The 57,671-nt window shown below is 48.7% G+C and carries 45 protein-coding genes (2 of these 45 only partly in view); 27 read left to right on the top strand and 18 right to left on the bottom strand.

From position 1 onward, the window contains the following. From ACYVUT_RS09690 to ACYVUT_RS09650, 9 genes are all read left to right on the top strand, one after another. On the top strand, window positions 1-1,118 hold the 3' portion of the coding sequence (locus tag ACYVUT_RS09690; protein ID WP_484501952.1) for a glycosyltransferase. The gene continues 13 nt to the left of window position 1, outside the view; the window shows 1,118 of its 1,131 coding nt (coding positions 14-1,131); its start codon lies off the left edge, out of view; it ends in the stop codon at window positions 1,116-1,118. A gap of 2 nt (window positions 1,119-1,120) precedes the next feature. Beyond that, complete coding sequence (locus tag ACYVUT_RS09685; RefSeq protein WP_484501951.1) at window positions 1,121-2,125, top strand: glycosyltransferase family 2 protein; 1,005 nt, start codon at window positions 1,121-1,123, stop codon at window positions 2,123-2,125. A 12-nt stretch (window positions 2,126-2,137) separates the two neighbouring features. After that, window positions 2,138-2,854 (top strand): IspD/TarI family cytidylyltransferase, encoded by a 717-nt coding sequence (locus ACYVUT_RS09680; protein ID WP_484501950.1) that lies wholly within the window; start codon window positions 2,138-2,140, stop codon window positions 2,852-2,854. 3 nt (window positions 2,855-2,857) lie between these two features. Continuing rightward, window positions 2,858-3,910 carry an NAD-dependent epimerase/dehydratase family protein gene (locus ACYVUT_RS09675; RefSeq protein WP_484501949.1) on the top strand — a complete coding sequence of 351 codons (1,053 nt, stop codon included), beginning with the start codon at window positions 2,858-2,860 and terminating at the stop codon, window positions 3,908-3,910. Window positions 3,911-4,014: 104 nt separating this feature from the next. Then, a complete protein-coding gene (locus ACYVUT_RS09670; protein WP_484501948.1) occupies window positions 4,015-5,448 on the top strand; it encodes an oligosaccharide flippase family protein in 1,434 nt (477 codons plus the stop codon). 9 nt (window positions 5,449-5,457) lie between these two features. Further along, complete coding sequence (locus ACYVUT_RS09665; RefSeq protein ID WP_484501947.1) at window positions 5,458-6,378, top strand: LicD family protein; 921 nt, start codon at window positions 5,458-5,460, stop codon at window positions 6,376-6,378. After that, window positions 6,378-6,833: a glycerol-3-phosphate cytidylyltransferase gene (tagD, locus tag ACYVUT_RS09660; protein WP_484501946.1), complete on the top strand. Its 456-nt coding sequence runs from the start codon at window positions 6,378-6,380 to the stop codon at window positions 6,831-6,833. Before ACYVUT_RS09665 ends, tagD begins: the two co-directional genes overlap by 1 nt. Window positions 6,834-6,864: 31 nt before the next feature. Beyond that, a complete protein-coding gene (locus ACYVUT_RS09655; protein ID WP_484501945.1) occupies window positions 6,865-8,241 on the top strand; it encodes an O-antigen polymerase in 1,377 nt (458 codons plus the stop codon). A 21-nt stretch (window positions 8,242-8,262) separates the two neighbouring features. Continuing rightward, window positions 8,263-9,318 carry an acyltransferase gene (locus tag ACYVUT_RS09650; RefSeq protein ID WP_484501944.1) on the top strand — a complete coding sequence of 352 codons (1,056 nt, stop codon included), beginning with the start codon at window positions 8,263-8,265 and terminating at the stop codon, window positions 9,316-9,318. A gap of 83 nt (window positions 9,319-9,401) precedes the next feature. On the opposite strand, the gene ACYVUT_RS09645 is transcribed toward ACYVUT_RS09650, so the two are convergent. From ACYVUT_RS09645 to ACYVUT_RS09620, 6 genes are all read right to left on the bottom strand, one after another. Beyond that, window positions 9,402-10,634 carry a C39 family peptidase gene (locus ACYVUT_RS09645; protein WP_484501943.1) on the bottom strand — a complete coding sequence of 411 codons (1,233 nt, stop codon included), beginning with the start codon at window positions 10,632-10,634 and terminating at the stop codon, window positions 9,402-9,404. A gap of 22 nt (window positions 10,635-10,656) precedes the next feature. Next, a complete protein-coding gene (locus ACYVUT_RS09640; RefSeq protein WP_484502054.1) occupies window positions 10,657-11,763 on the bottom strand; it encodes an NlpC/P60 family protein in 1,107 nt (368 codons plus the stop codon). A 199-nt stretch (window positions 11,764-11,962) separates the two neighbouring features. Continuing rightward, complete coding sequence (locus ACYVUT_RS09635) at window positions 11,963-13,624, bottom strand: hypothetical protein (protein ID WP_484501942.1); 1,662 nt, start codon at window positions 13,622-13,624, stop codon at window positions 11,963-11,965. Between the two features lie 170 nt (window positions 13,625-13,794). After that, complete coding sequence (locus tag ACYVUT_RS09630; RefSeq protein ID WP_484501941.1) at window positions 13,795-15,612, bottom strand: Rib/alpha-like domain-containing protein; 1,818 nt, start codon at window positions 15,610-15,612, stop codon at window positions 13,795-13,797. 158 nt (window positions 15,613-15,770) lie between these two features. Beyond that, the gene (locus ACYVUT_RS09625) at window positions 15,771-16,220 is read right to left on the bottom strand and encodes a VanZ family protein (protein WP_484501940.1); all 450 of its coding nucleotides are present in this window, start codon (window positions 16,218-16,220) and stop codon (window positions 15,771-15,773) included. Between the two features lie 120 nt (window positions 16,221-16,340). Further along, a complete protein-coding gene (locus tag ACYVUT_RS09620; RefSeq protein ID WP_484501939.1) occupies window positions 16,341-16,763 on the bottom strand; it encodes a GtrA family protein in 423 nt (140 codons plus the stop codon). Between the two features lie 191 nt (window positions 16,764-16,954). On the opposite strand from ACYVUT_RS09620, the gene ACYVUT_RS09615 reads away from it, so the two are divergent. The 7 genes from ACYVUT_RS09615 (at window position 16,955) to ACYVUT_RS09585 (ending at window position 34,003) form a co-directional block, all read left to right on the top strand. Beyond that, the gene (locus ACYVUT_RS09615; RefSeq protein ID WP_484501937.1) at window positions 16,955-17,662 is read left to right on the top strand and encodes a VanZ family protein; all 708 of its coding nucleotides are present in this window, start codon (window positions 16,955-16,957) and stop codon (window positions 17,660-17,662) included. Window positions 17,663-17,672: 10 nt separating this feature from the next. Continuing rightward, complete coding sequence (locus ACYVUT_RS09610; RefSeq protein WP_484501936.1) at window positions 17,673-19,193, top strand: ATP-dependent nuclease; 1,521 nt, start codon at window positions 17,673-17,675, stop codon at window positions 19,191-19,193. Between the two features lie 160 nt (window positions 19,194-19,353). Then, a complete protein-coding gene (locus tag ACYVUT_RS09605) occupies window positions 19,354-20,745 on the top strand; it encodes an IS4 family transposase (RefSeq protein ID WP_484499835.1) in 1,392 nt (463 codons plus the stop codon). Window positions 20,746-21,007: 262 nt separating this feature from the next. Further along, the gene (locus tag ACYVUT_RS09600; RefSeq protein ID WP_484501935.1) at window positions 21,008-24,646 is read left to right on the top strand and encodes a glycoside hydrolase family 70 protein; all 3,639 of its coding nucleotides are present in this window, start codon (window positions 21,008-21,010) and stop codon (window positions 24,644-24,646) included. Between the two features lie 83 nt (window positions 24,647-24,729). Next, on the top strand, window positions 24,730-28,329 hold the full coding sequence (locus ACYVUT_RS09595) for a glycoside hydrolase family 70 protein (RefSeq protein ID WP_484501934.1): 3,600 nt from the start codon (window positions 24,730-24,732) through the stop codon (window positions 28,327-28,329). Between the two features lie 51 nt (window positions 28,330-28,380). Further along, window positions 28,381-31,914, top strand: coding sequence for a glycoside hydrolase family 70 protein (locus ACYVUT_RS09590; protein ID WP_484501933.1), 3,534 nt, complete (start codon window positions 28,381-28,383; stop codon window positions 31,912-31,914). A gap of 100 nt (window positions 31,915-32,014) precedes the next feature. After that, a complete protein-coding gene (locus ACYVUT_RS09585) occupies window positions 32,015-34,003 on the top strand; it encodes a glycerophosphodiester phosphodiesterase family protein (RefSeq protein WP_484501932.1) in 1,989 nt (662 codons plus the stop codon). 66 nt (window positions 34,004-34,069) lie between these two features. Here ACYVUT_RS09585 and ACYVUT_RS09580 read toward each other — a convergent pair whose 3' ends face one another. The 4 genes from ACYVUT_RS09580 to ACYVUT_RS09565 form a co-directional block, all read right to left on the bottom strand. After that, window positions 34,070-36,475 carry an SEC10/PgrA surface exclusion domain-containing protein gene (locus ACYVUT_RS09580; RefSeq protein WP_484501931.1) on the bottom strand — a complete coding sequence of 802 codons (2,406 nt, stop codon included), beginning with the start codon at window positions 36,473-36,475 and terminating at the stop codon, window positions 34,070-34,072. A 152-nt stretch (window positions 36,476-36,627) separates the two neighbouring features. Beyond that, window positions 36,628-37,320, bottom strand: coding sequence for a glycerophosphodiester phosphodiesterase (locus ACYVUT_RS09575; RefSeq protein ID WP_484501930.1), 693 nt, complete (start codon window positions 37,318-37,320; stop codon window positions 36,628-36,630). A gap of 117 nt (window positions 37,321-37,437) precedes the next feature. Further along, the gene (locus ACYVUT_RS09570) at window positions 37,438-38,091 is read right to left on the bottom strand and encodes a histidine phosphatase family protein (protein ID WP_484501929.1); all 654 of its coding nucleotides are present in this window, start codon (window positions 38,089-38,091) and stop codon (window positions 37,438-37,440) included. Window positions 38,092-38,106: 15 nt separating this feature from the next. Further along, window positions 38,107-38,769 carry a matrixin family metalloprotease gene (locus tag ACYVUT_RS09565; protein WP_484501928.1) on the bottom strand — a complete coding sequence of 221 codons (663 nt, stop codon included), beginning with the start codon at window positions 38,767-38,769 and terminating at the stop codon, window positions 38,107-38,109. 199 nt (window positions 38,770-38,968) lie between these two features. Between ACYVUT_RS09565 and helD the strand changes: the two genes are divergently transcribed. From helD to ACYVUT_RS09545, 4 genes are all read left to right on the top strand, one after another. Continuing rightward, window positions 38,969-41,248, top strand: a complete 2,280-nt coding sequence (gene helD, locus ACYVUT_RS09560) for an RNA polymerase recycling motor HelD (RefSeq protein ID WP_484501927.1) — start codon at window positions 38,969-38,971, stop codon at window positions 41,246-41,248. Between the two features lie 364 nt (window positions 41,249-41,612). Then, entirely contained in the window at window positions 41,613-42,254 is a 642-nt protein-coding gene (locus ACYVUT_RS09555; protein ID WP_439776389.1) for an amino acid ABC transporter permease, read from the top strand. 12 nt (window positions 42,255-42,266) lie between these two features. Beyond that, complete coding sequence (locus tag ACYVUT_RS09550) at window positions 42,267-42,899, top strand: amino acid ABC transporter ATP-binding protein (protein ID WP_484501926.1); 633 nt, start codon at window positions 42,267-42,269, stop codon at window positions 42,897-42,899. Between the two features lie 10 nt (window positions 42,900-42,909). After that, window positions 42,910-43,740 carry an amino acid ABC transporter substrate-binding protein gene (locus ACYVUT_RS09545; protein ID WP_484502053.1) on the top strand — a complete coding sequence of 277 codons (831 nt, stop codon included), beginning with the start codon at window positions 42,910-42,912 and terminating at the stop codon, window positions 43,738-43,740. A gap of 62 nt (window positions 43,741-43,802) precedes the next feature. On the opposite strand, the gene ACYVUT_RS09540 is transcribed toward ACYVUT_RS09545, so the two are convergent. The 3 genes from ACYVUT_RS09540 to ACYVUT_RS09530 form a co-directional block, all read right to left on the bottom strand. Further along, entirely contained in the window at window positions 43,803-44,555 is a 753-nt protein-coding gene (locus ACYVUT_RS09540) for a hypothetical protein (protein WP_484501925.1), read from the bottom strand. Window positions 44,556-44,560: 5 nt separating this feature from the next. Then, window positions 44,561-45,004, bottom strand: coding sequence for a LytTR family DNA-binding domain-containing protein (locus tag ACYVUT_RS09535; RefSeq protein WP_484501924.1), 444 nt, complete (start codon window positions 45,002-45,004; stop codon window positions 44,561-44,563). Between the two features lie 127 nt (window positions 45,005-45,131). Continuing rightward, window positions 45,132-45,701 carry an SGNH/GDSL hydrolase family protein gene (locus tag ACYVUT_RS09530; protein WP_484501923.1) on the bottom strand — a complete coding sequence of 190 codons (570 nt, stop codon included), beginning with the start codon at window positions 45,699-45,701 and terminating at the stop codon, window positions 45,132-45,134. A 101-nt stretch (window positions 45,702-45,802) separates the two neighbouring features. Between ACYVUT_RS09530 and coaA the strand changes: the two genes are divergently transcribed. Then, the gene (coaA, locus tag ACYVUT_RS09525) at window positions 45,803-46,717 is read left to right on the top strand and encodes a type I pantothenate kinase (RefSeq protein WP_439776385.1); all 915 of its coding nucleotides are present in this window, start codon (window positions 45,803-45,805) and stop codon (window positions 46,715-46,717) included. Window positions 46,718-46,770: 53 nt separating this feature from the next. Next, a complete protein-coding gene (gene efp, locus ACYVUT_RS09520) occupies window positions 46,771-47,328 on the top strand; it encodes an elongation factor P (protein ID WP_002879354.1) in 558 nt (185 codons plus the stop codon). Window positions 47,329-47,387: 59 nt separating this feature from the next. Here the strand turns inward: efp and ACYVUT_RS09515 are convergent, their stop codons facing one another. The 3 genes from ACYVUT_RS09515 to ACYVUT_RS09505 all read right to left on the bottom strand — a co-directional run bounded on the left by ACYVUT_RS09515 (window position 47,388) and on the right by ACYVUT_RS09505 (window position 50,430). Beyond that, the gene (locus tag ACYVUT_RS09515) at window positions 47,388-48,227 is read right to left on the bottom strand and encodes a helix-turn-helix domain-containing protein (protein ID WP_484500729.1); all 840 of its coding nucleotides are present in this window, start codon (window positions 48,225-48,227) and stop codon (window positions 47,388-47,390) included. A gap of 158 nt (window positions 48,228-48,385) precedes the next feature. Next, window positions 48,386-49,300 (bottom strand): proline-specific peptidase family protein, encoded by a 915-nt coding sequence (locus tag ACYVUT_RS09510; protein WP_439776382.1) that lies wholly within the window; start codon window positions 49,298-49,300, stop codon window positions 48,386-48,388. A gap of 62 nt (window positions 49,301-49,362) precedes the next feature. Beyond that, window positions 49,363-50,430, bottom strand: a complete 1,068-nt coding sequence (locus ACYVUT_RS09505) for a hypothetical protein (RefSeq protein ID WP_484501922.1) — start codon at window positions 50,428-50,430, stop codon at window positions 49,363-49,365. 170 nt (window positions 50,431-50,600) lie between these two features. Here ACYVUT_RS09505 and ACYVUT_RS09500 point away from each other — a divergent pair, with 170 nt between their 5' ends. The 3 genes from ACYVUT_RS09500 (at window position 50,601) to ACYVUT_RS09490 (ending at window position 54,206) form a co-directional block, all read left to right on the top strand. Then, window positions 50,601-52,196 carry an ABC transporter ATP-binding protein gene (locus ACYVUT_RS09500; RefSeq protein ID WP_484501921.1) on the top strand — a complete coding sequence of 532 codons (1,596 nt, stop codon included), beginning with the start codon at window positions 50,601-50,603 and terminating at the stop codon, window positions 52,194-52,196. Between the two features lie 214 nt (window positions 52,197-52,410). Then, window positions 52,411-53,154, top strand: coding sequence for a PAS domain-containing protein (locus ACYVUT_RS09495; RefSeq protein ID WP_439776379.1), 744 nt, complete (start codon window positions 52,411-52,413; stop codon window positions 53,152-53,154). Window positions 53,155-53,300: 146 nt separating this feature from the next. Further along, window positions 53,301-54,206, top strand: a complete 906-nt coding sequence (locus ACYVUT_RS09490) for an ROK family protein (protein ID WP_439776378.1) — start codon at window positions 53,301-53,303, stop codon at window positions 54,204-54,206. An 84-nt stretch (window positions 54,207-54,290) separates the two neighbouring features. On the opposite strand, the gene ACYVUT_RS09485 is transcribed toward ACYVUT_RS09490, so the two are convergent. Then, window positions 54,291-54,746: a hypothetical protein gene (locus ACYVUT_RS09485; RefSeq protein ID WP_439776377.1), complete on the bottom strand. Its 456-nt coding sequence runs from the start codon at window positions 54,744-54,746 to the stop codon at window positions 54,291-54,293. Window positions 54,747-55,248: 502 nt separating this feature from the next. Beyond that, a complete protein-coding gene (locus ACYVUT_RS09480) occupies window positions 55,249-56,079 on the bottom strand; it encodes an aldo/keto reductase (protein ID WP_484500724.1) in 831 nt (276 codons plus the stop codon). Window positions 56,080-56,199: 120 nt separating this feature from the next. Here ACYVUT_RS09480 and ACYVUT_RS09475 point away from each other — a divergent pair, with 120 nt between their 5' ends. Continuing rightward, window positions 56,200-57,042, top strand: coding sequence for a DNA/RNA non-specific endonuclease (locus tag ACYVUT_RS09475; protein WP_484500723.1), 843 nt, complete (start codon window positions 56,200-56,202; stop codon window positions 57,040-57,042). Between the two features lie 15 nt (window positions 57,043-57,057). Beyond that, window positions 57,058-57,671, top strand: partial view of a C69 family dipeptidase gene (locus ACYVUT_RS09470; protein ID WP_484501920.1) — the start only. Its footprint extends 790 nt past the window's final position; 614 of the gene's 1,404 nt are visible here — the first part of the coding sequence; its start codon is at window positions 57,058-57,060; the stop codon falls past the right edge of the window.

Genomic DNA, 57,671 nt, shown 5'->3' with positions numbered 1-57,671 from the left:
TGCATGTACTGTTTGTGCGGGGGATGCTCTATTACGACGGGGTCAGTTCCGTGGAATATGAGTGGATCAAGGCCTTAAAGGACCGGGTGGCATTTGACTATGTTTTGCTTGATCCAGACAAGAGCGTGCCCGAAAAAGAAGCCGCGGTGAAGGCTTTAGGCTGCGGGATTTATCCTCTGCGCTACCAGTCGGGCTCATCCTTGACCAGCCACCGCAACCGAGAAAAAGTCCTGCGTGATTTCCTGACCAAGCACCGCTATGACGTGGTTCATATCGATACTGATTTGCTCAGCCGCTATGACGTGGCAAAAGTCGCGCGGCAATGCGGGGTTAAAAAGGTGATAATTCACTCGCACAACGCGATGCGGGAAGTTCACGGCATTCAGAAATTGCCAGGCGTGGCGTATCTTGAGCGCCACTTGATTGCTAAATACGCGACCGACCTGGCAGCTTGTTCAAAAGAAGCTGCCAATTGGCTCTTCAATCAAGGTGATCAAGGCAGAGTGAGAATCATCCACAACGGCATTGACCGGGAACGCTATGTTTTTAACCCAGAAAAGCGGGCCGCTGCGCGCCAGCGGCTGGGCCTTGATGAAGATACGCTGCTTTTGGGCAATATTGGCCGGCTGACTGATCAAAAGAACCAGCTTTACTTGCTGGAAATTTTGGCCGCGGCAGTTAAAAAGCGGCCGAAAACAAAGCTGCTTTTGATTGGCAGTGGGGAAAAAGAGGCAGAGATTCAAGCCAAGATCAAGGAATTAAAATTGACAGACCAGGTCATTTTGATTTCAGCTACTGATGAAATTCCGGATTACTTGTTCGCGATGGATGTCTTTGTAATGCCTTCTTTATATGAAGGTTTGCCAATGACTTTGCTGGAAGCACAGACCACAGGCCTGCCTTGCGTGATTTCAGCAAATATCAGCTCAGAAATGGACTTTCCAGGGATGATCCAGCGGCAGACGATCGCCGCGGCGCCAGAAGAATGGGCCAAGCTGATTCTGGCAACCAAGCCCCTGGCCGACCGGGCGGCAGAAGCCGGGCAGCTGACCAAAATTGGCTATGACAACCGGGAATCAGCCGAACAAGTTTATCAAATGTACATAGGTGGTAGATAGAAGTGAACAAAGTTCTTTCCATCAGTGTTGCTGCTTACAACGCAGCTGACTGTTTAGACAAATGCATCAAGTCGCTTGTTGACAACGAAGTTTCAGACAAGCTGGAAATCATCATTGTCAATGACGGCTCAAAAGACAATACGGCTGAACTGGGCCGCAAGTACCAGGCTGAATATCCTGCTTCTGTAGTCTTTATCGACAAGGAAAACGGCGGTCATGGGTCAACGATCAATGCCAGCTTGAAGGTGGCTAGTGGTAAGTACTACAAGATTGTCGACTCCGACGACTGGGTTGAAAAAGCCGGGATCGAAAAGCTGGTTGCTGCCTTGGAAAAGAGCGATGCTGACCTGGTCTTGAACAGCTTTTACAATGTTGACGAGGCCAGCGGGGAAAAGACTTACCGCAGCGTCTTTGAAAGCAGTGACCCGAAGCTTCACCAGGCCCAGACTCTGGCTGACATCAAGGATGCCTACAATCCGGTGATGCATGGCTCTACCTTTAAGACCCAGGTCCTGCGCGACTGCCACTTGAAAATCGACGAGCACTGCTTTTACGTTGACAACGAAATGATGCTGTACCCGCTGCCGTACATCAAGAGCGTGCAAGTGCTCGACTTCCCGGTTTATGATTATCTGGTCGGGTCTGCCGGTCAAAGCATCAATATGAAGAACATGATCAAAAACCGGGCCCAGCACGTTCACGTGATTGAGCAGGTGGCCAGCTATTATACCAAGCAGGCAACCGATCCAGCCGTTAGGGAAATTTACCTGCGCTTGCTGCAGAAGATCATCAACAAGCAGTATCAGATCTTTTTCACCATGAACAGCCGGCAGGCCAAGCCAGAATTGCTGGCTTTTGAACAGTATCTGGAAAAGAATGCTCCGGCAGTTTACCAGCAGGTACCCGGGATGATTGGCCGCAAGGGCCAGGTCATCAGCTTCAACCGCTGGACTGGCTACCGTTTTTATGGCTTGACTTTAAATATTTTGAAACCGTTAATGAAGTAAGAGGATAAGGCAATGAGCAATATCGCGATCATTATTGCAGGCGGAGTTGGCAAGCGGATGGGACAGAGCATTCCCAAGCAGTTTATCAACATCAATGACAAGCCTGTTTTGGTTTACACTTTAGAATCATTTCAAAAGCATCCCCAAATCGACGCCATCGAACTGGTCTGCCTGGATGGCTGGCAGAACGTGGCCAGAGCTTATGCTGAGCAATACGGGATCAGCAAGCTCAAGTGGATCGTGACTGGCGGGGAAAGCGGCCAGGAATCGATTCGCAACGGGGTTTACAACTTGGAGGGCAAGGCAGCTGATGATGACGTCATCTTGATCCACGATGGGGTCCGGCCGCTTTTGAACAGCGAAGTGATCTCTGACGTGATCGTTAAGTGCCAGCAGTATGGCAATGCGGTTACCTCAATGCCTTACAATGAGCAGATTTTTGTCATCGATGAAAATGACGAAACGGTAACGGAGAAGTATATTCCCAGAGAAACCCTGCGCCGGGTGTCAACGCCGCAGGCCTACCGCTTCGACTTGCTTGACCAAAAGTACCATGAAGCTTTTGAAAAGAAGATCGGCATCTATGGCTCTGCTTACACCAATACGATGATGGTCGACTTGGGCGTGAAGCTGCACTTCGCGGCTGGCTCGGATATGAACATCAAGCTGACTACTCCGGAAAACCTGGACTTTTTCAAGGCATATTTGAATACCAATCACTTGGAGTAAAAAATGATCACTGAAAACCAAGAATATCTGACGGAACTGCAGGCCTGGGCGGACCGCTATCAAGACTGGGACCTGCTGCAAGATCAAAGCATCATGGTAGCGGGAGCGACCGGCATGATTGGCAGCTCTTTGATCGATTGGCTGATGCTGCTGAACGAGAAAAAAGGGCTGAACTGCCGGGTCGTAGCCTTGGGCCGCAATGCTGCTAAGGCCCGGGCCCGCTTTGGCAGCTACTGGGAGAAGGCAGAGTTTGTTTTTGTCGAAGGCGACATTAACGAAGGCATTGCCTATGATCAGCCGGTTGACTACCTCTTGCAGGCGGCCAGCAACACGCACCCTCTGGCTTATTCCAATTACCCGATCAGCACGATTACGACCAACGTGATCGGCACGAACAATCTTTTGAACTACGCGGCTGAGCATGGAGTAAAACGGGTGATCTTCTTGTCTTCCGTGGAAGTTTACGGGGAAAACCGGGGGGACACCGAGAAATTCAAGGAAGACTACTTGGGCTATCTGGACTGCAATACCCTGCGGGCAGGCTACCCGGAAAGCAAACGGACTGGCGAAGCCCTTTGCCAGGCTTACTTGAAAGAGAAAAATCTGGACAGCGTCATCTTGCGCTTGTCCCGCTCTTTTGGACCAACGCTGTTGTCCAGCGATTCAAAGGCCCTGTCGCAGTTTTTGAAGAAGGGCATTGCCCATGAAGACATCGTTTTGAAGAGCCAGGGCAAGCAGCAGTACTCCTACATTTACTCCCTGGATGCTGTCGCCGCCATCTTCTTTGCCTTGAAGCATGGGCAAAGCGGTCAGGCTTACAACGTGGCTGGCAGCCGCTGCGACACGACTTTGCGGGAATTGGCTGAAACGGTTGCCCGGCTTGCTGGCAGCCAGGTCGTCTTTGACCTGCCTGACCAAGCAGAAGCAGCTGGCTATTCAACGGCCACCAAGGCTTTGCTGGATACTGGAAAAATCGCCCGGCTCGGCTTTTCGGCAGATACAGAGTTAGAATCCGCTTTGGCGGCCACCATGAGAATCCTGGCTGCACTGGCTTAATGAAAAAAGTGAGCTTCCGATCATGGAGGCTTCTTTTTTTGAAAAAGTGCTACGAGTCCATGTTATACTAGTTAGCAACTACTTTTAATTTACTGAGAGTGCAAATGAACAATCCAAGCATTAAAAAGAACATTTTTATTAGTACCCTCTACCAAATTCTGTCAATAATCACGCCGCTCATCACGGCGCCTTACGTGTCCCGGGTTATTGGCACCAGTGGTGTTGGGGCGTACAGCTATACTTTGGCCAATCAGACTTACTTCTCGTTATTCGCGGCCTTAGGGACAGCCTCTTATGGGATGCGGGAGATTGCCCGCAACCGCAACGACGTGAAGAAACGGAGCCAGCTTTTTTGGGAAATTGAACTGCTCAGTGTGATCACATCAGTCATCATGCTTTTTGTTTGGGCAATTTTTGTGGCTTTTCATCAAAAATACCACGTGATCTACCTGATTTTGACCTTGAATCTGTTCAACACCATGCTGGATATCTCTTGGTTCTTTGACGGACTCGAGCAGTTCCAATATACTGTTACCAAGAACTCCTTGGTCAAGCTGGCCGGGGTAGTACTGATTTTGCTCTTTATCAAGAGCCCGGCAGACACCAATCTGTACGTGTTTATCATGACAGGGACGACTCTGCTGGGGACGATGTCCATGTGGCTGGAGCTGCACAAGTTTGTCGAAAAAGTACCAGTCAAATTTGAGAATCTCAAGCGGCACTTCCACGAAACGCTGATCTACTTTATTCCGACGATCGCAACCTCGATCTATACTTATATGGATAAGACCTTGATAGGTTTCATTACCCACAGCAACGCGGAAAATGCCTATTATGAGCAGGCAACCAAGATCATTAACTTGACCAAGGCTGTTACTTTTACGGCGGTCAACAATGTTTTGGGAGCCAGAATTTCTTATCTTTTTGCCAAAAAGCGCATCGATGAAATTAAGGAAAGAATTCGCGGCTCAATCGACTATATCTTGTTTATCGGGGTCGGGATTGGCTTTGGCCTGATCGGGATCTCTGACACTTTTGTGCCGATCTTTTTCGGACCGGGTTGGGACAAGGTAGCCCTGCTCTTGAGGCTGTTCAGTCCGCAGATTGTGATTATCGGGATTTCCAACTGCTTGGGTTCTCAGTATTACAATCCAGCCGGCCTGCGGAAGCAGAGCGCGATTTACATCATTGTTGGGGCGGTGGTCAACTTCATCTTGAACCTGCTTTTGATTCCGCGTTTCGCCAGTGCCGGGGCTACTTTTGCCTCAATCATCGCGGAACTGACCATCAGCATTCTCTACTTGCGCAATTCGCACGGCTTTTTGGAAGCCTCGTATATTCTTCAGGTTATTTGGAAGAAGCTGCTGGCCGGGGCGGCAATGGCGGCTGTCATCCTTTTGATGAACAACTTGCCTGTGGCCAGTCTGCTGAAGCTGCTGCTGCAATTTGCGGCCGGCGCGGGGACTTACCTGCTGATCTTGCTGGCATTGAAAGACAACTCGTTTAAGTATCTCTTGAAGATGCTCAAACGGGCCTAGGAGAGGGAAATGAACAATCTGCAATTGAAAATTCCAGCCGATTTCTTTAAAGAAGAGGTCCGGAATGACTACACGATTTCAAAGAAGATGAAACAGATCTGGGCTGTCGAACTGGACCTGCTCAATGAGCTGGACCGGGTCTGCCAGGCCAATGACTTGCCATACTATTTGTCAGGTGGTTCTTTGCTTGGCGCCGTGCGGCACAAGGGATATATTCCCTGGGACGATGACGTCGACGTGATGATGCACCGGGCTGATTTTGACCGCTTGTGTCAGCTGGCAGGGCAATTCAAGGAGCCATACTTTTTCCAGACCAACGAAACAGACCCTGGTTCAATGCGGGGACACGCTCAGTTGCGCAATTCGGAAACGACCGCTATTTTGGAATCTGAAAGACAGTTCCGCTATCCTTTCAACCAGGGGATTTTTATTGATATTTTCCCGCTGGACAATGTTCCAGATGATCCAGAAGAAAGAGCTGAATTTTTGGCGGAAATCAAGCATACCAAGTACCGGGCCCAGCAATACTACCGCTATTGCACGGGGCGGCCGAACCCCAAACTGACGCCTGCCAGACGGGCAGTGCTGTATATTCACTTTTTCTTCTTGAAATTGCGGTCCGGGAAGAGAAACCCTTATTACGAAAAGTTCGCCCGGGACATGGTCAAGTACAATCAGACTGAGACCAAGAACGTTGCCATGGTGACCTTGAGCACGGAAAGCTGCTGCTGGCCGCGGACGGAAATTTCCCAACCAGAGCGGGTGCCGTTTGAAATGCTGAGCCTGCCGATTGCCAAGGAATACGATGCCTTGCTGACCAAACAGTATGGGGACTGGCACGTCATGGTCAAGGCCGACAACATGCACAGGGGTGTCCTTTTTGATCCAGATAAGTCTTATAAGGAATATTTGCAAGGGGAGGCGAACTAATGAGACGCGTGATAACTTACGGAACTTTTGACCTGCTCCACTACGGGCATATCAACCTTCTGCGCCGGGCTAAGGCCTTGGGCGATTACTTGATCGTAGCCTTGTCAACGGACGAGTTCAATTGGAATTCCAAGCACAAGAAGACTTACTTTTCTTATGAAGAGCGCAAGCAGCTGCTGGAAGCGATCCGCTATGTTGACCTGGTAATTCCAGAAAAAGACTGGGATCAAAAGAAGAGCGACATGCATGAATACCATATTGATACTTTTGTCATGGGAGATGACTGGAAAGGAAAGTTTGACTTTCTTGAGGATGAGGGCGTGAAAGTGGTCTACCTGCCAAGAACGCCAGAAATCAGTTCTTCAAAGATTAAGAAGGATCTTTACGATGCCAATGAAGTGACTGAAGAAAGCCACCTTTCGCATGAAGACCTGGATACTAATCCTGATAAGTAATTGGAACTGAATAGAAAAAGAAAATTAATCAATGATCTATTTGCTTTTTATCGTAACTTGTTTGTTAACTGTTGGCGCCTATTATGCCAGCGACCAAGAGCTGCTGGCTCCGGGGGTAATATTTGCTGGCGGATTTGCCTTTTCTGAATTGTGGGCCCTGGGCTTTGTCAAGCAATGGAAGCTCTACCTGCACTGGAATACTTTTATTGTAATTTCAGGGGGGATTTTGTCTTTTTTGCTGGGGACCATCTTGATCCACTGGCTCTTTAACCGCCGAAAAAATCGCCGGGACATGCCGTCATTTGCATCTACTGGCTCCGCCACCAGCTTCGGCTATTCTGCCGGCTGCCAGGAAATCGTTCTGAACCGTTGGCTTTTAGCCGCTCTGCTTTTGCTGGAAGTAGTTACGATGGTAATTACTGTTTTGGAAATGCGGGCCATGGTTGGCGGCAATGACTTGTTCCAAACGATCGCGGCTTACCGGCAGCGGTCGACTTTTACCGGAGCTGACAGCAAGCTGCCAAGCTATGTTTACTTTTTCAGAACATTGATTATGGCGGGGACTTATTGGTTTGCGTATGTAATTCCCAATAATTTCCTGGCAACCAAGCGCCTGGCCATTATGCCGACAATCATGTTCATCATTGGCCTCTTAAACAGCATGCTTTTTGGCAGCCGGGGCAGCGCGATCAACATGATGATTGCTTTGATTGTTTGCTATGGTCTGCTTTATGCCAAAAACAGTGGCCACAAGCTCAAATTCAGCTGGAAGCTGTTTTTGGCTTTGGCCTTGGCTGGTACGGTTGTCCTTTTGTCTTTTAGATCAATCGGCAATCTGATGGGCAGAAATTCGCATGTAATTCCTCTGCATGAATATCTGGCTGAATATCTTGGTGCCCAGATCAAGAACTTGGACAGCTTTTTGAATGAGCCTCACCCAAGAAACTTCTTGTGGGGGCAGAACACTTTCGCGGAATTTATCAAATGGATTGGGCCGAAATTTGGTTTGGATACCAATTACCAGCTTTACTTGCCAATGCGGTTTGTTGGCCGCTACCACTTGGGCAATGTCTGCACGACCTTCTCAGCCTTCTACTATGACTTCGGCTATGTCGGCTGCTTTATTTTGAGTGCAGTGATGGGGCTGATCTCTCAAGCCGTGTTTGAATTTGCCCTGGCCAGCCGCTTGAGCAGACGCGTTGATTACAGCGGCGTGCTTTATGGCTACATCTATCCTTCTCTGGTCTTCTCATTCTTCTCCAATCGCTTCTACAGCCAGCAAGTTTCGCCAGTCTTCTTTAAGTGCATCTTCTTCTGGCTTGCGTACAATCTTGTCTTTTGTGATTGGGATTTGGTCGTCGACTGGACGAAGGAACATGTTTTTAATAAGAGAAAGCGTGAATCATAAAGGCTAACGGAGGGGGAAAGTTTGAGAAAAAGATACTATTTTATGGATTTGTTGGCAATTGTCTCCAGCCTGGCAGTTGTAGTGCTCCACACTTCTGGCAATGCAACTTATCTTGGAGTAGTAGTCAACAGGTTTACAAGCGACGGGATATGGTCAGTAATGGCCAATATCCTTTTTGCTTTTGCCGTCCCGGTTTTTTTCATGCTGTCTGGTGCCAAGGTCTTAAATTACAGGGACAGATATGACACGAAAAGCTTTTTCAGCAAGCGGGTCAGCAAAGTTGTGCTTCCGTTTCTTTTTTGGAGCATGCTGGCCTACTTCTTGTTTGGCAAGTGGCAGAGCGTGCCTCTGCTTAAAAGCTTTTTAGCGGAAAGCATTGTCGGCCCTTACTGGTTTTTTTACGATATCATTGCTTTCTATTTGTGCGTGCCGGTTTTGTCGATATTGGTAAAATACGGCAGTGATCGCTTGCTTCTTGGCTGTATCGGCTTAGTCACCTTTTTTAAGAGCGTTTTACCGCTTTTGGCAGTCGTATTCGGCTATACAATGCCATTCATCAATGCATTGCCCCTAGGTGGCGGCTACCTGCAGTATTTTTTGACTGGCTGGTATGTTGCCAATCATGATTTTGCGCCAGCGACCAGAAAAAAGATCTATCTTTTGGGCTTGCTGATGCTGGCCTTGGAAATTGGATTAACGCTGGGACTAAGTTACCAGACGCCACGTTTGCCGCATTACAATTACAGCCTTGGATATATCAAGAATTTTTACGATATTGCCAATTTTCCGGAGTTTTGCGTTGTATTGGCCTTGTTTACCTGGATGAAGCAAGGCGAGGATAAAATTCAGTCTTGGCGTTTTAAAGATCGTTTGTCACTTTTTGCCGGGATTACTTTTGGAATATACTTGCTTCATCCATTTGTAATTTGTTATTTGCTGCCAGTTTTGCAAAAATATCTGGGAGCTTCGCCAATCTACATTCGCTACTTCGCCTATCCGCTGGTTATTTACTTTGTCAGCGCTGCTTTAACGGTTCTGCTGAAAAAAATACCAGGCGTAAAGTACGTATTGCCTTAAACAAGATAAAAGTTAATCAGACAAAAACTGCCTGCTGGCTATCACGATGATAGAGCAGGCAGTTTTTTGATTTTGCTGGTTGATTAGTAGCTTAATGCCCGTTGGTGGCCACCTGCCCAATGCAGGGTTGAGTAGTGGTACCAGAAGCTGGAAGCAGTCATGGAGCCGGCACGGCCGGTCCAAGGGTCATTGTAGTAGATTTTTGAACCATTATAGCCGGTTAGCAGGAGGGCGTGGTTAGGAAAGCCATCAACCCAGCTGACCCAAACAACAATAGGATGCCGCTTGGTCAGCAGGCGATTCTTGAGAGCAGGCAAGCTTGAACCACTGAGGACTTGGCAGCTGCGGAGATACTTTCTGACCATTCTGGCCAGTCCGCTTGGAGCAATCCAGGTTCCTGACCAGGAGTATGGGTTGCCGATGAAGCCAAGTCTTGGATTGGAGCTGCGAGGGGTAGCTGCTGCAGCCTGGTATTTGCTGATCTTTTTACCAGCATAGTTGAGCATCATGGTCGCGGCTACGATTTCGCAGCCCGTGACTAAAGGGCGCTGGCCGATTGTAGTGGCATTCATCTTGACGCCGATGACTTTCCCGGTTTTCTTATTGATCCAATAATTGACTTTTTTGCCGGTGACAGTTTTGAATGACTTTCGGCCAGTAGAAGAACTGAAGTAGCCATAGCTGCTTTTACTGATCTTCTGCAGTCCGGTTTTTAGACGGCCGTTTTTGTCGCTGAGATACCAGTAGCTGCTGTATTTGTGCAGGCCAATTTGCAACTGGCCGCTTTTGCTCAACAAGTAACGACTTTTACCAATCTTTTGTGGGCCGGTGAGCAGGTGACCATCAGCGGCAAGGTAGTACTTTTTGCCGTTAATGTTTTGCCAGCCGGTGAGCATGCGGCCGTCAGCGGCAAGGTAGTACTTTTGTCCGTTAATGTTTTGCCAGCCGGTTGTCATACTGCCATCAGCCGCGAAGTAGTACTTTTTACCATCGATTGCTTGCCAGCCGGTCAATTTCTGCTGGTTGCGATAGTAATAACGGTGACCAGAGTCATTTTTCCAGCCATCAGGGATTTGCTGATTATTCTGTTGATTATTCTGTTGATTATTCTGTTGATTATTCTGTTGATTATTCTGTTGATTATTCTGTTGATTATTCTGTTGGTTGTTCTGTTGGTTATTTTGTTGTGTATTTTGTTGATTATTCTGTTGTGTAGTTTGTTGATTTGTTTGCGTATCGGCAAAAGCCTGGGTTGGTTGTAGGAAGCACAGGCACAGGCTGGCCGCAGCCAGGAATCTAAATTGTATTCTTCTCATAAATTGTGATTTATCTCATAGTTTACAGGAAAGGACGCTTGATTCCGGCAACGATGTTCCGCTGCCCGTTGACGATTGGCTGCACCATGATGCGTGGCGGCCAGCTTTCGATAACCATGTTATTGCCTAGGTAGATGGCCACGTGCCAGATGGTCCGGGTGCCTGGCTGGTAGTAGAAGACCAGGTCGCCCCGCTTCCGGCTGGCGTAGGAAACCCGCTTCAGCTTTTTATCAGCCCAAAGGTTGCGTGAGTTCCATTCATTGCCTGGGTGGGCATGGCCGATGGCGCTGACTGGAACCGGGCTGATCCCGCCGGCGTAAAGACTTTGAATGACCAAACCGGAACAGTCAGTGCCGTAGCGGGTCATTGAGGAAGAGCCGACCAGGTAAGGGTGGCCAAGGTACTTGTAAGCTTGCTTGATCATGGCTTCAATGTGAGCCTTGCGGCCTTCCCAGGCTTGGGCGCCAAGGGGAGCCGTGTAACTGTCGATCTGCTTGAAGAGCTTCGCGCCCAGGCCAAGCTTGGTCCAGGTCTTTTGGTCAACATTGCCCGTTACCTTCAAGTGGTGGCTGGCTTGGAAACGGCGGACAGCATACCAAGTAGCAGTGTTGTAGTAGTTGTAGCCGTTGTAGGTGCCCAAGCGTTTCATGATGAGGTAGGTCTTGATGCCTTCATAGCCCCGCTTGACAATGTAACCGACCTGCCCGTAAGGCTTAACCTGGGTATAGTGGATCTGGTGGTACTGCTTCGGGTTTTGGTAAGGCTTGACAACTGTCAGATCACTCTTTTTAGCAGCCAGATACTTGCCATTGTGCAATTTGAGCACAGGGATACCGGCAGAATTTTTCTTCAAGCTGCTGACCAAGTAGTAGCTTTTCTTGGCGGCAGTAGTGCTGTTTTTCGTCAAGGAAGAATTTTGGTAAAGAGTTAGGGAGCGCTTGGCCCGAACGACAGTTGGCTTGGCAGCCAGGTAATCCTTGAGATTGATCTTGGCAGCAGTTTGCTTTGCAGCTGAAGACTGTTTACTGCTAGATGTCGCTGAGGATTGTTTGCTGTCAGCAGCAGTCTTGGTAGAGCTTGCGGCAGTGGTTTGCTTTTGATCGATCGTTGTAGCAGTCGTATCAGCCATAACCGCTTGCGTGCCTAGAGACAGGCAAGTCAGCAAGGCTGCAGAAAGAAGCAATTTATTAGTTTTCATTTCCACACTTTTCCTTTTCATAAATAGCAATAACTTTTACACAACTCTATTATACATTTTTTGCATTGATGATATGACTCTTTTTAAAAAATGTTTGTTAAAGCAAAAATAGCATCCAGACTGGATGCTCTTAAGAAGACTGCTTTTTGTAAATGTAAAATGCCAGAGTGAGCCAGCTGAGCAGGCAAAAGGCCAAGGCATAGTAGTAGAACTTGGCTGGCTGATAGCTCACGGTGATCCGGTTGTTTCCCTTTGGCAGGCTGATTTGCACGGTTCCACGCCGGCTGACCTGGTAAGAAACAGACTTGCCATTCAAGCTGACCCGCGTGTGCTGGTAGGCCAGGACTGGCAGGTCAAGTTTGCCACCTTTGCTGGTGAGGGTATAAGTAAGCTGATTGCTGCCGGCCTGGCTTTTGACTTTTACCTTTTTTCCATTGAGTAAGGCGACCTGCCGGGCAATCTGCTTGCTTGCTTTTTTGGCAGCTGCCGGATAGTAGTCGAATTCCCCATAAACTACCTGGTAATTAAAGATCTTGCTGTAGTCTTGATTGCTGATGACAGTTTGCGGCAGCTTGGTCAGAGATGAACGCCGCACGCTGGCCAGTCTTTGCGGATGCTTCATCACTTGAACCTGCAGATACATGCTGGAACAGAAGGTGAGCAGGCCAAACAGGGGCAGCAGGGCTATCAGAGCTTTCCTTTTTCCTGCCTGCAGCTGGTCAATTCCTTTGGCCAGATATTTGGCAACCAGCAGGCTCAGAAAAAGACCGGTGTAAGAGAGGTAGCGGGCCGTAATCTGTACTTCTGCAAGAAAAGTTTTTGACAAAAGGTGCCAGGGAAAGATCGTGCTGGCAAGTATAAAAGAGAGCCAGCCCAAACCGTAGATGGTCCAGTCAAAGCGGCCTTTGACCCACAGCCAGCCCACAAGGAGGAAAAAGAGCAGATAAGGACTGAGTTTCCAGCCCCGGCTGAAGCCAAAGGATTGCAAGAGCAGCTGGCTTGGCGACATTGTATAGCTTAGGCCAAACTTGGCACTGGTCATCCCGCGGCCGATAAAATCGGTCAAGAAGGGAACAAGGACTGGCAAAATTAGGCAGATGCAGGTCAGCAAGCTTTTAAGCAGGGCCAGCAGCCGCGTTTTCTCGATTTTGCGGCTGCCGGTCAGCTTGATAATGATGATGACCAAGAAGAACTCCAGCACCAGCATGATGGTTAGCAGGTGAGAGTAAGCTACCAGGGCTCCGCCGATAGCCAGCAAGTACCACTTGTGCTGGTCAGCCCACAGAATTTCGTAAATTCCCAGAAAGACCAGGGGCAAGAAAGTTACTGCTAGAAATTCTCCAAAGACCGCGGTTCCCAGGTAGATGTGGTAGGGCGTAAAAGTGTAGAACAAGGCAAAGAGCAGGCTGGGCAGAGCCTTTTTAGAGAAGCTCTTCATGCAGCAGTAGCTCAGCCAGGCAGTTGCCAGGTTGACCAGGAAATACCAACCGTAAAAGGCATTGACTGGAGACAGGATAAAGCGCAAAGCAGCCCATGGGTATAAAAAGAGATAAGGGTAAAAAAGGAAAGAGGCTACGCCGGTACTATGAAAAGTATGTGTGGCGATAAAAGTCAGAGGACTGCCTACTTTCAAGTTCTGATAGATTTCCTCCACTCTGGAGGCATGGAAGCTCCAGTCAGACCACAGCCAGAGGGCATGCGTCCGCTGTTGGTAAAGGACGGCGAAGAGAACCGCCAGCGTTAGTCCGGCCAGATAAAGCAGGTCGGTGCGATGTTTAGAAATTTTTTTCATTGATGGTATTTTTGCTGTTTTGAGAATGTAAAACTTGTTGTTAAACTGCCTTAGCAGAAAAAGTTGTCCCGGATATTTCTGCTAAATCTTATTAGTGATCCACAAATAACCAGTTTAACATAAAAAGCCTGCTACATTGTAGCAGGCTTTGTTAAGGAAGATTTTAGATTCTACTTTTTCTTAGTAGTCTTTTTGGTGGCCTTCTTAGAAGTTTTTTTAGTCGACTTCTTAGTTGACTTCTTGGTGGTCTTCTTAGTTGACTTTTTAGCGGTCTTCTTAGTTGACTTCTTAGTCGCTTTCTTTACAGCAGTAACCTTGACCTTAACGTTCTTAACAGTGTCTTTTGACTTGTCTGGGTAAGTTACGACTACGCTGACAGTGTAGGTGCCGGCCTTCTTCAAGTTAGGGGCTGGTGAGAAAGCATACTTGGCCTTGGCAGGCAGCTTGCTTGCGTTAGTGATGACGCTCTTGGCTGAAAGCTTGCTGCCAGCTTTGACAGTGACGTTCTTAGCTTTAGGAGCGTAAACCTGCGCGTTAGTCTTCTTGACAGTCTTTTTAACCGTCTTTTTCTTAGTGGCTGAGCTGGCCAAAACGGCTTTAGTGATCTTGCTACCGTGTGAGTTCAGCTTTGGGAAAGTAGTGGAAGTCGTTGCCAGATAAGTAGGCGCGTTGGCTGCCCAAGACTTGTAGAGCCAGATGTCAGTCTTGGAAAGGGCTTGGCCTTGGCCTGACAGGGTGTCAGGGATACCGTTGTCACCGCGGTTGATGACGTTCTTAAAGGTATTGTTCCAAGCCTTCAAGGAGTTGACATCACTGGTTGATTGTCTTGCGGTGTAACGCAGGTGGATAGGAGCCATTACCTTGTAGTATGAAAGCTTGACGTTGGTAGCGTTGGCAGTCTTTTCGAAGGTTGAGTTGTAAATGCTGATGTTCTTGTAGCTGGCGATCTTGTGGGCATCGTCAACACCGTGGCTGCCGACCGTTGCCCCGTAAGGAATGGTGGTCGTCGGCATAGCCTTCTTTGGATCACGGTTAACGATCGCGCCACCAGAAGTACCATTGATTTCAGGCCCGAAGTAGCAGTTCTTGATAGTAGCGTTTTGAGTTGATGCGCCATCGAGCAGAGTTGAACCAGCTGATGGGAAGTTGCTTGAATTTACATTGGAGTCGTAGCTGGCGCCTTCTGGAGTTGCCACGTCCAATTGAATGGCTTCAGACAAAACGGAGTGACCGCCGACGCCATTGCTGGAGTTGGCTTCTTGCTTGTAGATCGCGTCCCAGGTGCTTTGCGTGAAGTTCTTGCCGCCGTAGCCGTAGAACTTACAGTTGTCCCAAGTAACGTTGCTTGAGCCTAAGACATCGAAAACGTGCCGGTCAAAAGTCTGGGCTTGGTGGAATTGCAAGTTCTTGAAGTTGATGTTCTTGGCGTGCAACAGGATAACTTGTGTGCCACCCTGGTTGTCGGTTTGGACCTTGCCATTGGTGTAGTTGACTTCAACTGAGCCATGGACATCCAGGTTTTCAATGACTTGATTCTTGTGGTCACCGCTGATGTACCAGTCAAGCTTGGCAGTGGTTGGCCAGTAGGCATGACCGTCAGCTGGACGGACAGAGCCCTTCGCGTGCCGGTTGATTGCGGCGGTTGTGCCATTGAAGTTGATCGTCCCGGTGGACTTGTCAGACAACTTGAAGACAACGTAGCGCATAATGTTCAGCTGATGGTTGGCTGGGAAAGTGATTGTCCCCTTGTTTTCAAAGATGAAGCCAGTGAAGTTGCTTTGAGTGTCGGCACTTAATTTGAAAAAGTTGTCCAAATCGGACTGAGTACGGATAGTATAGTCTGCCCGCGCGCTAGCATAAGCCTTCTTGGCTTGGAAAGGAGCGTGGAAGACGGCTTGAGCTTGTGGCAATTGGGTGGCACCAACGCTTAAAGCAAGGGCCAGACAAGTTGCTGCAAGGGCTTTCTTGTTGAACTTTTTAGATACCATGTTTCTTTTCCTCTAAAAATATATTGGTTAACAGCATTTACTAAAAATATTATAGAACATTAAGGGGATGAAAGGTAAAGAAAAATTTTATTTTACTGCAGTAAAAATAGAGTGCCGCGAAAGCACTCTTTTTAGTAATTAGCAAATTGTATAAGGCTTTAGTTGACGGCCTGCTTGGCCCATGGCCGCTGGAGCAAGAGGATCAAGCCAATCCCCAGCAGGTAGCCGGCAATATCGAAAGGAAAGTCAGTCGGGTCGAATTCCCGGCCGGGAACCAGCAGCTTGCTGGTCTGGTCAAAAAGAGACCAGCAAGCTGACAGAGCCAGGGCTGACCAGGCATAGTGCTTCCGCCAGCGGCTGAAGAAGTAGCAGGCACTGGCGCCGAGCAGGAAGTATTCAGCCGTGTGGGCCAGTTTCCGCATCATATGGTAGATCGGATACTCAGCCATCACCGTGCCGGTCAAGTGAAAATGGATCTTCTCAAACAAGCTGACGAATTTCAAGGTCAGCTGGGCTGACTGGCCGGAATTTTGAAAAGTCAAGCCGCTGATCAAGAGGATTGACCCCAGACATCCCAAAAAGGCTAAAATCATATTTCTTTTCCGCATTTTCGCCCTTCCTCTCCGTTAAACTGCCTATAAGACTGCCTATAAGATTAGCACGAAAATGCATGAGCAAAAGCTTTTAGCTCCAAAAATTACCATTTCTTAGCAATTAATCCGAATGGATTAATCCTTAGATTTGAAGATCCAGAACTTGCTGGCGACATAGTTTACAATGACGACGACTACGTTGGCCAGGATCTTGATGACCATGCTGTTTAAGTGCATCTGTTCAGCGAAGATGAACATGATGACCATGTCCAAGAGGGCAGTCCCGATTCTAGCCGCGAAGAAGCTGGCAATTTCACTGGCGTATTCCTTAAAGCTGGAAGCCTGGCTGTGGAAAACCCACTTGCGGTTGGTCAAGTAGGCAAAAACGATCGACAGGAACTGGGCCATGATCGTTGCCGGCATGATGTCCCACTTTAAAATATCATTGCAAAGCCAGTAGGAGAAGATGTTGACCAGGGTGGTCATGACGCCCCAGAAAACATAAGGGATGATGTCTTTATACTTGTCCCATAATTCGTTGATTTTTTCTTTGTCCATAAGCGATACTCCAATTTTACATATTGTGGTAATTGCTAAAAAGCACTGACATAAAGGATAGCACAAAGAAGAATTTTGGAAAAACAATCTTGGGTCTACCGCTATAAAATTAATAATCTCGACTTTTGTTGGAATGCTGGGTAATGGTATAAAATATGTAAAAAGGAATTCGTAAGGGGAAGTGAAAAAGAATGTATCATGAACTGGCTTTGCTGATCCGCTTTGTGGTCATTGCTGCCTGTGTGGTTGCTGGCTATTGGGCCATCCGCACGGGCAACTCATTTTTGCGGTTGGTAGTGACGATTGTCTATGGCTGTGCATTAATTTACTATGTGTTTGCCTCAAGAATGCTGACGGCTGCCGTCTACTACTGGCAGCATCCGGCACAAATGGCCGCTAGCTCTGAGGTCTTGGAAGACCCGGCCTTTTGGAAGTGGGGGCTGAAAAAAGTCTTTGCCAGCTCAAACTATGGCGGCCGCTATGGCTTTTTGATGAATGTGCTGCTTTTTGTGCCCTTGGGCTATATTATTCCATCCTGGTCCAAGTGGCTGCACAGCATTATGATCACCACTTTTATGGCTTTCTGCCTGTCCTGGTTTATTGAACATTTCCAGCGGTTGACCGGGCTGGGGACTTATGACGTCAACGACATGATCGCCAACACTACTGGTGCCTTCTTAGGAGCTGTAGCGATCATGCCAACCTTGTGGATGCGGGACATCCAGGCAAGAAAACTCCGCAAGGCCCGGGAACACGCGGAAGCTGAAGCTAAAGGAGAAGCTGAAGCTGCCCGCCTGGACCGGGTCAGCCGGCAACTGGCCAACCCAACTGAAAAGACACCGAAGGTTAAGATGAGCCGGAAGGACTACCGGCAAAGACACGGCGACCAAGCCGATTAAGGAGCAAACCATGTTGCTGCGTGCAGTTGAGCTGCATAACTTTCGCGGTTATCGCGATTTCAGACTGAAATTTTCCCCTTTGACCAGTCTCTTGGGCGAAGGGGAAGTAGGCAAGAAGACTATTCTGCGGGCCTTGGACATCTTCTTCAATGGCTCCTTAGCCAAGCGGCCCTTGAAATTGCAAGACCTTAATGAGAAAGCACTCAAGGCTGGGGACTGGCAAATTGCGATCACTTGCTACTTTGATGATTTTGCCATCAGAAAGTCCTTTGACCTCAAGCAATATCTTGAAGAAAGTGATAGCTTCGCGGAAGGCGGAGGAGAATTTACGGCTGTCACCGACCAGAACCGGGGCCACTACCGGCAGCTTTTAGCTCGCATGCCGATGTATGTCTTTTTTGACGAAGAGTCAAAGGCATCCAGTCCTTTGAATTTTGTGGTCCGCAGCGCCATCCGCGACAAAGCGGCTGAAATCAAGGAGATCCAGGACTACTTGGATGAGCGTTTGGGCCGTAATCTTTCCCAGCTTTTGGCCAATTACCGGGACTTGGGTGAGCCGGCTCCCCAGTTTGTCTTCCAGGATCCAGACTTGGCTGAACTGATCAAACAGCGGGAAAAGGTTGGGGTGACCGGGACGGCCAAGGTCAGCCGGATTATACTGTCTTTTCTTTTGGCCCAAAGCGAAAACGCCAGCATCGACAATGTAGTTTATGCCTTTGAAGCAAACAGCTTGTCAGAAGAAGATGAAGCCTTGCTGGCCCAAGCTCTGTTGAAGCTAGTTGCCAAGAACAAGCAGGTTATTTTGATCCCGCGCACACCGCACTTGATGGGTCTTCTTCCTTTGGAAGGGACTAAGATCATCAAGAAGGTTGCCGGCCAGCAGCAGCTTTTAAGTGACAACCAGATTTTGGCGGAAGCATCAAGCAACTTGGGTCTGGCGGCAGACCAGCGGGCCGTCAAGTCCCGCTGCGTTCTCTTGGTGGAAGGGCAGGAAGACGTTCGTTTCGTGACCAAGATCAACCAGTGGATGTATGAAGAAAAGTTGGTGGACGCGACTTTTGCTGAAAAAGGGCTCTTCATCTTGCCGGTTGGGGGATGCGGAAGTCTATTAGCCTGGCTGAACTTTGACCTTTTTTCCAAGCTGAATGAACCTTGGTTCATCTTGATTGATTCAGATAAAGGGACGCCAGAAGCCAAGCAGAGCCAGCATCACTTGCACCGAATTAAGTCCAAGTATCCGGGGATGCAGGATCATATTCATGCTACTTTTAAGCGGGAGATTGAGAACTATCTGGTCTTTAAAGAAGGCAAGAAGACTCATATCTTTGAGCCCTACGAGGACGTTAAGCAGCACATGTATGACCTGATGCAGCAGCGCCATCAGAGCTGGAGCAAGGACAAGACGGCGTCCAAGCTGATGGAGCAGATGGATTTGGCTGATCTGCAGGACTACTATGAAAAAGACGGGCAAAAGCACCGGGAATTGGTGGAATACTTCCTGCAGATTGACCACTTTATCGATGAAGTATAAAGCTCTATATTTATATAGAACTTAAACTTCCCACTTGCAAAAGTGGGCTAGTACCTTGAAAATTCAATAGTTTTGCCAACAAAAAAGCACAAGGCCTTCGTTCGCTTGATATAATTAAGTCGACCAAAACATCATCAATATCAAACGAAAGGCTTGTGCTATGTCTAGTTTACCATCATTCGATACTGAAAACGAACCTAAAATTGCCCGCTCTGTTGAAAAGTTCTTTAAGGACTACAAAGTTATGGAGCTTCTCCGCAGATCTGGGCTCCGCAAGTCCAAAGGAGTCCCGCTTTGGTCGATCCTTTCATACATCTTCAGTAATGTGTTTCGAGACAGAAGCATGTACATGCAACAGAAGTCTGGCAAGTGTACTGCTGGCTTCTCCAAAAATACCTACTATCGATTCATGCAGAACCCACATATCAACTGGCTTCGCTTCACTATTCTGCTAGCTGAGAGGATCGTCAATGGGCATCTGAAAGATCTGACCTCTGACCAACGTGCGGATTGCTTCGTCTTTGACGATTCGCTCTACTCCAGAACTGGATACAAGAAGACTGAGCTGGCTGCCAAAGTATTCGACCACGTTTCGATGACCTACAAGAAGGGGTTTCGGATGATGACCATGGGTTGGACTGATGGATCCTCCTTCGTCCCAATCGCTTCATCTCTCCTGTCCTCAAAGAACGATCAGAATGTCATCGGGACAACCAAGAAGATCGACAAGCGCACAATTGCGGCCAAGAGGCGGATTATGGCCCAATCAAAGGGGACCGATGTAGTTATCCAGCTGCTCGATCAAGCCTTGAAAGCAGGGCTCACTGCCAAGTACGTCATGTTTGACACTTGGTTTTCCAATCCGCATCAGATTGTCCAAATCAGTCAACGTGGTTTGAACGTAATCGCCATGGTGAAGAAAAGCTCCAAGATCACATACGAGTTCGAAGGAAAGCGGATGAACGTCAAGCAGATCTTCAACGCATGCAAGAAGCGTAGAGGTCGCTCAAGATATCTCCTGTCCGTCCCTGTAAAGGTTGGAGATCCTGCCAAAGATGGTGCCCAGATTGATGCCAGAATAGTCTGTGTGAGAAATCGCTCCAACCGCAAAGACTGGATCGCTCTTATTTGTACGGACATGACGATCGATGAAAATGAGATCATCAGAATTTACGGCAAAAGATGGGACATCGAGGTCTTCTTCAAGACCTGCAAGAGCTTCTTGAAGCTTGGCACTGAATACCATGGACTCTCATATGATGCATTGACTGCCCATACGGCTTTCGTCTTTCTGCGCTACATGTTCATGTCAGTTGAGAAGCGAGACGATGAAGACGATAGGACAATAGGCGAGCTCTTTTATTGCATGGTAGACGAGCTTGCGGACATCACTTTCAATCACTCGCTTCAGATCCTGGTGGAAGCCATGTTCGAGAGTGTGAAAGAGATCTTCCAACCAACAGAAGAGCAGATGGAAAGGTTCACCAAAGCTTTCATTTCCCGCCTCCCGAAGTACATGCAAGAGGCATTATCGCCATCACTAGCAGCTTAATTGAATATTTACTGGCTAAACTATTGAGTTTTCAAGGCTTCATAGTTCTTTTTGGTGTGGGAAGTTTAAGTATAGAATTTAAAGAAATAGTAAAACTTATAAGTTTCTTTTTTAAACTAACTTAGAAGTTTTTTTACGATTTTTTGGGGAACTAAAAAAACTTTTTAAGTGAATCCAGGTTGCGTATTGCACATCGAATAAGAAATTATTAAAATTAGGTAGATAATGAATGTACTGTGATTTTTTGTAGAAGAGGATAAAAATGCGCAAGTCAAAGCATGATTATAAATGGCTGATGACCGGAGCAGCTGTCTTGGCTACTTTGGCCAGCCTGCCATTTGGTCAGTCAGTTTCTGCCGCTAAAAAGAACGGCTGGCAGAACACTAAGGCTGGCCGGGTATACTACAAGAACGGCAAGAAGGTAAAGAGCACTTACCTTGTCAGCGGCGGTTATGTTTACTACCTCAAGAAGAACGGGGTAATGATCAAGAACAAGACCAGCAAGATCAAGGGCAAGAAGGTCAAGTTCGACAAGAAGGGCCATGTAACCAGCTTCAGAGGCAAGACCAAGATCAACAGTTCTTGGTACTACTTCACAAAGAGCGGCAAGATGGTCAGAAACAAGACTGTCAAGGGCAGCAAGTATGTCTACCATTACTCCAAGAGCGGCAAGCTGAAGTCCGGCTTGTCCAGCTTGAAGGGCAAGAAGTACTACATCGACGCTACTAGTGCCAAGCCGCGGACCAACTTCATGTACAAGTCAGGCTCAAAGTGGTACTACTTTGACTCTAAGGGCTTGGGCAGCAACTCTTTGAAGATGCAGTTCACCAAGGAAACTGGCCTGGTTAACACCAACAAGACTTTCGCCAAGAACAACTTGGCTTACAGCTACAGCTCATCCAGCATCGACAACGTTGATGGCTACTTGACGGCAGACAGCTGGTACCGGCCAAAGAAGATCCTGAAGAATGGCAAGACCTGGACTGCATCAACGGCCAGCGACAAGCGGCCACTTTTGATGGTCTACTGGCCAAGCCGTCCGATCTTCGTTGACTACCTCAACTTTATGAAGAAGAAGGGCTTTGTCAGTGCCAAGCGGAACTTCTCAACCAATGACAAGACCAAGGACTTGTTCAACGCGGCCAACCAAGTTCAGGTAAACGTCGAAAAAAAGATCTCCAGCCAAAAGAGCACTTCCTGGTTGAAGACTTTGATAACTGAGTTCAAGAACACTGAGAGCATTTGGACCAAGGCAAGTGAAAGTGAAAACTATGCTGGTAACCAATTGCAAGGTGGCTTCCTGCGTTATGACAACTCCAGCATGACCCCATGGGCCAACTCCAGCTACCGCTTGATGGGCCGTTACCCAAAGAACATCAAGGGTGACTTCCAAAAGCAAAAGGAATTCCTGCTGGCCAACGACATTGACAACTCTAACCCAGTAGTTCAAGCAGAACAGCTGAACTGGATGCACTACCTGCTCAACTACGGTTCAATCACTGCCAATGACAAGGATGCCAACTTTGACTCAATCAGAGTTGACGCCGTGGACAATGTTGACGCAGACTTGTTAAATATCGCTGGTGACTACTTCAAGGATGTCTATGGGATGAACACGGATGCTAAGTCCAACGCCCACTTGAACATCTTGGAAGACTGGGACCACACTGACCCAGACTATGTCAACAAGATGGGAAATCCGCAAATTACGATGGATGACAAGTGGAAGACGACCATCAACAATGTCTTGAACAAGGACCTGACTGGCACTGGCAGCATGGCTGACTTGATTGGGACCGACACTGACAAGTCAATGGTCAACCGGACCAAGCTGGACGGGTCAGAAAGCGTAATTCCTAACTACGCCTTCATCCGGGCTCACGACAGTATGTCCCAGGAAAACATCCAGCAAGCTATTAAGGATGTAACTAAGAGCAGCCAATACCCTAACGGGAAAGACTACACTACTTTCACCGACGCGGAAGAAAAGAAGGGGCTGGACCTGTACCGGAAGTACCAGCAATCTACTGAAAAGAAGTACAACCTTTACAACATCCCATCATCATACGCTATGCTGTTGACTAATAAGGATGTTATTCCGCGGGTGTACTACGGTGACCTTTACTTCGACGGCAGTGAATACATGTCAGAAAAGAGCATCTACTTCGATGCAATTTCCAATTTGCTGAAGTCCCGGATCAAGTACGTGGCTGGTGGCCAAAGCATGTCTGTCGACAAGAATGATGTTTTGACTAGTGTACGTTATGGTAAGGGCGTTAAGACTGCCAGCGACAAGGGGACTGATGAAAGCCGGAACGAAGGTATCGGTGTCATCATCAGCAACAAGCCAAGCTTGACTTTGGGCGACAGTGACAAGGTTGTCCTGCACATGGGTGCTTCCCACAAGAACCAAAAGTACCGGGCATTGCTTTTGACTAACAACAGTTACGATTCTAAGAACGACGGCACTAGTCAGGCTTCAACTGGTATCATCAGCTATGCCAGTGACAGCAATGCTCCAACTGCCACGACTGACGAAAACGGCGATTTGGTATTTACCAACAAGAACTTGACTGTTGATGGCAAGACTGAAGAAAACACTGCTGTCAAGGGTACTAAGAACCCTTGCGTGACTGGCTATCTGGCTGTATGGGTACCAGTTGGCGCTAAGGATGACCAAGATGCCCGGACCAAGGCAAGCAGCGACTCCGTTTCAGGTAGCTCACAATACCGGGTCAACGACGCCTTCGACTCTAACATCATCTTTGAAGGCTTCTCTAACTTTACTTTGAAGCCAACTAAGACTGACGAACGGGCTAACGTGCAGATTGCCAAGAATGCATCCCTCTTCAAGAGCTGGGGTGTTACCTCATTTGAAATGGCACCGCAATATGTTTCAAGCACTGACCGGACTTTCCTTGATTCAACCATTGAAAACGGTTATGCCTTTACTGATCGCTATGACTTGGCTTTGAGCAAGAACAACAAGTACGGTTCAGCTGCAGATTTGCGCAGTGCAATCAAGGCCTTGCACAAGGAAGGCCTGCAAGTCATGGCTGACTGGGTTCCGGACCAGGTATACACTTTGCCTGGCAAAGAAGCCGTAACTGTTACCCGTGTTAACGACGTTGGCGACAGCTGGAACTCACCAAACATGAACAGCATTGTCTACATCGCCAACAGTATTGGTGGCGGCAAGTACCAGAAGGAATACGGCGGTAAGTACTTGGCTGAATTGAAGCAGAAGTACCCTGACCTCTTCAGCAAGGTGCAAACGTCTACTGGCAAGCCAATGGATCCAAGTGTGAAGATCACTGAATGGTCAGCTAAGTACATGAACGGGACTAACATCTTGCATCGCGGTGCTGGCTACGTATTGCGTTCAAGTGGTGCTAATAAGTACTACAACGTTGGCTACAGCAAGGACGGCAGCAAGATTGCTCAATACCTTCCAGTCCAATTGGCAAGTGGCAAGGATCAAGAGAGAATGGGTCTTGTTTCAAACGGCAAGAACTACAACTACTACGATGAAAACGGCACTAAGAAGACTAGCTCCTTCATTCAAGACAGTGTAGGCAACTGGTACTACTTCGACAAGTCTGGCAACATGATCAAGAACAGCAGCTTTGCGAATGTTGGCAGCGGTAAGAATGCTGGCACTTACTTCTTCATGAGCAACGGTGTTTCCTTCAGAGGCGGCTTGTTGAACAACGGATCACATACCTACTACTTCGACAAGAACGGCCGGATGGTCAAGAGCAAGACTGTTAAGAGTGGTGAGTACACTTATACTTTGAACAAGAGCGGTTACTTGACTTCAGAGAAGTACACTGCAGCTTCTAAGAACCAAGCAACTACTAAGAACTCACTTGGTGCTCTTAAGAAAACAAATAAGAAATAAGCAATAGTGCTTTTTGAGAAGCAACTAAATCAAGTGAGGTTTAGTTGCTTTTCTTTATAAAACATTGATTGAAAGGAAATCAAATGTCAAAAAGAAAGAACAGCCGATATTCCTGGTTGATGACTGGGGCAGCTGTTTTAGCCACTTTGGCCAGCCTGCCATTTGGTCAGTCAGTTTCTGCCGCCAAGAAAAATGGCTGGCAGACCACCAAGGCTGGCCGGGTCTACTATAAGAACGGCAAGATGGTAAAGAGCAGCTATTTGGTTAGTGGCGGCTACGTTTACTACCTCAAGAAGAATGGGGTAATGATCAAGAATAAGACCAGCAAGATCAAGGGCAAGAAGGTCAAGTTTGACAAGAAGGGCCACGTAACCAGCTTCAGAGGCAAGACCAAGATCAACAGTTCTTGGTACTACTTCACAAAGAGCGGCAAGATGGTCAGAAACAAGACCGTCAAGGGCAGCAAGTATGTCTACCATTACTCCAAGAGCGGCAAGCTGAAGTCCGGCTTGTCCAGCTTGAAGGGCAAGAAGTACTACATCGATGCAACTAGTGCTAAGCCGCGGACCAACTTCATGTACAAGTCCGGTTCTAAGTGGTACTACTTTGACTCCAAAGGCCTGGGCAGCAACTCTTTGAAGATGCAGTTCACCAAGGAAACTGGCCTGGTTAACACCAACAAGACTTTCGCCAAGAACAACTTGGCTTACAGCTACAGCTCATCCAGCATTGACAACGTCAATGGCTACTTAACGGCGGACAGCTGGTACCGGCCAAAGAAGATCTTGAAGAACGGCAAGACCTGGACTGCTTCAACGGCCAGTGACAAGCGGCCACTTTTGATGGTTTACTGGCCAAGCCGTCCGATCTTCGTTGACTACCTCAACTTTATGAAGAAGAAGGGCTTTGTCAGTGCTAAGCGGAACTTCTCAACCAGTGACAAGACCAGGGATTTGTTCAACGCGGCCAACCAGATCCAAATAAACGTTGAAAAGAAGATCTCCAGCCAAAAGAGTACTTCCTGGTTGAAGACTTTGATGACTGAATTCAAGAATACTGAAAGTATCTGGACCAAGGCCAGTGAAAATGAAGACTTCAGTGGTTTGCAGTTCCAGGGCGGCTTCCTGCGTTATGACAATTCTAGCATGACGCCATGGGCCAACTCCAGTTACCGCTACTTAGGCCGTTATCCAAAGAACATCAAGGGAGACGCGAACAAGCAAAAGGAATTCCTGCTGGCCAACGATATTGACAACTCAAACCCGGTAGTTCAAGCTGAGCAGTTGAACTGGATGCACTACTTGCTCAACTACGGCTCAATCACTGCCAATGACAAGGATGCCAACTTTGACTCTGTCCGGCTTGACGCGGTCGACAACGTTGATGCGGACCTCTTGAACATCGCGGGTGACTATTTCAAGGATGTCTACGGAGTTGATACGGATGCTAAGTCCAACGCCCACTTGAACATCTTGGAGGACTGGGACTATTCTGATCAAGACTATGTCAACCGGATGGGCAACCCTGAAATTACTATGGATGACCGCTGGAAGAGCTCGATTATTTCTGCCATGAATGATGGTGGAAAGATGGAAGACATCATCGGAAGCAATACCGAAAACTCCATGGTCAACCGGACTAAGTTAGATGGGTCAGAGAAAGTCACACCTAACTATACCTTTATTCGGGCCCATGACAATATGTCTCAAGAAAACATCCAGCAGGCCATCAAGGACGTAACTAAGAGCAGTCAGTATCCAAATGGGAAAGACTATACGACTTTCACTGAAGCAGAAGAGAAGAAAGGCTTAGACGCTTATAGGAAGGACCAACAGTCAACTAGCAAGAAGTATAACTTGCGCAATATCCCAGCTTCATACGCTCTGCTTTTGACAAACAAGGACACCATTCCGCGGGTTTACTATGGTGACTTATACTTCGATGGTAACCAATACATGGCGGAAAAGGGCATTTACTATGATGCAATGACTAATCTCTTGCAAGCCCGGGTTAAGTACGTGGGCGGTGGTCAGAGCATGTCAGTTGACAGCAATGGCGTTTTGACAAGTGTTCGCTTCGGCAAGGGCGTTAAGACCACCAGTGATAAGGGGAGTGACGAAAGCCGGACTGAAGGGATTGGCGTTATCGCAAGCAACAAGTCAGATTTGACTTTGGGTGCCAATGATAAGGTTGTTCTTCATATGGGGGCTGCTCACAAGAAGCAAAAGTACCGGGCACTGCTTTTGACCAACAACAGCTACGATTCAAAGAATGATGGCACTAGTCAGGCTTCAACGGGTATTATCAGCTATGGCAACGATGACAAGGCACCAACGGCCATGACTGACGAAAATGGTGACTTGGTATTTACTAACAAGAATTTGACTGTTGATGGCAAGAGTGAAGAAAATACCGCTATTAAGGGAACTAAGAACCCTTGCGTTGATGGCTACCTTGCTGTGTGGGTGCCGGTTGGCGCCAAGGATGACCAAGATGCCCGGACTAAGGCCAGTGACAGCAAGGTATCTACTGATTCTCACTACCGGGTTAATGATGCCTTTGATTCAAACTTGATTTTTGAAGGCTTCTCAAACTTCATCTATCAGCCAACGACGACTGAGCAGCGGACCAACGTGCAAATCGCCAAGAACGCATCGTTCTTTAAGAAGTTAGGGATTACTTCCTTTGAAATGGCACCGCAATACGTTTCAAGCACTGACCGGACTTTCCTTGACTCAACCATTTACAACGGCTACGCCTTTACTGACCGCTATGACTTGGCTTTGAGCAAGAACAACAAGTATGGTTCAGCTGAAGACCTGCGTAACGCGGTTAAGGCTTTGCATAAGGAAGGAATGCAGGTCATGGCCGACTGGGTTCCGGACCAGGTTTACAGTCTGCCAGGTCAAGAAGCCGTAACTGCCACTAGAGTTGACGACTATGGCAACGATTGGCCAAGCAGCAGTTTGAGTAAGGTAGTCTACATTGCCAACACGATTGGTGGCGGCAAGTACCAGAAGGAATATGGTGGTAAGTTCCTGAACGAGCTGAAGCAGAAGTACCCTGACCTTTTCAGCAAGGTACAGGCTTCTACCGGCAAGCCGATGGATCCAAGTATCAAGATTACTGAATGGTCAGCCAAGTACATGAACGGTACCAACATTTTGCACCGGGGATCTGGTTACGTGCTTCGTTCAAGCAGCAGCTATTACAATGTGGGCTACAGCAAGGATGGGAGCAAGATTGCTCAATACCTGCCTGCTCAATTGGCAAGCGGCAAGAATATGGAAAAGCTTGGTCTGCTTTCAAGCGGCAAGAACTACAATTATTACGATGAAAACGGTAATAAGAAGACTAATGCTTTTGTTCAAGACAGCGTAGGCAACTGGTACTACTTTGACAAGTTAGGAAATATGATCAAGAACAGCAACTTTGCCAATATTGCTGGCAATACCTACTTTTTCATGAGCAACGGTGTTTCCTTCAGAGGTGGTTTGCTGAACAACGGATCACATACTTACTACTTCGATAAGAACGGTCGAATGGTTAAAAACAAGACTGTTAAGATCGGTGAGTATACTTATAGCTTGAACAAGAGTGGATACTTGACTTCAGAGAAGTACACTGCGGCTTCTAAGAACAAGGCAACCACGAATAATACGCTTGGTGCTGCCAAGAAATAATTTTGTGCTGATAAATTTGTAAGCAGAAAAAAGAGAAAAGGAAATGACAAAATGAATTATTCAAAGAAGGGTAAATTTACCTGGTTGATGACCGGTGCGGCTGTCTTGGCTACTCTTGCCAGCCTGCCATTTGGTCAGTCAGTTTCTGCCGCCAAGAAAAATGGCTGGCAGACCACCAAGGCTGGCCGGGTCTACTATAAGAACGGCAAGATGGTAAAGAGCAGCTATTTGGTTAGTGGCGGCTACGTTTACTACCTCAAGAAGAATGGGGTAATGATCAAGAATAAGACCAGCAAGATCAAGGGCAAGAAGGTCAAGTTTGACAAGAAGGGCCACGTAACCAGCTTCAGAGGCAAGACCAAGATCAACAGCTCTTGGTACTACTTCTCAAAGAGCGGCAAGATGGTCAGAAACAAGACTGTCAAGGGCAGCAAGTATGTCTACCACTACTCAAAGAGCGGCAAGCTGCAGTCAGGCTTGTCCAGCTTGAAGGGAAAGAAGTACTACATCGACGCAACTAGTGCCAAGTCGCGGACCAACTTCATGTACAAGTCCGGTTCTAAGTGGTACTACTTTGACTCTAAGGGCTTGGGCAGCACATCATTCAAGATGAGTTTCAAGAAGCAAGGCAGCTTGGTTAATACCAACAAGACTTTTGCCCAAAATAACCAAGCTTACAGCTTGACCAGCTCCAGCATCGATAATGTTGACGGCTATTTGACGGCAGACAGCTGGTACCGGCCAAAGAAGATCTTGAAGAACGGTAAGACTTGGACCAAGTCAACTGCCAGCGACAAGCGCCCGCTCTTGATGGTCTACTGGCCAAGCCGGGACATCTTCGTTGACTACTTGAACTTTATGAAGAAGAAGGGATTTGTTACTGCCAACTCAGACTTTAAGACTAGTGACAGTACCAGTGACTTGTTCAATGCGGCCAACCAGATTCAAGTAAACGTGGAGAAGAAGATCTCCAGCCAAAAGAGCACTTCTTGGCTGAAGACCTTGATGACTGAATTCAAGCGGACTGAAAGCATTTGGACTAAGGCAAGCGAAGATGAAAACTATGACGGGATGCAGCTGCAAGGTGGCTTCTTCCGTTACGACAACTCCGACTTGACCCCATGGACTAAGTCAAGCTACCGGCTGATGGGCCGCTATCCTGCTTACTTGACGGGTGATGACAAGAATATTCTGACGGAATTCCTCTTGGCCAACGACATTGACAACTCAAACCCGGTAGTTCAAGCAGAACAATTGAACTGGATGTACTACCTGCTCAATTATGGTGCAATTACCGCTAATGATAATGACGCTCACTTCGACTCAATCAGAGTTGACGCGGTTGACTTCACTGACGGTGACCTGCTTAATATCATGGGTCAGTACTTCAAGGCTGCTTATGGGATGAACTCTGATGAAAAGTCCAATGCCCACTTGAATATTTTGGAAGGCTGGAATGCTGCCATCCCCGCTGCGGTTAACAAGCTTGGCAACCCTGGCTTGAACATGGACGATAAGATACGGCAGTCCTTCAATGGCGCACTTAACTTTGTTTCAGACAGCTCATCAAGCTCTGAAAAAGCAGATCAGTTGAAGAGATTAGTCAATAGTTCATTGGTTGACCGGACCAATGACTCTGGCGAAGGCAAGGCAATGCCAAACTACTCCTTCATCCGGGCACATGACTCTAATTCTCAGGACCAGATCCGGCAGGCAATTCAAGCTGCTACTGGCCAGCCTTTCGGCAAGTTTACCCAAGCTGAAGAAGAAAAGGGGATGGAATTATACGTTAAGGACCAAAACTCAACAGATAAGACTTACAACCTTTACAACATGCCAGCATCTTACGCTGTACTTTTGACAAACAAGGACACTATCCCGCGGGTTTACTACGGTGATATGTATGTTGACGGCAGCCAATACATGTCTAAGAAGACCCGTTACTACCAAGCAATCAGCAACTTGATGAAGTCCCGGGTTAAGTATGTTGCCGGCGGGCAAAGCATGAATGTTGACGATAACGGTGTTTTGACAAGCGTTCGTTACGGCAAGGGCGCTGCTACTGCTAATGACAAGGGGACTGATGAAACCCGGAATGAAGGGATCGGTGTAATCATCAGCAACAACTCCAGCCTGTCTCTGTCTGACAAGGATAAGGTTGTTCTGCACATGGGTGCTGCCCACAAGAACCAAGAATACCGGGCAGTTATCTTGCCAAGCAGCAAGGCGCTTGACAACGGAACAGTTACTAACAGCTACCTGCACAGCTACAGCAGCGATGCTGACGCTCCAAGAGCCAAGACTGACGACAAGGGTGATCTGACCTTTACCAACCAAGACTTGAAGGGCCAAGACGGCACTGCCATCAAGGGCTACTCGAACCCAGACATGAAGGGTTACGTAGCTGTTTGGGTACCGGTTGGCGCTAAGGACGGCCAAGATGCCCGGACTAAAGCTTCAAGCACTAGCAAGGACGCTAAGTCAGTATATGAATCAAATGCTGCCTTTGACTCAAACGTTATCTTTGAAGGCTTCTCCAACTTCGTTTACTATCCAACCAAGTCAAGCGAAGCTGCCAACGTTCAGATTGCGCAAAACGCATCCTTGTTTAAGGAACTGGGGATCACTTCATTTGAAATGGCTCCACAATACGTTTCAAGCAAGGATAAGACTTTCCTGGACTCAACGATCGACAACGGATATGCTTTTGACGACCGTTACGACGTGGCTTTAAGTGGCAACAACAAGTACGGTTCAGCCCAAGACCTGCGCAATGCTTTGAAGTCTCTGCACAAGCAAGGCCTGCAAGTTATGGCTGACTGGGTTCCAAACCAGATCTACAACTTGCCTGGCAAGGAAGCAACGACGGTTTCACGGAGTGACGACTTTGCTCGTGACCGGGGTTCAGCTGACTTGAAGAAGTTTGTTTACATTACCAATACTATTGGTGGTGGTACTTACCAAAAGAAGTATGGTGGTGCCTTCCTGGCAACTCTGCAAAAGAAGTACCCGCAACTCTTCAAGGTTAACCAAATGTCTACTGCCAAGCCAATGGATCCGAGCGTGAAGATCACTGAATGGTCAGCTAAGTACATGAACGGGACTAACATCCTGGATCGCGGTGCTGGTTATGTACTTAAGAATGCCGCTGGGACTTACTACAATGTTGGTTACAGCAAGAAGGATGGCAAGCAAAGCTATGAAATCAGCCAATACTTGCCAGAGCAGCTGACAGGCAGTAGCTTGACCAAGAGGGGCAAGAATTACGTTTACTACGACGACCAGGGCAAGCAGGCCAAGAATACTTTTGTCAAGGATGATTCCAGCAAGTGGTACTACTTTGACAAGAGCGGCAACATGGTTAAATCTAGCAAGCTGACGGCCATTAAGACAACAAGTGAGACTGGGACTTACTTCTTTGAAGCCAACGGTCTGTCATTCAGAAACGGTCTGGTAAATGATGGCAAGCACACTTACTACTTTGCTTCCAACGGACAACTGCTGAAGAATCAAACCGTAAAGGTTGGTCACTACACTTACCGCTTGAATTCCAAAGGGTATGTAAGCAGCGAACAATATAAATAAGACCAAAAACAGCTATCCCACGGGATAGCTGTTTTAGTATGAAGAAATAAGCTAAAATAAAGATGTTGATTTTATAGGAAAAGAAAATGGAGTGAATTTTTTGAAGAAACGGAAAGATAGAAAAAAGTTGTTGCTGGCCTCAGCGATTTTGCTGGCTTTGGGACTGGGGCAAGGACTTGAACCGCTGCAGCCGGTGCAAGCCACGCGGCAAGTTAAGAAGGCGAAAAGGAGCAAGAAGGCCAAGAAAGCAAAAAAGGCAAAGGTCTCTTTGAATAAGAAAAAGCTGAGCTTGCTGCAGGGAAAGACTGCCCGCCTGTATCTGAAGAACAGCAAGAAGAAAACAACTTGGAAAAGTTCCAACAAGAAGGTAGCCACAGCTTCTTCCAAGGGCAGAGTCAAGGCAATTAAGGCAGGGACAGCCAAGATTACCGCGAAAAACGGCAAAAAGCGCTACACCTGTCTGGTTATGGTGACTTCTCCAAAAAGAACACTGACTTTGGCAGCAAATGACGGGTCTGGCCGCCGGCAAGTGTTGACTTTTTCCTTTGGCAAGAAGGTAACCCTGCCTAAGACCAGTTTCGAGAGAAAGGACTATAAGTTCTTAAATTACACCGTTGCCGCAAACGGAGAGGGGAAGAAATACCGGCTGGGCAAGGCCTACACTTTTAAGAAGAATACGACCTTGTACGCCCAGTACCGCAAGCTGGAAAACTACACGATTCAGATCGACGCGGGTCAGGGATTTGGGCAAAATATCACTCTCCATGAGCAGGAAGGCGATAAGGCAACCTTGCCAGAGACAGGCTTCAGTAAGCCCGGCTACGTCCTCGACTCCTTTAACACGCAAGCTGACGGCAGCGGTGAAAAGTATGATCTAGGCGATAGTTACGCTTTAAAAGACGTCACCTTGTACGCCCAATACCGCAAGCTGCCGGTAAGCGCGAATCCAGAAAGGGACCTGGGCCTCTGGGGTGTTGATAGTGCGGGGAATTTTTACCCAAGCAAAAAGGAACTGACGACCGTTGACTATGTTAAGGCGGACCAGAGCAAGTACCTGGCTTTGGACAATTACTTTGACTACCAGATCAAGGCACTCAAGTACACCGATGATGAAAAGCCGAGTTATGTTGGCGTGCAGGCCAACTGGTCAAAGCAGGGAATTATCCTGGATCCGGGCTACAAGTACTTGATCATGGTGAGAAAGAGCAACCAGGCAGAGATTTCGGAAAGCGAAATTGGGGATATTGCCAAGCTGGTCCGGCTGGAAAATGCTGATGTGAAGACGCAGAGCACTTCTGGCTTGGCTAAAGCTCCGGTTAAGTTTATCGCTCACCGCGGCTATAGCACCAAGTATCCGGAAAATACCACCCTGGCTTTTGAAAAAGCTGGCGAGGAAGCCGACATCTGGGGGATTGAAACCGATGTGGCCAATACTTCAGATAACAAGCTGGTCATTTTGCACGATAACACTTTGGCGCGGACAACTGATATCAGTCAGGATGATCCAAACTATGGCAAAAAGATCAACGATATACCTTTTGACCAAGTGAAAAACTACAAGATCAAGGGGGTGCTGGATGGAATCGACAAGGACCAGGTTTATGATGACCTGCATCTGCCAACTTTGCGCCAGTACTTAGATATCTGCAAGAAGTATGGCAAGGAAGCTTTTTTGGAGCTGAAGAACATCAACAATATGGAGGCCTTGAAAGAGGTAGTTAAGGAAATTAACGAGGCAGGGATGCAGAAGCAGACGACCTTGATTTCCTTTAATATTGGTGAACTGGAAGAAGTCAGAAACGCGATTCCGGGCGGTGAAGAAATTGCCATGATGGGGATTTACAACCGTCACTTGACGGACAATGACTACGTTTTCCTGTCCCACTTAAAGGCTGGTGCTGACCGCAATAAGGATACGACGACGCTTGACGATATTCTCGCGGCCCGCAAGTATGGCGTGGACTATGGGATCTGGACGGTTTACAAGAATGATGATGCCGTTGCGGATATGATTAAAAATGGTGCGGACAAGGTTACCTTAAACGACGCGGAATTAGTATCATCGATGAGCGCCGTTGTTGAGAACTAAAAACAGCTGTCTCATGTAGAAGCGTGAGATAGCTGTTTTTGTTTGGAGTTAGGTTTGATTTTTAGATTAACGAGTTTTTACAGTCTTGGCCTTTGACCAGGCAGAGTAGTAGGTCTTGCCGGAGAGCTTGCGGTAGGAGCGGAGCTGTACGTAGTACTTTTTCTTGCTATTCAAACCGGAAACCTTGAGCTTGGTTGCCTTAGTGCTCTTAGTCTTGGCTTTCTTCATTGAGGAAGCCGTGCTGTAGCGAACCTGGTAGCCGGAAACGGACTTAGCCTTCTTCCAGCTGCCGACAAAGGCCTTCTTGCTGCCTTTTAAGCTGGTGAACTTGCTGCTTGCGACAACAACTTTCTTGGCCTTCTTTACCTTCTTGGTGACTTTCTTCTTGGTGGCCTTTTTGATTGACTTTGCTTTCTTTGAGGACTTCTTAACAGTCTTCTTGGTCAACTTCTTAGTGGCCTTCTTACCAGTTGAGGCCTTCTTTGAAGCAGTCTTAGTAGACTTCTTTTTAGTAGCGGCTTTCTTGGTAGTAGTAGTAGCTTTCTTGCTTTGGGCAAGGGCTAAGACCGCCTTAGCGTGTGCCAGTTGCTTCTTTTCGTAGGCCAGCTTCTTGGTGAGGGATGCAACAGATGCAGTCAGTTTTTCTTGCTTCTTCTTTACTTCATCGTAGGCATTTTGAGCAGTTTGGAGCTTTTGTTGTGCGTTGTTTGCGTCAGCCTTTACCTTGTCCAAGTTGCTTTGAGCATTTGCCGCTTCTTTCTGAGCGGCTGCTAAAGCAGTCTTGCAGTCATTAAGTTTACTTTGGGTGGCTTTAACCTTCTCATTCGTAGCTTGCAGAGCAGCCTGCTTTGCTGGCAAGGAATCCTTGGTCTCCTTGATTTGAGATTGAATTTTATCCGTGTCAGTAAGCTGTTTCTTCAAGGACGCTACATCGCCTTGACTGTCACTGATCTTCTTTTGCAAATCGCTGATTTGTTGGCTAAGCTTTTGATTTTCAGCTTGGGTTTGATCAAAAGTGCTTTGTGCGCTTTCTACATCTTTGTTTGCTTGATCCGAATCAGCTTGAGCTTTTTGAGCAGCAGACGAAAGTTCATCTTGACTCGGCTTGACAACTTCCTTGGTGTTAAAACTACTTGGGACGTTAGTCGGGTTGATCGTCAAAAGGCAGACGTAGAACTTGTCATCTTGGGTAGTTACAGCAACTGAGAAGTAACCATTGTTGTTGATGATATTGTTGTAATCAGTTGGATTAGCCAGCTCTTGTGTTACCAAGTCAAAAGCCGCCTTGGCAATTTCACTCATCTTTGTTGTCCCAAATTCATATGAGTTATATATGTACCCATTGATAATCGAAATGGACCGACCGGTAACTTGTCTGTTGGCGGCAATGTCATATCCAGTAACGGAATACTCATCAAGTCCCATGATGCTTGAAGCGGACTTGATTGCATTGTACTTTCTGAAGACATAGTTGCTGTTTTGGTACTCTTGCGTGTAACGCTTGGCGAATTCAAGTGAACCGTCAGTAATGGTCAGCTTGCTGGTTGATCCAACTTGAGACTTGACGGAATCGATCAAGCTCTTCACGTAGAAGTCCAAACGCTTTTGATCAGTTTCGGATAAGGCAGCAGGATCGTCGTAAACAGTATCGTTTTCATCACCATCAGTAAATGGATAAGTGTGGCTGCTTACTGCATCTTGCAGGTCTTTTTTGGCAGTATCCCAATCAGTTGACTTGCCAGTTACATAGTCAATGTAGCTTTGTGGCAGGGTCAAGCTTTCGTTGGTGCTAGTTGCTGAACCCAAATCCTTTTTGGCTGTCTGCAAGGTTTGTGAGGCGATATCAGCCTTTTGTTTCTTTTCAGTAAGATCGTTTTGCACTGATGAAAGCTTAGCGTCAGATTTACTCTTTTCTTGTTGTAAGCTAGACAAAGTTTTCTGGTTGTCGCTAATCTCTTTGTTCTTGTCAGTAACTTTTTGGTTGATGTTGTTATTGTTCTTTTTGCCATCAGTGAGTTGCTTTTGGAGATCAGTTACTTTATTTTGTGAGTCAGTCAAATCCTTTTGCTTGTTTGTGCTGTCCTTGGTGGCATTTTGGTAGTCGCTATTTGCGGAATCAGTGGCTGACTGAGCTTGCTTGAGGACGGACTGTGCAGCATCGTTGCTTTTATTCGCAGCCGCCACTTTACTATCAGCGGCTTCAGTCGTCTTCTTAGCATCTGCCAATTCAGTCTCTTTTTGAGGCATATCTTTGTTGACAGTATCTAAATCGTTTTGTGCCTGGGTTAATTTGCTTTGGGTTTGGTCAACGCTCTTTTGCGCGCTTTTAACCTTGGCTTGGTCACTGGAAACAGTAGTTTTCTTGCTAGTACTGCTTGCCGCAAATACCGGATGGGTATTAGTAACCGCGAATGCAGACCCAGCTAAACCGACTGATGATACAAGCAGAACATTTTTCGAAATTTTCTTCATAATCACACATTCCTTAATTCATTAACACATATTGGACAAGTCGATTTTAGCACTCACTGGAACCGGATACAATACTTGATATAACGATTAACTTATGATATACCACGCAAAAAAGAGCTGCCCGTTAAGGCAACTCTCTTCATATATTCGCGTTAGTAGTTGGCTACCCGCTTGCGCAGGTCCATCATATCTTCGAACTTGTTGGTAAAAAAGCCGGCCGCACCGTACTCAATGATCTTCTTGGCCCGCAGGGGACTGTCTACCGTCCAGATCCGCTCCGGCGTGTCCGTGTCGAGCAAACGCTTCGGGTGAATCCCCTTAAAGCCATGTTCCTTGACAAAAGCTGCCGGATCCTTAATCCGCTTGTCCGTCAGGAAATTGTAGTTTCCCTCCGGCCGGATCTTCTGCGCGTGGATCAGCGTCTGCAAATTGAAGGAGGAGTAGATGATCTCCTCCTTGAACTTGAACTGGTCCGCCAGGGCAAAAATCTTCTCCGGCAAGCCTGGATAATCGAACTTATTGGTCTTCATCTCCAGATTCAGCTGGCCCTCATAGCCAGATTCTTCAGTCAGCTGGAAGAGGTCCTTCAAACGGGGAATCCGCTCGCCATTGGCCAGGTGGAACTGGTCCAATTCCGCCAAGGTGAAATCCTTGATCAGACCCTTGCCATTGGTGGTCCGCTTGATGTTCTCATCATGCATGATCACCGGCACTCCGTCCTTGGTTAAGTGGACATCGAATTCGATCCCCTCAGCTCCGTGATGCATGCAGTAGTCAAAGCCCTCCAGGGAATTCTCCGGGAACTTGGCTGGATAACCGCGGTGACCAAAAATCTTCGTTCTCATATATTTAATTGCGCTCCATCCTTAAACTGGAATCTTGCTTTTTTTCTCTTGCCGGCTCATATTATAGTAGCTCTATGCCAACTTGCAAGCCTTTTGTCTGTAAAAATCTGGTAAAAATTACAGCTGCAATTTGTTGTAGCTGGTCATCTTTAAATTGCCAGCCTCATCCATCACTAAAGTCGAAATCGATGAGTTTCTCGGGTGAACAGTCGTGTCAATTCCGTCCACCGCGAATCTCTGGGCCAGGGTCTTGATGGCAAAACCGTGGCTGACTAGGAGAATATTTTCCGCCCCGTCCAATTGCTTGATCAAGTCAAAACCTTTCTGCCAGCGGGCCCAAAATTCCTTGCTGTCTTCAGCATCATGGTAGGGATCGGCCTCCTTGGTCCAGTCGGCGATCTGGTCGCAAGTCGCGTTTTCAGCTAAATCCGCAGCGTTAGAAAAGCCGTGGGCCGCGCCAACCATCCGCCAGGCCACGTCATTGTCCATCCCCTCAAAGTAGCCGTAAAAGTGCTCTCTAAAGAAAGGGTAGGCCAGGTGCTGGAGCAGATCCCTGTTGCAGTTCTTCTCCATGATGATCTCGCAGGTCTCACTGGCCCGCAAGGTGTTGCTGGACAAGGCAATGTCCAGTGGCAAATCCTGCAAGGCTTCAGCGGCCTTTTCAGCACCTTTACGGCCTTCGTCAGTCAAGGGGGTATCGCACCAACCCTGCATCTTGTTGTACTTGTTGATAAAAGTCTTCCCGTGTCTAACCAGATAAATCCGTTTCATTTTTTCTAACTTGCCTTATGACTTGCTCTTGTAAATCTTCTTAACCAGCTTGACGTCCTTTGGCTGGATCGTGTAGATGGACCCGGTCGGGTACATGACGGTAACCCCGGTCCGGTGGTCTAAGCCGATCGCATGGCCTAGTTCGTGCTCAACCGTGTTGACGATTCTGGCTTGGGTGTAGTTGTAATAATCGTTTTCCAGATAGTAAGTGTTCAGAGCCACCTGGGCTGAGTAGAGCCGGTTGGTGTGGCTGAGGTACTTGTAGGTGGTCAGACCTGCCGCCCCGTTACTCTTGGAGTTGGCCACGACCACGATCTGGGCGTTCTTCTTGTTTTTAGTCTGCTTAAAGGTAAAAGCTCCCGTCTGGTTCCAGGCCGCCATGGCATTAACCGTGGCGTTGTAGAGGTCGGTCTGCTTGACGGCGATGTAGACCTTGGCCGTCGCCTTTGGCCAGCGGTAGCCGGTCGTGTTCTTGGTGACCTTCTTATTGCTTTCAGTGACGATGCCACCGCTTAAGTCCAGAGTCTTGCTCTTTAAGCCTTTTTGCTCCAGATAAGTGTTGGCCGCCCCGGCTGCCTCCAGCAGGAAATTCTGTATTTGCTCATGATAGTTGACAATAGCTCCGGCCATGATCGCTAAGATGAGCAGGTTTTTGATGAAATTAAAAAAGCGTCGCATCAATTTTCTCCTTTGCGCTAATTATTATAAGATTTGCCGGCTCTTTTTCCTAGCAAAAAGGCCGCTGAAACTGCTTAAGCTTTTCCTAAGGAGCTCTGACTTTAGTTTTAAGCTGAAAAATGTTAGAATATTAGGCAAGTTTTTGCAAAGAAAAGCTGTTGGAGTTATTTTTTAGAAAAGGTTATAAGGTGTATATTACATGGCAGAAAACTTAGACCGCAAAGCAGAACAAGCCCACCTGGACCAAGTCCTGCAAAAGATTGATCAAAAAGGGGACCAGCTGCAAAAGGCCATCAGCAAAGACAAGGCTGAAGCCCGCAACATCAGCGCCCACTTCTATGATGATATTCGCCTGGACTTTGACGACTACTCGACCTCAATGGACACGGCCCTGTCGATTCAGCAGCAGCAGCAAATGCTCAAAGAACGCGACAATGCCTGGCAGGTCAACGCCCGCGAACTGGCTACTTTAAAACGGCTGCATGTCCATCCGTACTTTGCCCGGGTCGACTTTGAAGAGGCTGGCGAAGAGCCGGAGAGCATCTACATCGGCCTGGCCTCCTTCATGGACGAGAACAATGAGCTCTTGATCTACGACTGGCGGGCCCCGATCTCCTCAATCTACTACGATGGCAAGATCGGCAAGGTAACCTACTACTCACCGGAAGGCCCGGTTGAAGTCGACATGAGCAAAAAGCGCCAGTTCATGATCGAAGACGGGACCATCATCAACATGTTCGACACTGACGAAACCATCGGCGACCAGATGCTGATGGAAGTTTTGTCAGAAAAGTCCTCCATCCAGATGAAGTCCATCGTCAAGACCATCCAAAAGGAGCAAAACAAGATCATCCGCGACACCACCAGCGACCTCCTCTTTGTCCAAGGGGCAGCGGGGTCGGGTAAGACCAGCGCCATCCTGCAGCGGATCGCTTTCCTTTTGTACCGCTACCGGGGCAACCTCAAGAGCGGGAACGTGATCATGTTCAGTCCCAACCAGCTCTTTAACGACTACATCGAAAACGTCCTGCCGGAAATGGGCGAGCAGAACATGGTTCAGATGACCTACTGGCAGTTTATCGCCCGCCGCTTGCCGAAGATGAAGGTGCAGAACCTCTTTGACCAGTTCGAAGACCGGCAGGCTGACACGGCCATCGGCCGCTTCAAGGACTCGCTGGCCTTCTACAAGCTGGCCACCCGCTATGGCCAGCACCTCAACCAGTCTGGCATGATCTTCCGCAATATTTATTTCCGGACCAAAAAGAAGCCATTTTTCAGCAAGGAAGAAATCAAGGAGCTCTACTACTCCTTCAATGAAAACTACAAGCTGGGCAACCGGATTGACGCTACCCGCGAGGAACTGATCCGCCGCTTGAACAAGCGGGTCGCCAGTGAAGCCCGCAAGGTCTGGGTCAGTCGGGAAATCGAAGGGCTCAGCCACGAGCAGATGTTGGACATGTACGACCGGCCGGACCAGGAATTCCCTTCAGAAAAAGCTGAACGGGCCTTCCTGGGCAAAAAGATCGTCATCCAGCACCTGGCCAAAGTTGCCCGCCGGATCAACCACAACGGCTTTTTGAACCTGCGGGGCCAGTACCTGGCCTTTTTGCGGGCCGTGACGAAGATGACGGACCTGGCCAAGTACGGGATCAGCGAAGAAGAATGGCTGAATCACGTTGAAGAGGTCAAGGCTAAGCTCAAAGACCAAGAAATTGACCTCAGAGACGCTTCTGCTTACCTCTATCTGTACGACCAGATCATTGCCCGCCAGACCAACCTGGAAATGCGCTACTGCTTTATCGACGAAATTCAGGACTACTCAGCCTTCCAGCTGGCATATCTCCGTTACAACTTCCCCCGGGCCAAGTTCACCATGCTGGGTGACTTGAACCAGGCGATTTTTACTAAAGACGAGAGCAGCAGCCTTTTAAAGCAGATCTCCGGCCTCTTTGACCCGGAAAAGACCAAGGTGGTCCAGTTGACCAAGTCCTACCGGTCAACCAAGCAGTTGACTGACTACACCAAGCAGATCCTCCGCCATGGTGAAAAAATCGAAAGCTTCAACCGGCAAGGACCGCTGCCGCAAGTTTGGGGCAGAAGTGATGAAGCAGGTGCTTTGGCGGCTTTGAAAGAGGCTTTGGCAGAAAACGATGCCCAGAAGCTGACGACCGCCATCATCACTAAGGACCTGGAGGCTGCCAAAAAGCTGGCTGACCAGCTGGATGGGGTTCACCTTATCTCCAGCGCTAACCAGCGCTTGGTGGAAGGCAACCTGGTCTTGCCGTCCTACCTGGCCAAGGGGCTGGAATTTGACGCCGTAATCATGTGGGATGCCTCTAAAGAGACCTACCATGAAGAAGACGAGACCCAGCTGGTCTACACGATCGCTTCCCGGGCCATGTACAAGCTGGACCTGGTCTACGCTGGTGAAAAGAGTCCGCTTTTGCCAAGTGACGAAGCAACTTTTGCAGAAAAATAGAGCAAAAGCTTGACGAATTTTTAATATTAGTTTAATATTACTAAAAACAGACCAAGAGTCGGTTATATTTCACGCGATGAACAGAAGAAGTAGGCCTGCCTGGACAGATAGAGACTTCCCGCCGGTGGAAAGGGGAGCAGGGGCTAGCTGAACACACGTCTGTGAGCAGGAGGGGTGAAGGCTTAGTAGCTCCTTCCGGTTCAGCCCGTTACCGCTGCAGCTTGAAGTTTTTTTCAAGCTGGTGAGGCCGGTTGCCGCGAGGGACCGGTGAACACGAGGTGGAATCACGCTGACGCGTCCTCTTGGCCCTTCGGGGCCGGGAGGACTTTTTTATTTTCTTTTTTCTAGGAAGCGGGTAAAACGAATGAAATACGTTATGGAAATACTTCCCTCCCTTTTCAGCGGGGCGGGGATGACCTTGCAAATCTTTTTTGAAACATTGATCTTCTCCCTGCCTTTAGGGATCCTGGTCTCCTTCGGCTTAAGCAGCCGCTTCGCTCCCTTGAAGTGGCTGCTCAACTTCTACGTCTGGCTGATGCGGGGGACGCCGCTTTTGCTGCAGCTGATCTTCGTCTTCTACGGCCTGCCGATCGTCGGCTTGACCTTTCCGCGGTACGCGGCGGCCTTGTTTGCCTTCGTCTTGAACTACACGGCCTACTTCGCTGAAATCTTCCGGGGCGGCAACCAGGCCATCGACCGGGGCCAGTTTGAAGCAGCCAAGGTCCTGCAATTGACCTACGGGCAGACCCTTAGAAAAATCGTTATTCCCCAGGTAATAAAAATCGTCCTGCCCTCAATCGGCAACGAAGTGATCAACCTGGTCAAGGACTCTTCCCTGGTCTATGTGATCGGTTTGGGCGACTTGCTCAGAGCCGGCAACCTGGCTACGGCCCGTGACGTGACTTTACTTCCGCTGGTGCTGGTGGCCTTGATCTACCTGCTTTTGATTGGCCTGTGCACTTTGCTTTTGCGGCAGCTGGAAAAGCACTACTCATACTACAGATAGGAGGACTAAACGATGCTTGAAGTAAAAAATTTAGCCAAGTCTTTTGGCAACCGGCAGATTTTAAAAAATATGAACTTCAGCCTGCAGGACGGGGAAATCCTCACGGTGGTTGGTCCTTCCGGGGCCGGGAAGACGACCCTTCTCAGAATCGTGGCGGGTCTTGAAACAGCTGACGCGGGCACCATGAGCCTGGACGGGGAAAAGTATGACCTTAGCGGCGAAGAGCGGGGCGCCGTGGGCGTGGTCTTCCAGGACTTCAACCTTTTTCCCAACATGTCAGTTTTGGAAAACATTACTTTGGCTCCCCAGCTGGCGTTAAAAGAAGACAAGGCGACAGCGGAAGCTAAGGCCAAGGAGCTTTTGGAGAAGCTGCAGATGGCTGACAAGGGCTGCCTTTACCCTTACCAGCTTTCTGGCGGGCAAAAGCAGCGGGTAGCCATCGCCCGGGCTTTGGCCATGCAGCCGAAGATGCTCTGCTACGATGAACCGACCAGTGCCCTGGACCCGGCCTTGCGTGACCAGGTGGCTGACCTCATCTTGAGCTTGAAGGAATCGGGTTTGACCCAATTGATCATCACCCACGATATGGACTTTGCCAAAAAGGTGGCCGACCAAGTCCTGGAAGTTAAGCCGCTGGAAGGATAGTGAAGGGCAGATGAAGTGGTTTAAGAAATTCCTGCTGCTGGGCCTGGTCTTGTCGTGCTTTTTGACAACAGCCTGCAGCAATTTAACTAAAGAAGCCAACCAAAAAGACACCTGGGCCAAGATTAAAAAGCGGGGCAGCTTAGTGATCGGCTTAGACGACACCTTTGTGCCCATGGACTTCCGGCAAAAAGACGGGCAGCTGGTCGGCTACGACGTCGACCTGGCCAAGGCCGTGTGCAAGAAGCTGGGCCTAAAGGCGGACTTCCAGACTATCGACTGGTCCATGAAGGAAACGGAGCTGAGAAACGGGACAATTGATGTCCTCTGGAACGGCTACAGCGTAACCAGCCAGCGGAAGAAAAAAGTCGCCTTCAGCCGCAGCTACCTCAGAAACCGGCAGGTTTTGGTCGTGAAGAAGTCCAGTGGAATCAAGTCTTTTGCCCAGATGAAAGGGCAGGCGATCGGCGCCCAGAGCGGGTCAACCGCCCAGATCTGGCTGGATGGCAGCCAAAAGGTTTTAAAGCCAAAGAGCAAGGTCCTTTACGACACTATTCCGTCAGCCTTCCTGGACCTCAACGCCGGCAGAATCAAGGGGATTTTGCTTGATGAAACTTATGCGGAATACTACATCCAGCACGAGGCAGACTCGAAGTCTTACCAGGTCATCTTGAACAAAGAGGTGCCAGAGGACTTGTTCGCCGTAGGGATGCGGAAGGGCGACAAGACCTTGCAGAAGAAGATCAACCAGGCCTTGGCTGACTTACAGGCCGACGGGACTTTGACCAAGATCAACCAAAAGTGGTTTGGCCAAAAGTCGGATTACTTGGGCAAGGTTGAATAGAGCGAAATAGAATAAACGAAAAAACTGTTCAGCCTTATTAGATAAGGAACTGAACAGTTTTTTTATACCCGGTGGATGGTAACCTGGCTGAAGACCAAGTCAGCATCGATTTTTAAGAGTGGGGCATCAGCTGTTAAACCACTGGGGTTAAGGGCGGAAAAGCGGGAGAAGACCGGGCTGGCGTCGGTTTGGACCTCCCAGTCTCTTGGAATGTAGATGTCGACCTTGGAGAAGACCGCGTCCAAATCCAGCTTGCCGCGTCCGTCTTTGAGCTGGGTCTGGTCCAGGTAGATGGTTACCGGGCTCATGACGGCGGAGACTGACAATTTGCGCAGGGCTTGGCTGTGGATGTAGCGGACGCATTTGGAGAAGACGGAGTCGATTGAGACCTTTCCGCCATTTTCGCCAATCTCCTCGCTGTAGCTCAAGCTGGCATTGTCTTCATCGTCTTTCTTGCCGCTTTTTACATTCATCTTGATCTCCAGCTGGCTGCCACCGGCCAAAAGCTGGAAACCCAGGGCAATTAGGAAGAGGGCTAGGTACATGTAGCCGGTCCATTTAAAGAAGTGGCCGGCCTGGCCGATGATTTTGACGATTAAACCGCTGGCAAAAATTCCAAAGAAGAGGGCCCGGTTCTTGAAGCTGGTCCAGGCGATCCAGGCTAAGAAAAGGATCCAGAAGACTTGCCCCCAGCTCAGGTTGAACAAGCTAAAGAGGGCGAAGTAGCCTGGAAAAAGCTGACTTAAAAGCAAGATGATGGCGATAGCGATCAAGATCATGCCCCATTTGACCGCGGATTTTCTATTCTTGTTCATTATTTTTACCTCATTTCATGTAAATGGCTGATCAAAGTTTGGTAGTAGCGGCGGGAAACGAAAACTTTCTTGTAAGAAGCGGTAAAGCCGAGCTCGCAGCCAGTCAGCGACCGTTTGACAGTATTGATCTGCCGGCAGTTGACCAGGGCACTCTTGGAGGCCCGGTCAAAGTCGCTGGGCAGGCTGGCTTCCAGCTGCCGCAAGGTCTGCTTGACCAGGTAGCTGCCTTCCCGGTCATGGGCCCAGACGTGCCGGTCGCTGGTTTCAAAAAAGAGAATGCTGGCCAGGGGCAGGATGATTTCATCATTGCCCTGGTAAACCGTGATCTTCTGGGCCAGCTTTTCTTCTAAAAAGGCTAAGGCCGCCTTGATTTCCGGCGTCAGTTCTTTAGCCTTGATGATGAGCTGGTCTTTCTTTAGCTGGTCGTCTTGTTTAAACTCTACCTGCATCTTTTCTCCCCCTTTTCAGATATTATTATGAAGAAGATGAAGCAAAAATGAAAGAACAGACGCGTGAGCGGTCATTTTTTCTGTTTAAGCGGCATGCAAAAAGCGCCCGAGCAATCGAGCGCTTTTCCTATGCCATCTTGTTAATCTGGTCAGCCAGGACATCGGCCAGCCAGGAGATACCTTTTTCGCTGTAGTGGAGGCCGTCTGCAATCATGAAGGAAGGCAGGTCCTTCAGTTTTTCCATCTTGTGGGTCAGATCAAAGAAGAAGGAGTTGGTCTTGCCGGCGTCTCTTTGCGCGATGTCGACGTACTCGTCCAGCTTTTCCAAGTCGTAGGCCGCGGCCATTTCCGGATTTGTCAAGTCCGGCATGGACGGAGCCAGAACCAGGGTATCGCTGGCCCCAGTCACCTTCTGAGCCTGCTTGATCAAGCTTTCCAGCCCTTCCTGGTAGTCATAGGCACTGCAGCCCCAGCTGGCGGCATCGTTGGTCCCGTACTCTACGACCAAAATGTCGCAGGCAGGCAGACTGCCGACTCTGGGCAGGACGTCCTGGGCGCATGCACCGCTGACCGAGATGTTCACAACCTCGTAAGCGTCTCCCAGCCGCTTGGCCAAGGCCTTGGTCAAACGGTCGGTATCCTTTTGCCCGTCATACGCGTTAAAAATTGAATCGCCAAAAAGCACGACTTTCTTCATCTGTTTCACCCATTTCTTCGAAAAATGAAGCTGGCATTTGCCAGTTTCTCCTGCTTTTTCTACTATAATAGATAAAGAATGAGAAAAGGACAAGTAAAAAGATGCGAAACTATACCGAATTCAGCCGGCAGGCCTGGGCAGCTTTAACCCCCCAGACCGAGCTGGCGGTGACCAATGAAGAGCTGGCCAAGGTCAAGTCTTTGGGCGACCAGCTGGACGTCAAGGACGTCGACGAAATCTACCAGACCCTGCTGAACTACATCCACCTGGCCTACCAGGCCAAGCGGGAGACAGCGGCCAAGAAGGCGGCCTTTTTACGCCTGCCAGGAAAAAATCTGCCTTTTATCATCGGCATTTCCGGCTCAGTTGCCGTGGGCAAGTCCACGACTGCCCGCCTTTTGCAGCTGCTTTTAACCCGGTATTACCCGGACTTAAAGACCCAGATGATGACCACTGACGGTTTCATCTACCCCAACCAGGAGCTGGAGAAGCGGAAGCTGATGCCCAGGAAGGGTTTCCCGGAAAGCTACAACATGCAGATGCTCAGAGACTTCCTCCAGGACGTGGTCAGCGGGAAAAATGACGTCGTTTATCCCCTGTATTCCCAGGAATTAAGCGACATCGTCCCAGGCCGCTACGGCCATGTGGAAAAGCCTGATATCTTGATCATTGAAGGGATCAACACCCTGCAGCTGCCGGAAAGCGGGCAGCTGGTAACCAGCGACTTTTTCGACTTTTCAATTTATATCGATGCGGAAGAAGACTTGATTGAAAAGTGGTATATGCAGCGATTCAAGAAGATCATGAAAATGAAGAAGAACGATCCAAGCAACTTCTACTACAAGCTGGCCAACGGGCCGGAAGACGAGGCCCTGCGCCTGGCGGAAGAAACCTGGCAGATGGTCAACCTGGTCAACCTCCGTCAGTACATCGCCCCGACCAAGGAGCGGGCCAACTTGATCCTGCATAAGGTTGAGGGGCACTTGATTGACAAAATTTACCTTCGCGGCTTTTAAGTCAATGGTATAATGGAGAACGGTGATAAAAAATTTATTAGGGAGATTTTTTTATGCAAGCAATCGAATTGAAAAAAGGCATGATTTTTGACGATGGCGGCAAGCTGATGCTGGTTATGGCGGCCAACCACCACAAGCCAGGCAAGGGCAACACCGTTATGCAGATGGACCTGCGTGACGTCCGGGCCGGCAGCGTGATCCACAAGACCATGCGGCCAAGTGAAAAGATCGAGCTGGTCGAAGTCGTCAAGAAGAACGCCCAATACCTGTACGCTGAAGGCGACAGCTACAACTTCATGGACACGGAAACCTACGAACAATACGCTATTTCCGGCGACCAACTGGGTGACGACGTCAAGTACCTAATGCCAAACATCGAAGTCATCCTGGAATTCACTGAAGACGGGGAACTTTTGGCAGTACAATTGCCATCAACTGTCAACATGAAGGTTGTCGAAACCCAGCCAGGCATCAAGGGGGCAACCGCTGCTTCCGGCGGCAAGCCAGCTACCATGGAAACTGGCCTGGTTGTCACTGTGCCAGACTTCATCAACGAAGGCGACGAACTGGTCATCAACACCCTGGAAGGGACTTACAAGGGCCGGGCTTAAGGTCAAAAATAACAGTAAACGAAAAGCGCTCGATTGCTCGGGCGCTTTTTGCATGCACTTTATTCGTTTGTATCAGTCGTCGTGTCAGTGCTTGACTGGCTGCTAGAGGAAGCTTCCTGGCTGCTCTGCTCTTGGCTGGAGGAGCTGGCCGCGGAACTAGAGGAACTGGCAGAACTTGCAGAGCTGGCCTGGCTCTGCTCTTGGCTGGAAGAACTTGCCTGCTTCTCTTCACTTTGGCTTTGGCTCGGTTGGCTCTGCCGGTCATCCTGGCTCGGCTTGTTTTCATCAGGCTTAGCGGAATTATCTTGCTCCGGCTTAGATGATGAAGAAGATGATGACGAGGAACGGGAAGAGCTGGATGAGCGGGTAGTGCTGGTGGCTTTAGAAGCCAGGGCACCGAAGCCGCCGGCTACGGACCCGACCACGGCCAGGCCCAAGATGACCCAGATCCCGATCTTTAAGAGCTTGTCTAAGTTGATGGCATCAAAGAATTTAAAAATTGCCTTGAAGCCATGCGGCACCTTGCTCTTGTCCAAAATTTCCTTGGCCTTGCCAGCTGGGCTGGCCTCTTTAACCGGAGCCGGATTAGTGGCCCGGACTTCAGTGATCTTTTCTTTAACTGGGCTGGCCGGCTTAGCGGCTTGGGTATTAGCAGCAGGGATGTCCTTGCCGGCAACGGCAGGTTCAGTAAACTGGTCTAAGAGCTTTGCCCCGTCCAGGCCCAGCAGGCTGGCGTATTGCCGGATGCAGCTTCTGACCAGGACTGGGTTTAAGCCTTGAAAATCATCGGCTTCAATCTTTTGCAGAGTCGCCTGGTCGACCCGCAGGGTTTGACTAACGGCTTCCAGGCTGAGCTGCTTGGCACGGCGCTGTTTCTGTAGTTCTTTACCGATTGTCAAATTTTTGCCTCCTAAATGCTTATGATTAGTCTTAGCCTATTTTACTTGAAAAAGGGCAAAAGCTAAAGGCAGAAGCCTTTTCCAACTTGGATCTTTTACCAAAGGTTAAGATTTCTTTTACAAAAAAAGCCCCCTTAGGGGACTTTACAAATCGCTGCTTATTCGCCTTGGAAAGTGCCAGCTTCAACTTCCTTGATGAAGTCAGCCAGGTGTTTGTAGTAGACATCCGGGTTGTCGACCATGTGGTGGTGGCCGCCATTAGGAGTAGTCACCAGGCGGGAGTTAGGAATCAGCTTCTGCATGGTTCTGGCCGTTTCCAGGGGCATGGTTTCCACTTCGCCAAAAGTCAGCAGGGTTGGCACCTTGATCTTTGGCAGCTGGCTTCTGAAGTGCCAGTCCTTCAGCTTGCCGGTGATGACGAATTCGTTGTCGCCCTGGAAGGCGTTGTAGACAGCCGTGCCGCCCAAATCGCCCAGGTGGTAGAGCTTGGAAGGCTGCTTGCGGTCAACGAAGTTGATGTTCAAGATCTGCACGTCATCTTGGTAGCGCTGGTTGGCATAGTCGTTTTTGGCTTCGCATTCGTGCATGAAGTCGATTTCGGTCTGCGGCAGAACTTCTTGCCGGCGGCGGTTGACCGCGGCCACGTATTCGTCAATGTCGTCAACCATGGACGAGATGATGGCTCCCTTCAAGTGATCACCGTACTTAACGGCGTATTCCTGGACCAAAAGGCCGCCCCAGCTTTGTCCGATCAAGTAGAAGTTGTCGATGCCCAGCTTTTGCCGGACTTCTTCAACTTCGTCCAAGAAGTATTCGTAAGTCAAGTACTTGTCCGCGATCTTCGGGTCGCTGTAGTCCGGCTGGTCAGAGTACAAAGAGCCCAGCTGGTCGTACATGTGGACCTGGACGTTCAAGCCCTGCTTCTTCAATTGTTCAGCCGTGTCTTCCCAGTATTCGTGGTTGCCGCCCGGGCCCCCGTGCAGGCAGAGCAGGTGGATGTCACCCGTCCCTTGGGTGTTGGTCCAAAGGTGGTAGCCGTTGTCCAAAGTCAAAATCGTCGTTCCTTGTTTCATTGAAAAAATCTCCTAACTATCTAGTTCAGTATATGCCTTTATCTATTATATTACTTATTTGCCTACTGGTTTTGGGCAGCCAGGAATTCCCGCATTTTTTCCAGCTCGGTGCTGGCTAAATCCAAAGAGCAGACATTTTCAAAAAGGTGGCTGACTTCCTGCCCGCTTTCCGGATCCTCAATGGTGAAGCCTTCTTCATCTACCGCTGTTACGTAGCCCAGGTTTTCCCCGGCTAATTCGTAGTCGTCAACGCTGACCAACTGCTTGCCGGCTTTTTCAATCACTTCCCGGGCGGTCGGGACATGGTCTAAGGACTGAGCCAGTTTGCCCAAGTGGCCTGGGTCAAAAATTTCCATTTGCTGGTTATAGGCCACCAGGAAGCTGGAGAAGTCGATGGCGGCGGAATTGACTGTCTCATGCACCACGTCTTCTCTGTTGATCAAGCAGATGGATTCCAGTTGCCCGTAGTCGTTCAAGCTTTCAAAAAGGAGATACTGGTCACTTTGGTCAATAACCCGGCCCAAGATGCAGCTGCCAAAGCGGGCGTCATCCAGCCAGTCCAGGTAAAGTTCAACCAGGCCGTAGGGATTCTTGCCGGCAAACTGGTCCTTGACCGGCTGGTACTTTTTCCAGAGCTTGTTTAAAGGAGCGTTTAATTCCAGGCTGGAGATGTCGGCCAGGGGCACGATCAAGCGAAGAGGGTCCAGCTCATAGTCGTCGCCGATCTGCTTCAGCTGGATTTCTTTAGGACTAGTGCGGACAATAATGCCGGTGTAGACGACCCCGCTGGTCAAAGTGATATTGACGACCAGGGCCTTCTCCATGGCGGCTTCGCTGGCCGCGCCAAGACTGGTCAATGGCGTTTTTAAAAGCTCCTGGTTGAGGGGCATGAGGGAGAAGGGGTCGGTCGACTTGCCTTCATCGATAAGGCGCTGGCAGTAGGCCAGGCTGGGGGATTCGTCGACGCTGGCCAGGATGTCCTGGTTGTTGATGACTAAGACCCCGCCGGCGTTAGCGTCGTCGTCCAGGCTGATGAGGGCGGCCGCGTCAGCACTTTGGTAGACCAGGTAGCCCAGATAGTAGCTGCCAGATAATTGGTCGGCTTTGGTGTGCAGTTCAACTAATTTCATTTTTGTGTCTTCTCTTTTCTAGTTTTGTCTTTTTCAAAAAAATACCGCAATTTGCCAGGAATCAGACTTTAGCAAGATTTTACTTTCTTAGGATTATCTTAATTATATCAATGCTGGCGGCAAAAACAGGAAAGATTGCTATAATGTTTATGAAAGAGAGGGATTATCCAATGAGTCTCAAATACGCACGGAAAGGCCAGGTCGCCCTATTCACCTTCCTGGCTGCCATCAAGGCCTGCAATGTTTTGTTCGTGGCCTACATGCTCAAGATCATGCTGAACATTGCCTCTTCCGGCAAAGGTGACTACCAGCGCCTGATCGGCTTCGCCGCCTTAACGGCCGGGGGCCAGCTTTTGTTCATGGCCAGCAATTTCGTCTATGAAACGACCAAAATGAACATTATCAGAAGCGTGAACATGACTTTAAAAGAAGCTAATTTGCGCTACTTGATCGATCAAAACAGCCTGGACACTAAGGACGGGCTGAGTTTCATGACCAACGACTTAAAGCAGATCGAAACCAACCGGGTCACGGCCCAGCTGGATATCATTTATCAAAGCTTGACCTTCGTGGGTTCTTTGGCTTTTGCTTTTTACAACTCCTGGGAAATGACCCTGGTCTTTATCGTGGCGACTCTGGCTCCAGCCGGCGTGCAGGTTGTTACCAGCCGGATCATCACCAAGAAGTCCCGGATTTGGACTCAGAAGAACGCCGTTTACACCCAGTACGTGTCAGACAGCTTGAACGGGGCCCAGTCAGCCCGACTCTACAACGTCCGCACTAATATTGTCAAGCGGGCAGTGGGGGCGGCCGGGGACATGGAAACGGCTCTTCGGAACATGACCTTGACCCAGGCCTGGGCCTTGGAACTGATCTATTCAGCAGCTGAACTTTTCTGCTTCATCATTCCCTGCACGATCGGCGGGATCATGATGATGCGAGGCCGCTTGGCAGTTGGGACTTTGGTCATGATGGTCGACTTAGCCATCAACTTCATCAGTCCGGTCGTTACCTTGTTTAACGAATTCAACCAGGTCAAGTCGACCGTGCCGATGTGGCAGAGAACCCAGCGGGCCCTCAACTACGTGCAAAAAGATGACAGCTACCCGGTTGACCACTTCGACGGCATGGAGATCCGGGACGTGGCCTACGTGACCAAGCACAGCAAGCGGCAGATTTTTGAACACGTGAACATCAAGGTCAAGCCAGGGGAAAAGATCCTCCTTATGGCTCCGTCCGGCTGGGGCAAGACTACCCTTCTGCGCCTCATGCTGGGCATCTACAAGCCAAGCCATGGTGAAATCTTGATCAACAGCGAGGACGTGACAGGAGATTGGTACAAGGCCCACAACTTCTACTCCTACGTCAACCAGAAGCCGTTCATGTTTGACGACACCCTCCGCTTCAACGTGACTTTGGGCCGGGATGTGGATGAAGAACAGCTGCTCATGGCCTGCCATGAAGCTGGCCTGGATGACTTGATCCAGGAAAATGGCCTGGACTACCCAGTTGGGGAGAACGGCAACAATCTCTCCGGCGGGCAGATCCAGCGGGTGGAAATTGCCCGGGCCCTTTTGTCCGGCCGGCCGATCCTGCTGGCTGACGAAGCCACCAGTGCTTTGGACCCCCGCCTGTCTTTGGAAATCCATGAGACCCTGCTGGGCAACCCAAAGGTAGCGGTGATCGAAGTCGCCCACAAGATTTCGGACGTGGAAAAGGCCATGTTCGACCAGATTATAGTTTTGGACAAAGTAAAGCCAGCTTAAGCTGGCTTTTTATTTCGCTTGCTTTTATATAGTAAAATATATGCTAAACAGCTTTTTAATTCAGTAAAAGCGAAATATCTATTTTTGTACATATAAGAAATATGATATATTGCTCTTGCAAAGTAAGTGCTTACAGGATACAATTGAGAGTGTAAGTAAGAAAACAAGAAAAAAGAAAAAAGCAGTTTGTTGCAAGACTGAAGGAGACTGAATTATGGCAGAACCAAAATGGCTGCAGGACATGAAGCCTGAAGAATACTTGAAGGAAGACTTTGAAGCAACTGGCCACAGCCGCTACACTGTTGACGGTTTGGACAAGAACGACCCGGAATGGCTGGACAAGGCAGCTGCCAAGGTTAACGCGGCTGAAGGCGACGACTACGTTAAGCTGGACGCTGGTCTTTTGACCGTTAACCAAATCAACTGGATGCTGCGGAACACTTTTGGGGAAATGACTTATGTGGACGACAACAACCAGTTCCTGTGGTACAACCGTCCGCAAGACCCTAACTACAAGATGAAGGCCGGCCGTGTGCCAGCTCAAGTCGGCGACACTATGGGCGCGGTTCACCCAGACATCCGTGACGTTATCCCAACTGCCAAGAAGGTTGTTCACGCCCTGCGGACCAAAGAAGGCGGCCATGACTCAGTATGGATGCCAGTGCCAACTGGTAACTTGACTGAACTCGTTTTGCACTACTACAAGAGAGTGGAAGACGAAGAAGGCAACTACATGGGTATCTATGAATGGGTACAAGACATCTACCCATTCGTGAAGTACTTCTGCGAATCAACTGGCCAGAAGCTGGTTGTTGACCCAGATGCTTCAACTGGCGCAACTTACCGCCGCAACTCTGACCCAGACGCTAAGACTGGTCCTTCAACCAAAGCAGAAGCTGCCAAGGAAGAAGAGAAGCCAGCTGAACCAGAAGCAACTAGCGGTGCTTCCCACCACTAATCAAGCATTTTTTAGATAGTTGATAAGTATTGCTCTAAGACCAGCTCAAGGCTGGCCTTTTTTTGGTCAATTTTTGGCATAGTGCTGATTACAGAAAGCGCTTATAATGATAGTTAAAGATGCATTTTTAGAGGTGAGGGTAAAAAATGACGCAATACTTAGTTTTTGACATTGGCGGAACCAACGTGAAGTATGCCTTGATGGATGGCGAAGGAAAGCTGCTGGAAAAAGGCAAGCGGGCAAGCGCGGACAACTTGGACGACTTTGTGGCGGCTCTGTATGAAGTCGGCGACCAGTATAAGGGCAAGTTTGCCGGGATCGCGGTCTGCGCGCCAGGGAAGATCGACACGGAAAAGAAGATCATTCACTTTGGCGGGGCCTTGCCTTTTTTAGATGGCTTGAACCTGGAAGAGACCTTGGGGGCCAGATACGGGGTTCCAGTCAGCGCGGAAAACGATGGCAAGGCGGCGGCTTTGTGTGAACAATGGTTAGGTGAACTCAAGGGAGTTGACACCGGGGCTGTGTTGACTCTGGGCACCGGCGTTGGCGGCGGGATCGTCGTTAGCGGCAAGCTTTTGCACGGGAGCAGCTTCCAGGCCGGGGAACTCAGCTGGATGATCACGAACCAAGGTGCCGGGCTCAAGACCATGGATGCCTACGCCGGCTTTGCCTGTTCAGCCGTTGGCATGGTGGAAAAGGTCAACCAGGAGCTGGGCAATGAAGACGTCAATGATGGCTTGGTGGCTTTTGCCGCCATCAAGTCCGGCAATGAAGAGGCAGGCAAGATCTTCCGCCAATACTGCTTGGATGTAGCGGTGATGATTTTGAACCTGCAGACCGTGATCAATGGGAAAAAGGTTGTTATCGGCGGCGGGATCAGCGCCCAGGGAATCCTAATTGAGGAAATCCGCCGGCAGTTCGGGGAAATCCTTAATGACAACCCAATGCTGCGCCAGCAGGTAATTCCTCCGGAAATCGTGGCGGCCAAGTTCAGAAACGATACCAACCTCTATGGCGCCCTTTTTGCCTTGCTACAAGAGAATGAGAAGTAGCAGGAAAATTTTTAGCTGAATATAGAAAAAACTGAGCTCATATTGATGTGAGCTCAGTTTTGCTGTTGTCGGATGATTGGAGTTTTACTTCGTAAACCAGTAATTGACGTACCAGTCGTAAGGAATGGTTGAAAGATAAATGTAAACTAAGTTGAGAATGACAACTGTAATCGGTCCTACGTATGGCTTAGCGAATTTGCCATAGCGCATGATGGCGAGAATTGCTGCAGGTCCGAGTATGTCAAAAGCTGTACCAGTATTCATCACCCGTAAAGAAGTCAAGGCAATGAATCCGGCAACTAGGACAATTTCAGTGATCCAGAAGAGGATTGAGAACTTGCTTGTCCAAATAAGTACAGCTGCCAATACGAGTGCGACTGAAATCAAGATGAATGACCAGCCGATCTCAAGCTCTTTCAGATTAGTTTGAAATGTGACCTGCTCTGCTCCCATGAGCCAGATTAGAACTGCTTCGACTAGGAAGATCAAGCAGTTGACTGCTTTAATGATTGTTGAAAAAATTTTTTCTGTTTTTGTCATGGTAGATCACTTCCAACTGGTAATCTGATGAATGTAACTTGCCTTGAAGTCACCTTGAAAATTACCGACAAAAGTAAATGGGTGAACGATATGTGGTTTATCGCGCTTCTTCATGATTCGACCTCCACTTTTCAGTAAACGAATTTTGATAAATCGATTCATCAATCATATGATAACGCTTTCTTTACAGAAAGAGCACATAAATAGCGAAGATTAGTTGTTTGTCATAAATGCACGTAGATATTATAAAGTTCCCGCGCAAGATGGGCGATTATGTGAGCAAGCATATAGACGCTTAGTCATGAATTTCTAGCGATATAACTATATCGTGCAAGAGCTGAGTTACTTTATAAGGTCTGAAAGGGCGGAAAATTAATTATCTTAAAAATCAGAGCACAAATTTTGCTTATCAAAGCAGGGAAAAGTGAGATAGCATCGAATTCTTGCAGATGTTGAAAAACAAAATAAGCAGTTGACCAGTGCAACTGCTTATTTCCACTTCTTAAAATTCCTGGTGCTGGTTAGGGTCGCGGTCGGGCCGGCGGCCATCTGCCTTATCCAAATCCGTCAAGGCTGTTACTTCTTCCTCAGTTAAACTGAAGTCAAAAATGTCCAGGTTGCTCAACTGGTGCTGGCTGGATGAAGCCTTTGGAATCGGCACTACTCCCAGTTGGATTTCCCAGCGCAAAATTACTTGAGCCGGACTCTTGCCATACTTGGCGGCCAGCTTTTTAATCAAATCTTCCTGGAAAACTTCCCCGGCCCGCATGAGCGGACTCCAGGCTTCCGTAACGATTCCATGCTCATCGTCATAAGCCCGGACGGCGCGGCTGGACCAATAGGGATGCAGCTCCACCTGGTTGACGGCCGGCGTAACCCCCGTTTCCTTGATCAAGCGGTCGATATGCCCCGGTTCAAAATTCGACACCCCGATCGACCGGACCAAACCAAATCTTTGCGCGTCAATCAAGGCCTGCCAGGCTTCTACATAATGATCTTCCAAAGGATTCGGCCAGTGGATTAGGTAGAGGTCAAAGTAGTCCAAGCCGCTTCTTAAGAGGCCCTCTTCCAGTTCGTTGATCGCGGCCTTGTATTCGTGGTGGGCCCCCGGCAGTTTGGAAGTTACAAAAAGCTGGCTTCTGGCAACTGAGCTGCTCCTGATCGCCTTGCCCAGGGCTCCTTCATTTTCATAGCGGGCGGCTGAGTCCAGGAGCCGGTAGCCGTTTTCGATCGCCTGGCTGATGGCCTGGGCCCCTTGGTAGCCCTTGATCTTGTATGTGCCAAAGCCGATCTTTGGAATCTTGTTTCCATCATTTAAGTTGAATTCTTCCATGATTTTTTCCTTTCTTTTATATTTGCTGTTTGCTCTTTTTCTATCAATTATAGGTTAAATCTTTTGGTTTCCGGCAAAAATCCTCTAAAATAGGTTTAGTCTAAAAAGCGAGGAAAAGAAATGGCAAAAAAACGCAGGCGCAAGAAGCGCCAAAATACCAGCCTCCTGTCGGTTTTAATTGCCGCGGCGGCAATCATTTGGGGCGTCTACACCAAGGGCGGCCAGGAAAATTTAACTAGCTCCAGTACCAGCAGCACTTCATCAAGTGCAGTCAGCTCGGCCCAAACGGCTAAAACCGTCTACGGGGGATTAGCCAAGAGCGACTACCAGAAATTAGCCAATGAGACTTTTAAGTCCGGAGGCAAGGGCTGGCGCTATGTTAACAACAACCACTCCACCCTGGTGAAAAGCGCCTGGAAGGTCAACCGGGTCATCTACTCCAACCTGGACAGCCAGAACCGGACTTCCAGCTCCAACACCGCCTTTTTGGAAAAGCGGAACGTGGCCAACGACTCCTTAAGAGTAAGGCAGTACGTACAGCCAACCGGCTGGCACTCCAACCGGCAAAACGGGACCCAGATCTACAACCGGGGGCACCTCATTGCCTACTCAGTTTCCGCCGGCATTGACCAGGACGGCAACTACAACCCCAAGAACCAGTCCGGTGACCAGAACAACCCTAAGAACCTTTTTACCCAGTCGGCCTTCTCCAACCAAAAGATCCAGACGATTTTTGAAAGCAAGGTCCGGTCAGCTTTAAGAAGTGGGAAAAAGGTCATCTACCAGGCAACGCCAATTTTTAAAGGCAGGGAACTTATGGCCCGGGGGATCAACCTGCAGGCAGTTTCAACCGACGGGACACTGGATTTCAATGTTTACATCTATAATGTGCAGCCAGGCTACCAGTTTGACTACCAGACGGGCCGGGCGAAGATTGACCGGAGCATGCAGGTCAGCGAATAGAAAGAAGGAAGAAAAATGCGCGATAATTGTACAACCATGCTGGTGGGCAAGAAGGCCAGCCTTGACGGGTCAGTGATCGTGGCCAGAGATGAAGACTACGACCAGGGCTTTAACGAAAAGCGCTTTGTCTACTATCCAGCTAAAAATTATGATGAAGTTTTTGTTTCCAAAGGAACCGGCGTTGAAATTCCTTTAAAGGGGGAAGGCTGCGGCTTCACCGCTGTCCGCGATGCTGTAGAAGACTACGGCCGCTTTGACGAGCAGGGGATCAACAGCTACAACGTGGCCATGAGCTCAACCGAAAGCGAAGCCAGCAACCGCCGGGTCTTAGGCCATGATCCTTTTGCCAAAAATGGGATCGGGGAAGACTCCATGCTCTATTTGGTTCTGCCTTTCATCAAGACGGCCAGAGAAGGGGTTGAGCGCCTGGGCCGCTTGGTTGAACAATACGGGTCCAGCGAAAGCAACGGGATTGCTTTTGGCGATGAAAATGAAATCTGGTACATGGAAACCGGGGCCGGCCACCAGTGGGTTGCCCGCCGGGTGCCAGACGACAGCTATGTCGTGGCCCCGAACATGATGATCATCGGGGAAATCGACTTTGATGATCCGGCCAATTACATGTATTC

The sequence above is a fragment of the Lactobacillus sp. WILCCON 0059 genome, from assembly GCF_057197985.1.
Note: the sequence above shows the minus strand (reverse complement) of the source record. Positions and strands in the feature narration are given on the sequence as shown.

What these genes read in the sequence shown, in the direction of transcription:
- ACYVUT_RS09485 (WP_439776377.1), bottom strand. Translation starts at nt 54,746, where the DNA reads ATGACAAAAACAGAAAAAATTTTTTCAACAATCATTAAAGCAGTCAAC.
- ACYVUT_RS09575 (WP_484501930.1), bottom strand. Translation starts at nt 37,320, where the DNA reads ATGAGAACGAAGATTTTTGGTCACCGCGGTTATCCAGCCAAGTTCCCG.
- ACYVUT_RS09640 (WP_484502054.1), bottom strand. Translation starts at nt 11,763, where the DNA reads ATGGCTGATACGACTGCTACAACGATCGATCAAAAGCAAACCACTGCC.
- ACYVUT_RS09540 (WP_484501925.1), bottom strand. Translation starts at nt 44,555, where the DNA reads ATGAACAAGAATAGAAAATCCGCGGTCAAATGGGGCATGATCTTGATC.
- ACYVUT_RS09480 (WP_484500724.1), bottom strand. Translation starts at nt 56,079, where the DNA reads ATGGAAGAATTCAACTTAAATGATGGAAACAAGATTCCAAAGATCGGC.
- ACYVUT_RS09665 (WP_484501947.1), top strand. Translation starts at nt 5,458, where the DNA reads ATGAACAATCTGCAATTGAAAATTCCAGCCGATTTCTTTAAAGAAGAG.
- ACYVUT_RS09655 (WP_484501945.1), top strand. Translation starts at nt 6,865, where the DNA reads ATGATCTATTTGCTTTTTATCGTAACTTGTTTGTTAACTGTTGGCGCC.
- ACYVUT_RS09620 (WP_484501939.1), bottom strand. Translation starts at nt 16,763, where the DNA reads ATGGACAAAGAAAAAATCAACGAATTATGGGACAAGTATAAAGACATC.
- ACYVUT_RS09680 (WP_484501950.1), top strand. Translation starts at nt 2,138, where the DNA reads ATGAGCAATATCGCGATCATTATTGCAGGCGGAGTTGGCAAGCGGATG.
- ACYVUT_RS09675 (WP_484501949.1), top strand. Translation starts at nt 2,858, where the DNA reads ATGATCACTGAAAACCAAGAATATCTGACGGAACTGCAGGCCTGGGCG.
- ACYVUT_RS09530 (WP_484501923.1), bottom strand. Translation starts at nt 45,701, where the DNA reads ATGAAGAAAGTCGTGCTTTTTGGCGATTCAATTTTTAACGCGTATGAC.
- ACYVUT_RS09590 (WP_484501933.1), top strand. Translation starts at nt 28,381, where the DNA reads ATGAATTATTCAAAGAAGGGTAAATTTACCTGGTTGATGACCGGTGCG.
- ACYVUT_RS09605 (WP_484499835.1), top strand. Translation starts at nt 19,354, where the DNA reads ATGTCTAGTTTACCATCATTCGATACTGAAAACGAACCTAAAATTGCC.
- ACYVUT_RS09645 (WP_484501943.1), bottom strand. Translation starts at nt 10,634, where the DNA reads ATGAGAAGAATACAATTTAGATTCCTGGCTGCGGCCAGCCTGTGCCTG.
- ACYVUT_RS09635 (WP_484501942.1), bottom strand. Translation starts at nt 13,624, where the DNA reads ATGAAAAAAATTTCTAAACATCGCACCGACCTGCTTTATCTGGCCGGA.
- helD (WP_484501927.1), top strand. Translation starts at nt 38,969, where the DNA reads ATGGCAGAAAACTTAGACCGCAAAGCAGAACAAGCCCACCTGGACCAA.
- ACYVUT_RS09550 (WP_484501926.1), top strand. Translation starts at nt 42,267, where the DNA reads ATGCTTGAAGTAAAAAATTTAGCCAAGTCTTTTGGCAACCGGCAGATT.
- ACYVUT_RS09500 (WP_484501921.1), top strand. Translation starts at nt 50,601, where the DNA reads ATGAGTCTCAAATACGCACGGAAAGGCCAGGTCGCCCTATTCACCTTC.
- ACYVUT_RS09565 (WP_484501928.1), bottom strand. Translation starts at nt 38,769, where the DNA reads ATGCGACGCTTTTTTAATTTCATCAAAAACCTGCTCATCTTAGCGATC.
- ACYVUT_RS09475 (WP_484500723.1), top strand. Translation starts at nt 56,200, where the DNA reads ATGGCAAAAAAACGCAGGCGCAAGAAGCGCCAAAATACCAGCCTCCTG.
- ACYVUT_RS09490 (WP_439776378.1), top strand. Translation starts at nt 53,301, where the DNA reads ATGACGCAATACTTAGTTTTTGACATTGGCGGAACCAACGTGAAGTAT.
- ACYVUT_RS09495 (WP_439776379.1), top strand. Translation starts at nt 52,411, where the DNA reads ATGGCAGAACCAAAATGGCTGCAGGACATGAAGCCTGAAGAATACTTG.
- ACYVUT_RS09555 (WP_439776389.1), top strand. Translation starts at nt 41,613, where the DNA reads ATGAAATACGTTATGGAAATACTTCCCTCCCTTTTCAGCGGGGCGGGG.
- tagD (WP_484501946.1), top strand. Translation starts at nt 6,378, where the DNA reads ATGAGACGCGTGATAACTTACGGAACTTTTGACCTGCTCCACTACGGG.
- ACYVUT_RS09615 (WP_484501937.1), top strand. Translation starts at nt 16,955, where the DNA reads ATGTATCATGAACTGGCTTTGCTGATCCGCTTTGTGGTCATTGCTGCC.
- ACYVUT_RS09580 (WP_484501931.1), bottom strand. Translation starts at nt 36,475, where the DNA reads ATGAAGAAAATTTCGAAAAATGTTCTGCTTGTATCATCAGTCGGTTTA.
- ACYVUT_RS09545 (WP_484502053.1), top strand. Translation starts at nt 42,910, where the DNA reads ATGAAGTGGTTTAAGAAATTCCTGCTGCTGGGCCTGGTCTTGTCGTGC.
- coaA (WP_439776385.1), top strand. Translation starts at nt 45,803, where the DNA reads ATGCGAAACTATACCGAATTCAGCCGGCAGGCCTGGGCAGCTTTAACC.
- ACYVUT_RS09505 (WP_484501922.1), bottom strand. Translation starts at nt 50,430, where the DNA reads ATGAAATTAGTTGAACTGCACACCAAAGCCGACCAATTATCTGGCAGC.
- ACYVUT_RS09570 (WP_484501929.1), bottom strand. Translation starts at nt 38,091, where the DNA reads ATGAAACGGATTTATCTGGTTAGACACGGGAAGACTTTTATCAACAAG.
- efp (WP_002879354.1), top strand. Translation starts at nt 46,771, where the DNA reads ATGCAAGCAATCGAATTGAAAAAAGGCATGATTTTTGACGATGGCGGC.
- ACYVUT_RS09610 (WP_484501936.1), top strand. Translation starts at nt 17,673, where the DNA reads ATGTTGCTGCGTGCAGTTGAGCTGCATAACTTTCGCGGTTATCGCGAT.
- ACYVUT_RS09625 (WP_484501940.1), bottom strand. Translation starts at nt 16,220, where the DNA reads ATGCGGAAAAGAAATATGATTTTAGCCTTTTTGGGATGTCTGGGGTCA.
- ACYVUT_RS09630 (WP_484501941.1), bottom strand. Translation starts at nt 15,612, where the DNA reads ATGGTATCTAAAAAGTTCAACAAGAAAGCCCTTGCAGCAACTTGTCTG.
- ACYVUT_RS09535 (WP_484501924.1), bottom strand. Translation starts at nt 45,004, where the DNA reads ATGCAGGTAGAGTTTAAACAAGACGACCAGCTAAAGAAAGACCAGCTC.
- ACYVUT_RS09595 (WP_484501934.1), top strand. Translation starts at nt 24,730, where the DNA reads ATGTCAAAAAGAAAGAACAGCCGATATTCCTGGTTGATGACTGGGGCA.
- ACYVUT_RS09600 (WP_484501935.1), top strand. Translation starts at nt 21,008, where the DNA reads ATGCGCAAGTCAAAGCATGATTATAAATGGCTGATGACCGGAGCAGCT.
- ACYVUT_RS09670 (WP_484501948.1), top strand. Translation starts at nt 4,015, where the DNA reads ATGAACAATCCAAGCATTAAAAAGAACATTTTTATTAGTACCCTCTAC.
- ACYVUT_RS09510 (WP_439776382.1), bottom strand. Translation starts at nt 49,300, where the DNA reads ATGAAACAAGGAACGACGATTTTGACTTTGGACAACGGCTACCACCTT.